At 63.1% G+C, this 54,779-nt stretch carries 61 protein-coding genes, 3 tRNA genes and 1 pseudogene (2 of these 65 only partly in view); 34 read left to right on the top strand and 31 right to left on the bottom strand.

Annotation, left to right across the window (positions count from 1 at the left end; all coding sequences use genetic code 11):
• The 3 genes from nrdF to serB all read left to right on the top strand — a co-directional run.
• A protein-coding gene (gene nrdF, locus Clow_RS10225; protein WP_055178874.1) for a class 1b ribonucleoside-diphosphate reductase subunit beta crosses the window boundary here: on the top strand, window positions 1-507 show its 3' portion. It extends 492 nt beyond the left edge of the window; only the last 507 of its 999 coding nucleotides appear in the window; its start codon lies beyond the left edge, outside the window; its stop codon occupies window positions 505-507.
• 346 nt (window positions 508-853) lie between these two features.
• Window positions 854-2,551, top strand: coding sequence for an aa3-type cytochrome oxidase subunit I (ctaD, locus tag Clow_RS10220; RefSeq protein ID WP_055178871.1), 1,698 nt, complete (start codon window positions 854-856; stop codon window positions 2,549-2,551).
• Window positions 2,552-2,638: 87 nt separating this feature from the next.
• Window positions 2,639-3,883, top strand: a complete 1,245-nt coding sequence (gene serB / locus Clow_RS10215) for a phosphoserine phosphatase SerB (protein ID WP_055178869.1) — start codon at window positions 2,639-2,641, stop codon at window positions 3,881-3,883.
• 21 nt (window positions 3,884-3,904) lie between these two features.
• Here the strand turns inward: serB and Clow_RS10210 are convergent, their stop codons facing one another.
• The 3 genes from Clow_RS10210 to Clow_RS10200 all read right to left on the bottom strand — a co-directional run bounded on the left by Clow_RS10210 (window position 3,905) and on the right by Clow_RS10200 (window position 8,680).
• Complete coding sequence (locus Clow_RS10210; protein ID WP_055178867.1) at window positions 3,905-5,872, bottom strand: ATP-dependent DNA helicase; 1,968 nt, start codon at window positions 5,870-5,872, stop codon at window positions 3,905-3,907.
• Window positions 5,873-5,878: 6 nt separating this feature from the next.
• Window positions 5,879-7,222 (bottom strand): PepSY-associated TM helix domain-containing protein, encoded by a 1,344-nt coding sequence (locus tag Clow_RS10205; protein ID WP_055178865.1) that lies wholly within the window; start codon window positions 7,220-7,222, stop codon window positions 5,879-5,881.
• A gap of 108 nt (window positions 7,223-7,330) precedes the next feature.
• Entirely contained in the window at window positions 7,331-8,680 is a 1,350-nt protein-coding gene (locus tag Clow_RS10200; protein WP_370871882.1) for a nicotinate phosphoribosyltransferase, read from the bottom strand.
• 111 nt (window positions 8,681-8,791) lie between these two features.
• On the opposite strand from Clow_RS10200, the gene clpS reads away from it, so the two are divergent.
• From clpS to Clow_RS10180, 4 genes are all read left to right on the top strand, one after another.
• The gene (gene clpS, locus Clow_RS10195) at window positions 8,792-9,109 is read left to right on the top strand and encodes an ATP-dependent Clp protease adapter ClpS (protein ID WP_370871881.1); all 318 of its coding nucleotides are present in this window, start codon (window positions 8,792-8,794) and stop codon (window positions 9,107-9,109) included.
• A 118-nt stretch (window positions 9,110-9,227) separates the two neighbouring features.
• A complete protein-coding gene (locus Clow_RS10190) occupies window positions 9,228-9,764 on the top strand; it encodes a DUF2017 domain-containing protein (RefSeq protein WP_055178861.1) in 537 nt (178 codons plus the stop codon).
• Window positions 9,765-9,767: 3 nt separating this feature from the next.
• Window positions 9,768-10,709, top strand: coding sequence for a P1 family peptidase (locus tag Clow_RS10185; protein ID WP_055178859.1), 942 nt, complete (start codon window positions 9,768-9,770; stop codon window positions 10,707-10,709).
• A complete protein-coding gene (locus Clow_RS10180; RefSeq protein ID WP_055178857.1) occupies window positions 10,706-11,299 on the top strand; it encodes a rhomboid family intramembrane serine protease in 594 nt (197 codons plus the stop codon). The genes Clow_RS10185 and Clow_RS10180 overlap by 4 nt, the downstream gene beginning before the upstream one ends.
• A gap of 51 nt (window positions 11,300-11,350) precedes the next feature.
• Here the strand turns inward: Clow_RS10180 and Clow_RS10175 are convergent, their stop codons facing one another.
• Window positions 11,351-12,304: an aldo/keto reductase gene (locus tag Clow_RS10175; protein ID WP_055178856.1), complete on the bottom strand. Its 954-nt coding sequence runs from the start codon at window positions 12,302-12,304 to the stop codon at window positions 11,351-11,353.
• Window positions 12,305-12,427: 123 nt separating this feature from the next.
• On the opposite strand from Clow_RS10175, the gene murI reads away from it, so the two are divergent.
• Window positions 12,428-13,246 (top strand): glutamate racemase, encoded by an 819-nt coding sequence (gene murI / locus Clow_RS10170; protein WP_055178854.1) that lies wholly within the window; start codon window positions 12,428-12,430, stop codon window positions 13,244-13,246.
• A 133-nt stretch (window positions 13,247-13,379) separates the two neighbouring features.
• Here murI and Clow_RS12095 read toward each other — a convergent pair.
• The 11 genes and pseudogenes from Clow_RS12095 to Clow_RS10120 all read right to left on the bottom strand — a co-directional run.
• Window positions 13,380-14,459: pseudogene (locus Clow_RS12095) on the bottom strand (MFS transporter); the annotation flags it as partial.
• A 98-nt stretch (window positions 14,460-14,557) separates the two neighbouring features.
• Window positions 14,558-16,174 (bottom strand): solute symporter family protein, encoded by a 1,617-nt coding sequence (locus tag Clow_RS10165; RefSeq protein WP_055178851.1) that lies wholly within the window; start codon window positions 16,172-16,174, stop codon window positions 14,558-14,560.
• Between the two features lie 15 nt (window positions 16,175-16,189).
• Window positions 16,190-16,540: a DUF485 domain-containing protein gene (locus Clow_RS10160; RefSeq protein WP_055178849.1), complete on the bottom strand. Its 351-nt coding sequence runs from the start codon at window positions 16,538-16,540 to the stop codon at window positions 16,190-16,192.
• Between the two features lie 132 nt (window positions 16,541-16,672).
• The gene (locus tag Clow_RS10155) at window positions 16,673-17,809 is read right to left on the bottom strand and encodes an ABC transporter permease (protein WP_245625756.1); all 1,137 of its coding nucleotides are present in this window, start codon (window positions 17,807-17,809) and stop codon (window positions 16,673-16,675) included.
• Between the two features lie 29 nt (window positions 17,810-17,838).
• Entirely contained in the window at window positions 17,839-18,720 is an 882-nt protein-coding gene (locus tag Clow_RS10150; RefSeq protein ID WP_055178846.1) for an ABC transporter ATP-binding protein, read from the bottom strand.
• Between the two features lie 3 nt (window positions 18,721-18,723).
• Entirely contained in the window at window positions 18,724-19,269 is a 546-nt protein-coding gene (locus Clow_RS10145) for a hypothetical protein (protein ID WP_055178843.1), read from the bottom strand.
• A 3-nt stretch (window positions 19,270-19,272) separates the two neighbouring features.
• Window positions 19,273-19,806 (bottom strand): hypothetical protein, encoded by a 534-nt coding sequence (locus tag Clow_RS10140; RefSeq protein WP_055178841.1) that lies wholly within the window; start codon window positions 19,804-19,806, stop codon window positions 19,273-19,275.
• Window positions 19,807-19,816: 10 nt separating this feature from the next.
• Window positions 19,817-20,332 (bottom strand): hypothetical protein, encoded by a 516-nt coding sequence (locus tag Clow_RS10135; RefSeq protein ID WP_055178839.1) that lies wholly within the window; start codon window positions 20,330-20,332, stop codon window positions 19,817-19,819.
• Window positions 20,333-20,374: 42 nt separating this feature from the next.
• Window positions 20,375-20,662, bottom strand: a complete 288-nt coding sequence (locus Clow_RS10130; protein ID WP_055178838.1) for a hypothetical protein — start codon at window positions 20,660-20,662, stop codon at window positions 20,375-20,377.
• Window positions 20,663-20,773: 111 nt separating this feature from the next.
• Entirely contained in the window at window positions 20,774-21,271 is a 498-nt protein-coding gene (locus tag Clow_RS12090) for a hypothetical protein (protein ID WP_055178836.1), read from the bottom strand.
• Window positions 21,272-21,535, bottom strand: coding sequence for a helix-turn-helix transcriptional regulator (locus Clow_RS10120; RefSeq protein WP_055178834.1), 264 nt, complete (start codon window positions 21,533-21,535; stop codon window positions 21,272-21,274).
• A gap of 110 nt (window positions 21,536-21,645) precedes the next feature.
• On the opposite strand from Clow_RS10120, the gene Clow_RS10115 reads away from it, so the two are divergent.
• From Clow_RS10115 to rdgB, 3 genes are read left to right on the top strand one after another with little or no spacing between them, the layout of a single operon-like run.
• Window positions 21,646-22,416 (top strand): MBL fold metallo-hydrolase, encoded by a 771-nt coding sequence (locus Clow_RS10115; protein WP_055178832.1) that lies wholly within the window; start codon window positions 21,646-21,648, stop codon window positions 22,414-22,416.
• 27 nt (window positions 22,417-22,443) lie between these two features.
• Window positions 22,444-23,178 (top strand): ribonuclease PH, encoded by a 735-nt coding sequence (rph, locus tag Clow_RS10110; RefSeq protein WP_055178831.1) that lies wholly within the window; start codon window positions 22,444-22,446, stop codon window positions 23,176-23,178.
• 2 nt (window positions 23,179-23,180) lie between these two features.
• The gene (gene rdgB / locus Clow_RS10105) at window positions 23,181-23,783 is read left to right on the top strand and encodes an RdgB/HAM1 family non-canonical purine NTP pyrophosphatase (protein WP_055178830.1); all 603 of its coding nucleotides are present in this window, start codon (window positions 23,181-23,183) and stop codon (window positions 23,781-23,783) included.
• 49 nt (window positions 23,784-23,832) lie between these two features.
• Here rdgB and Clow_RS10100 read toward each other — a convergent pair whose 3' ends face one another.
• Both Clow_RS10100 and Clow_RS10095 read right to left on the bottom strand, forming a co-directional pair.
• Window positions 23,833-24,204 (bottom strand): DUF3817 domain-containing protein, encoded by a 372-nt coding sequence (locus Clow_RS10100; RefSeq protein WP_055178828.1) that lies wholly within the window; start codon window positions 24,202-24,204, stop codon window positions 23,833-23,835.
• 23 nt (window positions 24,205-24,227) lie between these two features.
• Window positions 24,228-24,647: a hypothetical protein gene (locus tag Clow_RS10095; RefSeq protein ID WP_055178825.1), complete on the bottom strand. Its 420-nt coding sequence runs from the start codon at window positions 24,645-24,647 to the stop codon at window positions 24,228-24,230.
• A 153-nt stretch (window positions 24,648-24,800) separates the two neighbouring features.
• Between Clow_RS10095 and Clow_RS10090 the strand changes: the two genes are divergently transcribed.
• Window positions 24,801-24,882 (top strand) — tRNA-Leu (locus Clow_RS10090).
• A gap of 4 nt (window positions 24,883-24,886) precedes the next feature.
• Here the strand turns inward: Clow_RS10090 and Clow_RS10085 are convergent.
• The 7 genes from Clow_RS10085 to Clow_RS10055 all read right to left on the bottom strand — a co-directional run bounded on the left by Clow_RS10085 (window position 24,887) and on the right by Clow_RS10055 (window position 28,901).
• Window positions 24,887-25,120 carry a PLDc N-terminal domain-containing protein gene (locus Clow_RS10085; RefSeq protein ID WP_055178823.1) on the bottom strand — a complete coding sequence of 78 codons (234 nt, stop codon included), beginning with the start codon at window positions 25,118-25,120 and terminating at the stop codon, window positions 24,887-24,889.
• 33 nt (window positions 25,121-25,153) lie between these two features.
• Window positions 25,154-25,471 (bottom strand): PLD nuclease N-terminal domain-containing protein, encoded by a 318-nt coding sequence (locus Clow_RS10080; protein ID WP_055178821.1) that lies wholly within the window; start codon window positions 25,469-25,471, stop codon window positions 25,154-25,156.
• Between the two features lie 43 nt (window positions 25,472-25,514).
• Complete coding sequence (locus Clow_RS10075; protein WP_055178819.1) at window positions 25,515-26,006, bottom strand: MarR family winged helix-turn-helix transcriptional regulator; 492 nt, start codon at window positions 26,004-26,006, stop codon at window positions 25,515-25,517.
• Window positions 26,007-26,023: 17 nt separating this feature from the next.
• On the bottom strand, window positions 26,024-26,305 hold the full coding sequence (locus Clow_RS10070; protein ID WP_055178817.1) for a hypothetical protein: 282 nt from the start codon (window positions 26,303-26,305) through the stop codon (window positions 26,024-26,026).
• Window positions 26,306-26,663: 358 nt separating this feature from the next.
• Complete coding sequence (locus tag Clow_RS10065; RefSeq protein WP_055178815.1) at window positions 26,664-27,707, bottom strand: acyl-CoA dehydrogenase family protein; 1,044 nt, start codon at window positions 27,705-27,707, stop codon at window positions 26,664-26,666.
• Window positions 27,704-28,252, bottom strand: coding sequence for an OsmC family protein (locus Clow_RS10060; RefSeq protein WP_055178813.1), 549 nt, complete (start codon window positions 28,250-28,252; stop codon window positions 27,704-27,706). Before Clow_RS10060 ends, Clow_RS10065 begins: the two co-directional genes overlap by 4 nt.
• A gap of 154 nt (window positions 28,253-28,406) precedes the next feature.
• Window positions 28,407-28,901 carry a CAP domain-containing protein gene (locus Clow_RS10055; RefSeq protein WP_082418648.1) on the bottom strand — a complete coding sequence of 165 codons (495 nt, stop codon included), beginning with the start codon at window positions 28,899-28,901 and terminating at the stop codon, window positions 28,407-28,409.
• A 428-nt stretch (window positions 28,902-29,329) separates the two neighbouring features.
• Between Clow_RS10055 and Clow_RS10050 the strand changes: the two genes are divergently transcribed.
• Genes Clow_RS10050 through Clow_RS10025 form a run of 6 tightly spaced genes read left to right on the top strand, consistent with a single transcriptional unit; the run spans window position 29,330 to window position 35,259 of the window.
• Complete coding sequence (locus tag Clow_RS10050; protein WP_055178810.1) at window positions 29,330-30,277, top strand: carbohydrate ABC transporter permease; 948 nt, start codon at window positions 29,330-29,332, stop codon at window positions 30,275-30,277.
• Window positions 30,278-31,135 (top strand): carbohydrate ABC transporter permease, encoded by an 858-nt coding sequence (locus tag Clow_RS10045; RefSeq protein ID WP_055178807.1) that lies wholly within the window; start codon window positions 30,278-30,280, stop codon window positions 31,133-31,135.
• Between the two features lie 9 nt (window positions 31,136-31,144).
• Window positions 31,145-32,476: an ABC transporter substrate-binding protein gene (locus tag Clow_RS10040; protein WP_245625754.1), complete on the top strand. Its 1,332-nt coding sequence runs from the start codon at window positions 31,145-31,147 to the stop codon at window positions 32,474-32,476.
• Between the two features lie 13 nt (window positions 32,477-32,489).
• Window positions 32,490-33,563, top strand: a complete 1,074-nt coding sequence (locus Clow_RS10035; protein ID WP_055178805.1) for an ABC transporter ATP-binding protein — start codon at window positions 32,490-32,492, stop codon at window positions 33,561-33,563.
• Between the two features lie 47 nt (window positions 33,564-33,610).
• Complete coding sequence (locus tag Clow_RS10030; RefSeq protein ID WP_055178803.1) at window positions 33,611-34,729, top strand: helix-turn-helix domain-containing protein; 1,119 nt, start codon at window positions 33,611-33,613, stop codon at window positions 34,727-34,729.
• Window positions 34,711-35,259, top strand: a complete 549-nt coding sequence (locus Clow_RS10025) for a PIN domain-containing protein (RefSeq protein WP_483772855.1) — start codon at window positions 34,711-34,713, stop codon at window positions 35,257-35,259. Before Clow_RS10030 ends, Clow_RS10025 begins: the two co-directional genes overlap by 19 nt.
• 3 nt (window positions 35,260-35,262) lie before the next feature.
• On the opposite strand, the gene bcp is transcribed toward Clow_RS10025, so the two are convergent.
• On the bottom strand, window positions 35,263-35,721 hold the full coding sequence (bcp, locus tag Clow_RS10020; RefSeq protein WP_055178801.1) for a thioredoxin-dependent thiol peroxidase: 459 nt from the start codon (window positions 35,719-35,721) through the stop codon (window positions 35,263-35,265).
• A gap of 43 nt (window positions 35,722-35,764) precedes the next feature.
• On the opposite strand from bcp, the gene Clow_RS10015 reads away from it, so the two are divergent.
• From Clow_RS10015 to Clow_RS09995, 5 genes are all read left to right on the top strand, one after another.
• Window positions 35,765-36,529, top strand: coding sequence for a DsbA family protein (locus tag Clow_RS10015; protein ID WP_055178799.1), 765 nt, complete (start codon window positions 35,765-35,767; stop codon window positions 36,527-36,529).
• A 3-nt stretch (window positions 36,530-36,532) separates the two neighbouring features.
• Window positions 36,533-37,366 (top strand): cytochrome c biogenesis CcdA family protein, encoded by an 834-nt coding sequence (locus tag Clow_RS10010; protein WP_055178797.1) that lies wholly within the window; start codon window positions 36,533-36,535, stop codon window positions 37,364-37,366.
• A gap of 177 nt (window positions 37,367-37,543) precedes the next feature.
• Window positions 37,544-37,822, top strand: a complete 279-nt coding sequence (locus tag Clow_RS10005) for a DUF3618 domain-containing protein (protein WP_055178923.1) — start codon at window positions 37,544-37,546, stop codon at window positions 37,820-37,822.
• A 73-nt stretch (window positions 37,823-37,895) separates the two neighbouring features.
• A complete protein-coding gene (locus Clow_RS10000; RefSeq protein WP_055178795.1) occupies window positions 37,896-38,780 on the top strand; it encodes a hypothetical protein in 885 nt (294 codons plus the stop codon).
• The gene (locus Clow_RS09995; protein WP_069724618.1) at window positions 38,777-39,598 is read left to right on the top strand and encodes a serine hydrolase; all 822 of its coding nucleotides are present in this window, start codon (window positions 38,777-38,779) and stop codon (window positions 39,596-39,598) included. Before Clow_RS10000 ends, Clow_RS09995 begins: the two co-directional genes overlap by 4 nt.
• Before the next feature lie 14 nt (window positions 39,599-39,612).
• Here the strand turns inward: Clow_RS09995 and Clow_RS09990 are convergent, their stop codons facing one another.
• Entirely contained in the window at window positions 39,613-40,191 is a 579-nt protein-coding gene (locus Clow_RS09990; RefSeq protein ID WP_055178793.1) for an isochorismatase family protein, read from the bottom strand.
• 79 nt (window positions 40,192-40,270) lie between these two features.
• Between Clow_RS09990 and Clow_RS09985 the strand changes: the two genes are divergently transcribed.
• Window positions 40,271-41,533, top strand: a complete 1,263-nt coding sequence (locus tag Clow_RS09985; RefSeq protein ID WP_055178789.1) for a glutaminase — start codon at window positions 40,271-40,273, stop codon at window positions 41,531-41,533.
• Window positions 41,534-41,587: 54 nt separating this feature from the next.
• Here the strand turns inward: Clow_RS09985 and Clow_RS09980 are convergent.
• A tRNA-Lys gene (locus tag Clow_RS09980) sits at window positions 41,588-41,660 on the bottom strand.
• Between the two features lie 251 nt (window positions 41,661-41,911).
• Here Clow_RS09980 and Clow_RS09975 point away from each other — a divergent pair.
• Window positions 41,912-43,087 (top strand): L,D-transpeptidase, encoded by a 1,176-nt coding sequence (locus tag Clow_RS09975; RefSeq protein WP_055178786.1) that lies wholly within the window; start codon window positions 41,912-41,914, stop codon window positions 43,085-43,087.
• Between the two features lie 12 nt (window positions 43,088-43,099).
• Here Clow_RS09975 and Clow_RS09970 read toward each other — a convergent pair whose 3' ends face one another.
• The 3 genes from Clow_RS09970 to orn all read right to left on the bottom strand — a co-directional run bounded on the left by Clow_RS09970 (window position 43,100) and on the right by orn (window position 45,113).
• Window positions 43,100-44,266, bottom strand: coding sequence for an LppP/LprE family lipoprotein (locus Clow_RS09970; protein WP_055178784.1), 1,167 nt, complete (start codon window positions 44,264-44,266; stop codon window positions 43,100-43,102).
• 94 nt (window positions 44,267-44,360) lie between these two features.
• Window positions 44,361-44,433: transfer RNA gene (locus Clow_RS09965), tRNA-His, on the bottom strand.
• Window positions 44,434-44,483: 50 nt separating this feature from the next.
• Window positions 44,484-45,113, bottom strand: coding sequence for an oligoribonuclease (gene orn, locus Clow_RS09960; RefSeq protein ID WP_055178782.1), 630 nt, complete (start codon window positions 45,111-45,113; stop codon window positions 44,484-44,486).
• A 72-nt stretch (window positions 45,114-45,185) separates the two neighbouring features.
• On the opposite strand from orn, the gene Clow_RS09955 reads away from it, so the two are divergent.
• From Clow_RS09955 to Clow_RS09920, 8 genes are all read left to right on the top strand, one after another.
• On the top strand, window positions 45,186-45,980 hold the full coding sequence (locus tag Clow_RS09955) for an SDR family oxidoreductase (protein ID WP_069724617.1): 795 nt from the start codon (window positions 45,186-45,188) through the stop codon (window positions 45,978-45,980).
• Complete coding sequence (locus Clow_RS09950; protein ID WP_055178780.1) at window positions 45,973-47,130, top strand: isochorismate synthase; 1,158 nt, start codon at window positions 45,973-45,975, stop codon at window positions 47,128-47,130. Before Clow_RS09955 ends, Clow_RS09950 begins: the two co-directional genes overlap by 8 nt.
• Entirely contained in the window at window positions 47,127-48,740 is a 1,614-nt protein-coding gene (locus Clow_RS09945) for a (2,3-dihydroxybenzoyl)adenylate synthase (protein ID WP_055178778.1), read from the top strand. The genes Clow_RS09950 and Clow_RS09945 overlap by 4 nt, the downstream gene beginning before the upstream one ends.
• Window positions 48,741-48,757: 17 nt before the next feature.
• A complete protein-coding gene (locus tag Clow_RS09940) occupies window positions 48,758-49,687 on the top strand; it encodes an isochorismatase family protein (protein WP_055178777.1) in 930 nt (309 codons plus the stop codon).
• Between the two features lie 167 nt (window positions 49,688-49,854).
• Window positions 49,855-50,796, top strand: a complete 942-nt coding sequence (locus Clow_RS09935) for an iron-siderophore ABC transporter substrate-binding protein (protein WP_055178775.1) — start codon at window positions 49,855-49,857, stop codon at window positions 50,794-50,796.
• Window positions 50,793-51,797, top strand: coding sequence for a FecCD family ABC transporter permease (locus tag Clow_RS09930; protein WP_055178773.1), 1,005 nt, complete (start codon window positions 50,793-50,795; stop codon window positions 51,795-51,797). Before Clow_RS09935 ends, Clow_RS09930 begins: the two co-directional genes overlap by 4 nt.
• Window positions 51,794-52,900, top strand: a complete 1,107-nt coding sequence (locus tag Clow_RS09925) for a FecCD family ABC transporter permease (RefSeq protein WP_370871880.1) — start codon at window positions 51,794-51,796, stop codon at window positions 52,898-52,900. Before Clow_RS09930 ends, Clow_RS09925 begins: the two co-directional genes overlap by 4 nt.
• Window positions 52,897-53,682, top strand: a complete 786-nt coding sequence (locus Clow_RS09920; protein WP_055178769.1) for an ABC transporter ATP-binding protein — start codon at window positions 52,897-52,899, stop codon at window positions 53,680-53,682. Before Clow_RS09925 ends, Clow_RS09920 begins: the two co-directional genes overlap by 4 nt.
• A 68-nt stretch (window positions 53,683-53,750) precedes the next feature.
• Here the strand turns inward: Clow_RS09920 and cmrA are convergent, their stop codons facing one another.
• A complete protein-coding gene (gene cmrA / locus Clow_RS09915) occupies window positions 53,751-54,551 on the bottom strand; it encodes a mycolate reductase (RefSeq protein WP_055178767.1) in 801 nt (266 codons plus the stop codon).
• 144 nt (window positions 54,552-54,695) lie between these two features.
• Between cmrA and Clow_RS11845 the strand changes: the two genes are divergently transcribed.
• Window positions 54,696-54,779 carry the start of a hypothetical protein gene (locus tag Clow_RS11845; RefSeq protein WP_156334876.1) on the top strand. It continues 858 nt past the right edge of the window, so only the first 84 of its 942 coding nucleotides appear in the window; the start codon lies at window positions 54,696-54,698; its stop codon lies beyond the right edge, outside the window.

Genomic DNA, 54,779 nt, shown 5'->3' with positions numbered 1-54,779 from the left:
GTGGCCTCCACGCTGCTGGAATCCTTCCTCTTCTATTCCGGCTTTTACCTCCCGATGTACTGGTCCTCCCACGCCAAGCTGACCAACACGGCAGACATCATCCGCCTCATCATCCGCGACGAGGCCGTGCACGGCTACTACATCGGCTACAAGTATCAGATGGGCGTGCGCGCCTCGGACCAGCAGCGCCGCGATGAGCTCAAGGAATATACCTTCGATCTGCTCTACGACCTCTACGACAATGAAACCCAGTACACCGAGGACCTCTACGACGGCTTGGGGTGGACCGAGGACGTCAAGCGATTCCTGCGCTATAACGCCAACAAGGCCCTCAATAACCTCGGGTATGAGGCGCTTTTCCCGGCCGATGAGACGCGAGTTTCCCCGTCGATTCTCTCCGCACTTTCCCCGAACGCCGATGAGAACCACGATTTCTTCTCCGGTTCCGGTTCCTCCTATGTGATTGGCAAGGCGGAAAATACGACGGATGATGACTGGGATTTCTAACCAGCTGTTCGCCAATACGGGGGCGCTCAACCTAAAGGTTGATTCACACCGGGGGTAGTTTTTAGGGCTTCAAGCGCGATCGGGGGGCGCTTGCGCGCCCAAGAGTGTGGAAAAGGTCACTGGTGGGGTGGGGCTGTTGGTTCTTGGGGGTGGCTATGCCTACCAGCGTGGGGCTGGGATGATGCTGCCAAAGCTGAATGTTTCCAGGGCAAATATCCATGTGGGGCGGGGTTTTGTGGCTGGTGGGACGGCTGGAAAAACTGCGCAGACGTGTTTTAGTATGAAGCGGTAGAAAACTTGGACAACCCTGTGTTCCCGAGGGCTGTCTCATAGTCAGGAGGATCGAATGACTGCTGTGGCACCGCGGCTCGACAATTACGTCGAACCCGTCCGTCCCGCACCAACCGGCAATGCCCGCAAGGGTTCCAAGATGTGGAAGATGCTCACCACCACGGACCACAAGGAACTGGGCATCATGTACATCATCATGTCCCTGGTGTGGTTCTTCGCCGGTGGCCTGATGGCACTGCTTATCCGCGCGGAGCTTTTTACCCCCGGTTTGCAGTACCTCTCTAACGAGCAGTTCAACCAGCTGTTCACCATGCACGGCACGGTGATGCTGCTGGCTTTCGGTACCCCGATCGTCTGGGGCTTCGCCAACTACGTTCTGCCCCTGCAAATCGGCGCCCCCGATGTGGCCTTCCCCCGCCTTAACGCCTTCGGCTTCTGGCTCACCCAGGTGGGCGTGGTGGCCATGCTCGCGGGCTTCATCACCCCCGGTGGTGCCGCGGACTTCGGCTGGACGATGTACTCCCCGCTATCCGACGCCATCCACACCCCCGGCGTGGGCGCGGACTTCTGGATCGTGGGCGTGGGTGCCACCGGTGTGGGTACCGTGGCCTCCGCGATCAACATGGTCACCACCATTCTGTGTATGCGCGCTCCGGGCATGACCATGTTCCGCATGCCGATCTTCTCGTGGAACATCTTTGTGGCCTCCGTGCTCGCGCTGCTGATCTTCCCGCTCCTCCTGGCTGCTGCCCTGGGTATTCTGTACGACCGCAAGTTGGGCGGTCACATCTACGATCCCGCTAATGGTGGCTCTATCCTGTGGCAGCACCTCTTCTGGTTCTTCGGCCACCCCGAGGTGTACGTGCTGGCGCTGCCCTTCTTCGGCATCGTCTCCGAGATCATTCCGGTGTTCTCCCGCAAGCCGATGTTCGGCTACGTGGGCCTGGTCTTTGCCACCCTGTCCATCGGTGCGCTGTCGATGGCCGTGTGGGCGCACCACATGTTCGTTACCGGTGCGGTGCTGCTGCCCTTCTTCTCCTTCATGACCTTCCTGATCTCCGTGCCCACGGGCGTGAAGTTCTTTAACTGGGTGGGCACGATGTGGAAGGGGCACATCACCTGGGAGACCCCGATGGTGTGGGCCGTGGGCTTCATGGCTACCTTCATCTTCGGTGGCCTCACCGGCATTATGCTGGCCTCCCCGCCGCTGGACTTCCAGCTCTCTGAGTCTTACTTCCTCATCGCGCACTTCCACTACACCCTCTTCGGCACCGTGGTGTTTGCTTCCTTCGCGGGCATTTACTTCTGGTTCCCCAAGATGACGGGCCGCATGCTGGATGAGCGCCTGGGCAAGATTCACTTCTGGCTCACCTTCGTGGGATTCAACGGAACCTTCATGGTGCAGCACTGGTTGGGCAACATGGGCATGCCGCGTCGTTACGCGGACTACCTGGACACCGATGGCTTCACCACGCTCAACCAGATCTCCACGATCTTCTCCTTCCTGCTGGGCTGCTCGGTTCTGCCCTTCGTGTGGAACGTGTTTAAGTCCTGGCGCTACGGAGAGGTCGTCACCGTGGACGATCCGTGGGGCTATGGCAACTCCCTGGAGTGGGCCACCTCCTGCCCGCCTCCGCGCCACAACTTCGTTTCCCTGCCGCGTATCCGCTCGGAGCGCCCCGCCTTCGAGCTGCACTACCCGCACATGGTGGAGCGCATGCGCCGCGAGGCTCACACGGGTGGCGGCCACTAAAGGCTGCTGAACCCTCCTACTGACTACATAGTTTGCCCCCTTCGGTTTTTTCGCCGGAGGGGGCTTTCTGTGTGTAAAAATAAAACGATGGAACACACGACTCCCACTGCCACCGTCCCCGCCGTGGTCACCGTCACCGGCCCCAATAGGCCCGGTGTCTCGGCGGCCTTCTTTCACGTTCTGGCCGCCCGCGATATTCCCCTGCTCGATGTAGAGCAATCGGACTTCCGAGGCCGCCTTTCCCTGGCGGCCTTCGTCAATCTGCCCACCGCCACCCCGGAGGGATTGGAGGAGGAACTATCCGCCGCACTCGAACCCCTCGATCAGCAGGTCACCCTGGAGATCAACGCCGCGGATATTACGGGCCGCCCGCGCTCCACGCACGTGGTGGTGGTGCTGGGCAATGAGGTACAGGCCGCCGATGTCTCTGCGGTGGGCCGGATTCTGGCCGATCACGGGGCCAATATTGATCGCATCCGGGGAATCTCCGATTACCCGGTGATTGGGCTGGAACTCTCGATTACCGTGGCCGATCCCTCCTCCGGTGGGGCGGCCGATCTGCGCAAGGCTCTGGCGGAGGGCACCAAGGATTTGGGCGTGGATATTGCGATGGAGCGGGCGGGCCTGGCCCGCCGTTCTAAGCGCCTGGTGTGCTTTGATTGCGATTCCACCCTGATTACCGGCGAGGTCATTGAGATGCTGGCCGCCCACGCCGGGCGCGAGGAGGAGGTGGCCCGCGTGACCGAGAGGGCCATGCGCGGCGAGATTGACTTTGAGGAATCCCTGCGCGAGCGCGTGGCGGCCCTGGCGGGCTTGGATGAATCGGTGCTGGACGAGGTGGCCGAGGCTATCGTGCTCACGCCGGGGGCGCGCACCACCGTGCGAACCCTGAAGCGCATGGGTTATACGGTGGCGGTGGTCTCGGGCGGGTTCACGCAGGTATTGGAGGACTTGGCCGAGGATTTGGGCGTGGATTATGTGCGGGCCAATACCTTGGAAATTGAGGGCGGCAAGCTCACCGGGCGCGTGATCGGAGAGGTGGTGGACCGGGCGGCCAAGGCCCGGTTCCTGCGCGATTTTGCGGAGGAAAACCACATCGCCATGAACCAGACCGTCGCGGTGGGCGATGGGGCCAATGACATTGATATGATCTCCGCCGCAGGTCTTGGCATTGCCTTTAATGCCAAGCCCGCCCTGCGCGAGGTAGCCGATACCGCGGTCACGCACCCCTTCCTTGACGAGGTATTGCATATCCTGGGTATCCCGCGCGATGAGGTGGAGGCCGCCGAAAAGGAGGCCGGAACCTACCGCCGCGTGCCCCTGGGCGAGTAATGCTCTAACAGGCCCCAAAAACTAGGAGGCCACCAGGCGGCGCAGCGCCCCGCGCACCTTTTCCCCGTCTGAGGTGGCCCAAAACTGCGGCATGGAGGCGCTTAGAAAACCCCCGTAGCGCTTGGTCACGATGCGGCGGTCAAGCACCGCCACCACCCCCTTGTCGTTCACTGAACGCAGCAAGCGGCCCGCTCCCTGGGCCAGCAGCAGGGCGGCGTGGGTGGCGGCCACCTCCATGAAGCCGTTGCGCCCCTCGGCGTCGGCGGCTTCCTTACGAGCCTGGAGCAGGGGATCGTCGGGGCGGGGGAAGGGGATGCGGTCGATGAGCACCAGGGAGCAGGAGCGCCCTGGTACGTCCACGCCCTGCCAGAGGGTGAGCGTGCCGAAGAGGCAGGTGTTCTCGTTGCGGGCAAAGTTATCCACGAGAGCCCCGGTGCTGTCCTCGCCTTGAAGGAGGATGTCAAAGGGCAAGCGGGGGCGTAGTTTCTCCGCCGCGATCTGGGCGGCGCGGCGGGAGGAGAAGAGCCCCAGGGTGCGGCCCCCGGCGGCGGTGATGAGCTCGGCCATCTCGTCGAGGGTTTCGGGGGTGGGGCCTTCGCGGCCGGGGTCGGGCAGCGCGGTGGGCACGTACATGATCCCGGAGCGCTGCGGGTCAAAGGGGGTGCCCACGTCAATGCCGTCCCAGGTGACCTTGGGCAGGCCCCAGGCTGCGGCTAGAGCCTGAAAGTTGCCGCCCACCGAGAGCGTGGCGGAGGTGAGCACCACGGTATTTTCGGCAAAAAGCCGGGTGTGCAGCAGACCCGCCACGGAAAGGGGAGCCACGGTGAGTGAGGTGCCGCGGCGCTCATCCACGGTGAGCCATACGACGTCGCTCTGCTCGCTGGGATCGGAGGTCTCGAACACGCCGAGCATGCGCACGAGGGCGTCGTGAAGTTCCAGCAGATGCGCGGAGAGATTGTGGCGCTCCGCGAAGGTTTCGGGAGCGTTGGTGGCCTCCCCCTCGGGGGCCTTGGCGATGCGGGAGCGGGTGGCCCAGATTTCATCGCGCAGGCTCACCAGGAGGGTGCGGGTGTGATCGTCCACGCTGGTCCAGCGGCCGGGTTCCAGGGCGGGGACGTGGGAATCCCAGGCCTTGGTGGCCTCGGTAAGTTTGGCGTCCTGGCCGTCCGCCCCGAGTTTTCCCGCGCGCTTGGCGGCCAGGTTCAAGGCGGTGACGGTGATGTGAGCGGTGGCCACGGCGGTAATGCGGCCGTCGAGCTCGTGGGCCTCGTCCACGATCACCACCTCGTGCTCGGGGAGGATGGGGGCGTCGGAAAGCGCGTCGATGGCCAGCAGCGCGTGGTTGGTCACCACCACGTCCACGTTGCGGGTGGCTTGGCGGGCGAGTTCGGCAAAACATTCCTCGCCGTGGGGGCAGCGGGTGGCGCCCACACATTCGTTGGAGGTCACCGAGGCGTGCCGCCACACCTGGTCGGGCACGCCGGGTTCGAGGTCATCGCGGTCGCCGGTTTCGGTCTCCTGCGCCCAGTCCGTCACGCGCCGCATCTGGCGGCCCAGCCAGCCCAGTTCTTCCTCATCGAGCAGGGCTTCCTGTTCCTCGGGCTCCTCGCGGGCAATTTTATTGAGGCACAGATAATTGGAGCGGCCCTTTTGAATGGCAAAGGTGGGGCGGTGCTCCATGAGGGGTTCCAGGGCGTCGGCAAGGCGGGGTAAATCGCGATCTACCAGTTGCTTTTGCAGGGCGATGGTGGCGGTGGAAACGATCACGGTGGTGCCCGTGGCCTGAGCGTGGCGCAGGGCGGGCACCAGATACGCCAGGGACTTTCCGGTGCCCGTTCCCGCCTGCACCGCGAGGTGGCGCTCCCTTTCCATCGCAGTACTCACCGCTTGAGCCATGCGCACCTGCCCCTTACGCCGCGCCCCGCCCAGGGCGGAAACGGCGGCTTCGAGGAGATCATCGGTGGAGGGACTCAGCGGCGCATCGGGCATGGTCACTCAGTGTAGCGGGCGGGTGCGACGCCGCCGGAACGCCCGCCAGGCGGTATCGACGCCCAGGAAAAGCAGTAGGCTGAGCCCAAAATACGGGGCGAAAACTCCGTAGGCCACCATGATGACCAAAAAGCAGATGAGCGCGGGGCGGGGAACGTTCTCCCAACTGCGCGGGGCGGGCAGGCGGCCAAAGGAGGAACCCTTACCGCGCCGCCACCACATCACGTATCCCAGCACCACGGAGGCCATGAGGCCCAGGGCCAGGGCCGCCAGCACCACCTGATTGAGCACACCAAGGAGCAGGCCCATGTGGGCGCGGATAAGCCACTCGGTGAGCTTGGCCGCCAGCGGCCAGGAAGCAAAGTCAATGCTCTCGACGATCCCGCCGGTGCTACCGTCCACCGCCACGGCGTCGTAGGCAAAAACCCACGGCTGCGAGGAGGATTCGGACACAGCCCATACGGTGCCCTCCTCGGGCGCGGTGACGTGGAGCAGGCCGGTGAGGCCGGCCTGGCGGGCGGCGTCGATAGCCGTGTCAATGCTGGTGGGATAGAAGGGGGCAGAGGAGACCGCAGTGGTATCCGGGGCGGGGGCGCGCCAATCGAAGTGGGTGCGAATATCCCCGATGGTGCCGCCTGCGGTGGCCGACCAGGTGAGCCCGGTGATGGTGAGGAAGAGGAAGCCCGGAATGCAGGCCAGGCCGATGAGGCTGTGCCAGCGGCGGGGGCGGTTTTTCTTGCTCGTGGAGCGCCGCCAACGCTGGAATAACAAGAAAGCCCCGGTGATCGTCATGGCACCCAGCCAGGAGGCTGCCAGCTCGGAATAGAACCTCCCCGGCTCACCCAGCCAGAGATTGGCGTGCCCGTTGCTCAGCGAGGAGCGCAGGGGCAGGGAGTTAGAGGAACCGTACTGCGGCATATCGCCCAGCACCTCCCCGCTGACCGGATCGACGAATACCGCTTGAAGATAACTCTGGGGCAGGGCGGGATCGCTGAACAAGATGCGATAGGTGGCCTCGGGGCGATCGCTGATCCGCGCCCCGGCGAGTTCCAAATCCGGGTGTACCCGCTGGGCGACTTCAACGGCCTGGGCCACGGGGATGTGCTCCCCGGTGTTCTGAGTGGTGAGCACATCTCGGTAAGCGGCCTGTTCCAGGCTCGGCGCAAGCGCGTAGAGCAACCCCGTGAGCGCCGCGGCGAAGAGGAAGGGGGCCACGAGCACGCCCGCCCAGCCGTGGAGGCGATAGAGCGTGGGGCGCAGGGAGCCGCTGCGGGAACGGCGGGAATGATGAGAGGGCTCTGCGGGAGCCTCCGGGGAGGAATCCGCGCGGGATTGTGTGGGAATACTCATGCCTTAAAAGTCGGCTCCCCTGGGCCAGAGGTTCCGGCATAAGGGCAACGATCTTCCTTTGGGAACACCCATTTCACCCCCGCGCGGCGTTCCCCGCAGCAGGAAAAATCACAGCGGGGAATCAAAACCGATGAAGCGCGTGGGAATCACGGGTTCATCGCGGGAGAGCGCCAGGCCCTCCCAAGGCAGGGTGATGAGTTGTTCGGCCAGGAAGGAGCGGGATTCCTCCAAGGTCGGTAGCCCCGGCACCACCTCACCATCGCGCATAAGGGGGATGGTGAGCGCGCGGGATTCCACGTCGCCCAGATCCGGGGTGGGGGCGGCGAAGGGCAGCACGACTTCCTCGATGGCGGTGCCCGTGGAGCGATGGGTGCGCAGCGCCCGCTTGGCGCCCCCGGTCATGGCCTTGCCCCGGGAGCGCTTGGCCACCGGGTGTCCCTCCACCTCCACGAGTTTGTACACCATGCCGGGGGTGGGGGCGCCGGAGCCGGTGACCACCGAGGTACCCACGCCGAAGGAATCCACCGGATCGCCGCGCAGGCCCGCGATGGTGAACTCGTCAAGGTCGGAGGAGACCACGATCTTGGTGTTATAGGCCCCCAGCTCGTCAAGCTGCTTGCGCACCCGGCGCGTCATCACACCCAGATCGCCGGAGTCAATACGCACCGCGCCCAGACCAGTGCCCGCCACCTCGATGGCGGTGCGCACCCCCTGGGTGATGTCATAGGTATCCACCAGCAGGGTGGTATCGGTGCCCAGGGCCTCTACCTGGGCGCGGAAGGCGGCGGCCTCGTTGGGGGTGCCATCGGCGTCGGTATGCAGCAGCGTCCAGGAGTGCGCCGAGGTGCCCGAGGCGGGAATACCGTAGCGGTGCGACGCCTCCAGATTGGAGGTGGCGCTAAACCCGGCCAGGTAGGCCGCCCGAGAGGCGGAGACGGCGGCGTACTCGTGGGTGCGGCGGGAGCCCATCTCGATGATGGGGCGGCCGTCGGCAGCCGTGACCATGCGCGCGGCGGCCGAGGCCACGGCGGAGTCGGCATTCATGATGGAGAGAATGACCGTTTCCAGGATCACGCATTCGCCAAAGGTGCCGCGCAGCGTGAGGATCGGGGAGTAGGGGAAGTAGAGTTCGCCCTCCCGGTAGCCGTCGATATGCCCGGAGAAGCGGAAATCGCGCAGGTAGTTGAGGGTGGTCTCATCGAGGAAGTCGAGGTGGGCGAGTTGTTCCTCGGTAAAGATGAAGTCCGATACCGCGTGGAGCACGCGGGCGGTACCGGCCACTACTCCGTAGCGGCGCTCGTTGGGCAGCCGCCGGGCAAAGACCTCAAAGGTGCACTGGCGGTGGGCGGTGCCATCGCGCAGGGCCGCTTGCAGCATGGTGAGCTCGTACTTATCCGTTAGCAGGGAGGTAGAGCGCTGCCGTGGCAGGGCGGTGGCGGAAGTGCTTGGTGCGTTCACCAGCACTACCTTAGTCGTCCGCCGGGGCTATGATGGTGGATTCGGTGCACGAAAGGGGAGCGAAGGGGTGGTATCGCGCGCCGGGCGGGGGTGTTGACTAGGCTGTGTGGCATGAATTGCCCTGTTGCCATGAGTTCCCCGATGGCCATGCCGGAGTTGGATGAGGAAATCCAGGTGGATGTGGCCCCGGCGGAGAATCTTCCCTGGGTGTGTGTGGTGTGGGATGACCCGGTGAATCTGATGAATTACGTGGCCTACGTATTCCAGACCGTGCTGGGTTATGACCGTAAACGCGCCACCGAGCTGATGATGCAGGTGCATACCGAGGGCAAGGCGGCCGTATCTACCGGGGAGCGCGACAAGGTGGAGGGTGACGTGAAGAAGCTCCAGGTGGCGGGCCTGTGGGCGACGATGCAGCAGGCGGGCTAGGCGGTATGCCGCCCAGGGACCCTGATAGGCGGACACTGATAAGAGGGACGCTGATAAGGGGGCGTCGATAAGCCGCCAAGAAGCCAGGCCTCAACCTAAAGGAGAATAGATAACCACCATGCAACAGTGGCGTAAGAAGAAGAGCCTCATGCGGGCGCCGAAGTATTCCACGGTGCTTGATCCGATGGAGCGCGAGGTGATGGGAAATCTGGCCTCGGCGGTTTCCGAGGCCCTGATCGCGCGCGTGCGCTCCGCCCCCAAGGATGAGTTGGCCGAGCTCACCGGGCTTTCCACCGGACACAAGGAGGCTCCCACCGACCCGTCTTTGGCGAGGTTGCTGCCGGACTTTGAGCGCGAGGGCGATGAGGAGTTTGAGGGGGATAACGCCCTGCTGCGTTCCTTCCACGAAAATGACATCGTGCGCGCCAAGCTGGAGAACCTTCAGGTGATCGTGGAGGCCCTGGGGCCGGACGGCTCGGTGAACGTGACCTTAGATGAGTCGCAGGTGCATGCCTGGCTGGCCGGAGTCAATGATTTGCGCCTTTATGTGGCCGCCGGAGCGCAGGGTAACACCGGCACTGCCCCGGAATCCGAGCGGCTGGTGGAATGGTTGGCATATCATCAAGACTCTCTACTAGAAGCGATGATGGGATAACGCATGAGTGGTTCTTTGACCGACGTACCCGGCCTAGCTGTGGGACATCACAGCATGGAGAGCACGGGGGTGACCGTGATTCGCGTGACGGACTCCGATGGAGCCCTGGCCGCCGTGGACGTGCGCGGCGGCGGCCCCGGCACCAGGGAGACGGATCTGCTCGACCCTCACAACACCGTGGAGCGGGTGCACGCGATCGCCCTGTCCGGGGGCTCGGCCTTTGGCCTGGCCGCCGCCGATGGTGTGATGCGCGGCCTGGCGCAGCGCAAGGTGGGTTTCCCGGTGACCCAGGGGATTCGTATTCCCATCGTGCCGGGTGCCGTGATCTTTGATCTTCTGGTGGGTTCCCAGCGCCTCCCCGGCGCGGCTCAGGGCGTGGAGGCCCTCAAGGATTCCTACCGGGTGGAGGAGGGCCCTGGGCCTCACAGCATCGGCGCCGGGTGCGGAGCGAGCGCGGGCCGCCTGCGCGGCGGCGTGGGGCAGGCCTCGGTGAAGGTGGGCGATTATCGCGTGGCTGCCCTGGTGGTGGCCAATCCCGTGGGCGAGGTGGTCAACCCCCAGGACGGCACGCTGTGGGGTGCCCCGGATAAGAGCGTGGATAAGGAGGCTTTCTCTCAGCTCACGGCCCCGGAGGCGGCGTTGAACACCACCATCGGCGTGATCGCTACCGACGCCCCCCTGACCACCCCGCAGGCTAAGCGCCTGGCGATGGCGGGCCACGACGGCATCTCCCGGGCCGTGCGCCCGGCGCACCTGCCCCTAGACGGCGATACGCTCTTCGCTCTCTCTACGGCCTGGCAGCCGCTCGGGGTGGGCGTGCCGGTGCTCTCCTACCTGTGCGCGGGTGCCGCGCAGGCGGTAGAGGCCGCGATCGTGGACGCCGTGGTCTCGGCGGCCCCGGATGAGGACCTGAACGTGACGGCTTATCGCGAGATCGCCTCGTGAGCGCGGGTTCCCGGCTGGCCTCCGGGATGACCTTTGCGGTGGGCTACGTGGTGGTGATCTGGGGCGTGCATATCGTCAACGATCTCATCTTCGGCGGTTCCCTGGTGGCCTTCGGCGTGCATCCGCGCGATATTTCCGGGTTGTGGGGTGTGCTCACCGCCCCGATGCTCCACGGCAGTTACGCCCATGTGATGTCCAATACGGTGCCGGGGGCGATCTTTAGCTTCCTCATCGGCGCCACGGGGCCGCGCACCTGGTGGGAGGTCACCGGCATTGTGACCATCAGCGCGGGCCTGGGTATGTGGTTCTTTGGCGGGGTAGGCACCACGCATGTGGGGGCCTCCGGCCTGGTGTACGGCTGGCTTTCCTACCTGGTGGTGCGCGGGCTCTTTAATCGCAGCCTGCGCCAGATTCTGCTGGGCGTGGTGCTCGGTTCCGCCTATTCCTATCTCATCTGGGGCGTGCTGCCGGGCACGGAGGGGGTCTCGTGGCAGGGGCACTTCTTTGGTGCCCTCGGCGGTATCCTCGCCGCGATGGTTATTACCTCGGACGATCCGCAGCCCAAGCAGGTAGAGCCCGCCTCGGTGTAGGCGTAGGGGGCTTATCGACGCCGCTCCTGCGGCTCCGGCACCGCCCGCGGCTCACGCAAAGGGCTGGGAGGCGGCGTCGAGTTGCATCACCTCGGAGGGGTCAAGCACGGTATCGGCCACCGCCATGAGCGCGGGCAATTGCTCGGGGCGCGATACAGACGCGATGGGCGCGGTGGCGCCCTTGGCGCGCAGCCAGGCCAGCGCGATGGTGGCGGGGGTGGCGTCGTGAAGCGAAGCCAGGCGCTCTAGGGTATTCAGCACCCCCTGGGTTTCCTCGGTGAGCAACGCGGAGGTGCTGGCCTCCCGCGCGGTGCCGGTGGTATCGGAGGGCGTGCGGAACTTGCCGGTGAGCACCCCGGAGGCCAGCGAGTAGTAGGGGAATACGCTGGCGCGATATTCCTGGGCCAGGGGGCGAATACCACGCTCGTAATCGTGGCGGTGCAGCAGGTTATAGTGCGGCTGAATGGCTACGGGGCTGGCCTCGGTATCGCGCGCGGCGCGGAGGAAAGCGCGCATACGCTGCGGGGAGTAATTGGAGAGCCCGATATAGCGGACGTGCCCGCGCGCGACGAGATCGCAGCAGGCTTCTATTTGTTCCTCGATGGGGGTGGTGTCGTCGTCGAAGTGCAGGTAGAGCAGGTCGATGGTCTCGGTACGCAGGCGTTCCAGGCTGTTGGTGGTGGCGGCGAGAATGTCTGCGGCGCGGAGCGAATCATGCGGGCGCAGGCGGCCCACCTTGGTGGCTATCACCATCTGATCGCGCTCGTGGGCGGGGAGATCGGCCAGCCAGGAGCCAAGAATCGCCTCGGATTCCCCGCCCTGGTGGCCGGGTACCCAGGCGGAATACACATCGGCGGTGTCGATGAAGTTGCCTCCGGCCTCGGTAAAGGCGCGGAGGATGGCGAGGCTGGTGGCCTCGTCGGCGGTCCAACCAAAGGTATTGCCGCCCAGGTTGAGGGGGAATACGTGGAGGTCGGTGCCGGGTAGAGCAACGGTGGGCCTCATGGGTGCGCCTTTCCCAGCGACGAATATGTCTCTTGTGCGATGGTAGGCGTTTGTGGCCCGCGCCGCCGCCGGTATGCTGCCAAGCGAATATGGCGGCGTCGCAGCGGCGTAGGATAGGCCAGCGTGGATACGGATACCTCAGCACGCAATGCCCCCATCGGCGTTTTTGATTCCGGCCTAGGCGGATTGACCGTGGCCCGCACGATGATGGATCAGTTGCCGCAGGAATCGGTGATTTACATTGGGGACACCGCCAATGGTCCCTACGGCCCGCTTCCCATTGCCGAGGTACGCAGCCACGCCACCCGCATTGCCGATGAGCTGGTGGAACGCGGCTGCAAAATGATTGTGATTGCCTGCAACACGGCCTCGGCCTCTTTCCTCCACGACGCCAGGGAGCGTTACGACGTCCCCGTGGTGGAGGTGATTCACCCCGCCGTGCGCCGCGCGATGGCTACCACCCGCAACGGGCGCATCGGGGTGATCGGTACCCAGGGCACCATTAATTCCGGGGCGTACCAGGATCTCTTTTCCATCAATCCCGGCGTGCGGGTGACCGCCCAGGCCTGCCCGCGGTTCGTGCCCTTCGTGGAACGCGGGGAGACCTTTGGCCCGGAGATTCTGGCGGTGGCTGAGGAATACCTGGCCCCGCTCAAGGAGCAGGAGGTGGATACCCTGGTGCTCGGTTGTACCCACTATCCGCTGCTCTCGGCGGTGATCCAGCTGGCTATCGGGGACAACGTGACCCTGGTTTCCTCCGCCGAGGAGGCCACCAAGGACGTGCTCAAGGCCCTTTCCCAGCGTGACATGCTGGCCACGGCAACCACCCCGGTGCGCCGCTTTGAAACCACCGGGGACCCGGAACTCTTTGCCCAACTCGCCAGCCGCTTCCTGGGGCCGGGCGTGGGCGATCTCGACGCCGGGGCCTCACCGGCCCGCTAATCGATGCCGTGGGTAGGCCGACGCCGCGCGTAGGCCACCGTGAGGAGCACCTGCGGGGCGACGATGGCGGCCTACGCGCGGGCACCGAGGTGAGGCCAAGCGCGCTGAGCAGGACGCCGTAGAGGGCGCCGCTGGCCATTTGGAGGAAAAAGAAGAAGCCCGTGACCAGACCCGGATAGGGGAGGCTTAACCCGAGTAGGCCCGCCTGGGCGTAGGGAATGGCGGCACCCACGCCGACGAAGGCAATCGCCAGGCAGGCGACCAGGGCGAGGGATGTTGCGCTCGCTAGTCCGGTTGTGGCCGTGCTGGTTGCTGCCGCGCTCGTGCTTGTGCCCGTGCCCGTGAGTGCAAGGGTGGCGGCCAGCGCCCCGGTGAGCACCAGCCCGAGGGAACCGATGATGAAGGCCCTGGTGACGGCTTTATTCAGCGCGGCGTTGCTCATGCCTGAGCGCTTACCCGCGCGCTTGACCATGAGGCTGCCGGCCAGATAACCCAGGGCGGGCAGGGCCATGAGTGCCCCATAGGCCAGGGCGGATTGGCCCAGGAGGTGTTGGAGCATCGTGCTAGAGGAGTGAATGAAGCCGAAGTACGTCATCCATACCAGGCAGATACAGCAGGCGTACCAGCGGAAATCGCGGTTCTTTATCGCCCCGAGGAGCGCCTGGGTGAAGGCGCGCCGGGTGGGTAGGCCGGGGTTTTCCGGGGCGGCGGGGCCGAGCAGGAACTCGATGGCCGGAATGAGGAGGAGGGCAAAGGCCGAGGTGCATAAAAAGAGCACCCGCCAGGGAGCCACCTGGGAGAGCAGGCCGCCCACCAGGGGAGAAAGAGCGGGGGTGAGCGAAATGACCATTGACATCGAGGCCAGCACGCCCACGCGGGTATCGGCGGGGTAGCGCCGTTGGACGATGATCCGGCAGAGCACAGTGGCCGAGGTGCCGCCGAGGGCCTGGAGGAAGCGCCCCGCCGCTAACCAGCCGAGGGAAGGGGCAAGGGCGCAGAGCAGGCCACCGGCGGCGAAAAGCCCCAGGCCGAGGGATTGGAGGCGTCGGGCATCGTAGCGATCGGCCAAGATACCGGAGAGAAACATGCTCAGCGCGTAGCCCGCCATGTACACGGTGAGGGTGGCCTCCACCTGGGATAGCGGCACCCCCAATTGCTCCGCGATGGTGGAATTGGCCGGATTGACCAGGGAGAGCCCCAGTTGCGGGGCCATGACGATGAGCAGCAGAACCCAGGTGCGCTGGGGCATGCTGATGCCTCCTCGGTGGGGTTTTCTTTCAGGTTATAGAAAACCCTACCTGGTGGGCCTGCTTAGTGCTCGATGGGGGCCTCCACGCCCACTCCGGTGAGCGAGCGCACCTCCATCTCCGCTTGGAGGTGATCGAGATTATCGGGGCGGCCCAGGTAGGTGCCCACGACTGCGGCCAGGAAGCCCAGCGGAATGGTCACCAAACCGGGATTGGTGAGCGGGAATACGGCAAAGTCCGCGTTGGGGAATACCGAGGTGGGCGTGCCGGAGACCGCAGGGGAAAGAATGATGAGCACCAGGGAGGCAATAATGCCGGTGTACATGGAGGCCACCGCTCCGGTGGTGTTAAAGCGCTTCCAGTACAGCGAGAACAAAATCGTGGGCAGATTAGCCGAGGCCGCAATGCAGAAGGCCAGGGAGACCACAAAGCCCACGTTTTGGTGCATGGCCGCAATACCCAGGGCCGTGGATACCACGCCAATCACAATCACGGTGATGCGCGAGACTCGCACCTGCTCCTCGGCGGTGGCCTTGCCGTCGCGCAGCACGGCGTCGTACACATCGTGGGCAATGCTTGCCGACGCCGTGATGGCCAGCCCTGCGACCACCGCGAGGACCGTCGCAAAGGCCACGGCGGAGATGAGCGCCATGAAGATGGGGCCTGCGAGTGAAAGGGCGAGCAGGGGAGCGGCGGCATTGGCCCCGCCGGGGGCGGCTTTGATAACGTCCGGCCCCACGAAGGCCGCTGCGGCGTAACCCAGCACCAGAGTGAGCAGGTAGAAGCCGCCGATGAGTACGATGGCCCAGGTGACGGACTTACGCGCCTCGCGCGCGGTGGGCACGGTGTAGAAGCGCATGAGCACGTGGGGAAGCCCCGCCACGCCGAGGCCCAGGGCCAGACCCAGGGAGATGAAGTCCAGCTTGGTGTAGTTGGTGGCTCCGTACTTCATGCCCGGTTCCAAGATGGCGGTATTGCCGCCGTGCTTTTCCACGGCCATGCTGAGCAATTCGGAGAAGTTACCGCGCACCATCACCAAAATGATGATGGTCATAATCAGCACGCCGCTGCACAGCAGCACCGCCTTAATCATCTGCACATAGGTGGTGCCCTTCATGCCGCCGATGAGCACGTAGGCCGTCATGATGACGCCCACTACGGCGATCACGAGGGCTTGGGCGGCTTCCTCGTGAATATCCAGCAACACGGAAACCAGGGCTCCGGCACCCGCCATCTGGGCGATCAGATAGAAGAGAGAGACGAAGAGCGTGGCCAGTGCTGCGGCGATGCGCACGGGGCGTTGGCGTAGCCGGAAAGAGAGTACATCGGCCATCGTGAACTTGCCGGTATTGCGCAGCGGCTCGGCCACCAGAAGTAGGGCGATGAGCCAGGCTACGAAGAAGCCGATGGCGTACAAGAAGCCGTCATAGCCCGTGAGGGCAATGGCTCCCACGATGCCGAGGAAGGAGGCGGCGGAGAGATAATCTCCGGCGATAGCCAAGCCGTTTTGGCGCCCGGAGAAGCTGGCACCGCCGGTATAAAAGTCCGTGGCCTTGGAGGTGCTGCGCCCAACGCGCATCACGATAATCATGGTGACCACGATGAAGGCCACAAAGACGGCGATGTTCGGGATGGGATTGCCGGTATCGGTGGGCGCGGCGGTGGCGATAATGTGCGTCATGGTTGCTGCCCTCCTTTAACCCTGGGGATTTTCGAGCCGATGGCGCAGGGCGCTGGAACGCGGCTCGATATTGCGCTCCGCGTAGCGCACGTAGGCCCAGGTGATGAGGAAGGTGCTGAGGAATTGCCCCAGACCCAGCACAATGCCGAGGTTGATATTGCCCACCAGGCGCATGCCGTAGAGCTCGGGAGCGTACATCGCCAGGCTGATGTAGGCGGTAAACCAGACGATTCCGGCGATGGTCAGCGGGAAGGTGAAGGAGCGAATGGCGTGGCGCAGTTCTTGAAACTCGGGGCTGCGCTGCGCCTCGATGAACTCTTCACTCGTGGGGGTGTGGGGCGTGGCCCCTGGGGTAGTTACGGTCATGCTTTCTTCTTCCTATCCGAACGGGATTCAAAAGTGAGGCACCTCACTGAGGTTTCGGATAGTGTACACAGATACATACGAGAGGAAAATATGGGTGTACCCATTTTCCATGCCGGAACTACCGGGGTGGGGCTAACCGCGGGAAAGCGCTGCTCGCCAGGTCATTTTCTGCCCGTTGTGCAGGATGGAGCGGCGATAAATGCGGGCGGTCAGGGCCAGCACCGCCACGATGGCGAGCACCATCACCGCGTAACTGCCGAGTAATTCGGCCATATTCATGTTGCCCGCCGCATACTGCATGGGGGCCACGGTGAGGGAGAAGGGCGGCAGCCAGCCGAGCACCTGCATGATGGTGGAATCGGTGGAGCTCATGCCGAAGATGGCGGCGTACAGGCTGCCGATGCTCAGCAACATGATGGGGGCCTGGGTGGAGGCTAGGTCCTCGGCGCGGCTGACCATCGAGCCCGCCGCCGCCCAGAGCCCACCGAAGAAGAGCATGCCGAGCACAAAGGTGAGAACAAAGATGGGCAGCAGAGAGAACTCAAACTGAATATCCTCCGCCAGGCCGGTAACCAAGAGCGCGCCTGCGCCAACGAGAATAACGATGATCGCGTTAATAAAACCGACGATGAGATTGCCCACGATCTTGCCCGTGAGAAAGTCCAGCGGGCGAGCAGAAGCCAGAATCAACTCAATCACGCGGGAAGATTTCTCCTCCGTGACGCGCCCGCCGATATTCCCGGCAAAGAGCATGATGAAGTAAAAGGCCACCGATATTCCGATCAGGGTGGAGAAAATCGCAGAAAAGTTCTTCTCCTGCTCGTCGATATTGGTATAAGTCACGGCACCTTCCGGCAGGGCCTGGGCATAGACCTCGGGTGAAATACCCACGCGGGCGAGTGCCTGGTTGTGGGCCGCGGTGCTGGCTGCGGCCTCGGCGGCCATACTCAGGCTACTATCGGGCTCGCCGTCGGTCAGGAGTTCCCAGCCTTCATCGCTGCGGATCAGGGCGGCGTCGGCAGCATTATTGAGTTCCTCCTGGGCCTCGGCGCGGCTGGCGGCGGTGGAAAGATCTATGCCCTGGGCATCGGTAAGTGACTCGAACTCCGTGGCCTCTATTCCCACCAGAACCAGGCTGGGATCATCGGAATCGCGGTTTTGGAACCACGTAATCACACCGCAGGCGGCCACTAGGCCCACGAGAATCAAAACGAGGGAAAAGATAATGGCCTTATTGCGCGTGGCCGTGTGAATTTCCTGTTTTGCCACGGTGGTAATGGTATTCATGCGGGAATACTTCATGCTTGCACAACCTCCTGGAATAGATCGGTGAGATCGGGAACGTGGGGGCTAAAGGAATACACCGGCCCGGTGCTCAAAGCCGCGCGCAAAATGTGCTGCTCATCGACGCCCCCGTCAAGTTCCAGCACCACGTATTCATCATTGCTATCGACGACCCGCGTGCCCGGCGGATACCAGCCGCGCGCCGGGGTATGCACCTCGTAGCGGCGCGGTCCGCTGTGGCGCAGTTCAGCCACGGTGCCCTCGGCCTTCATCTGGCCTCCGGCGATGATGCCCACGCGATCACACAGGCGCTGCACCAGGTCGAGTTGGTGAGAGGAAAAGAGTACGGGCACCCCGGCGCGCGCCTTATCCAAGAGCATGGTGCTCATCACGGAGACGGCCACCGGGTCCAGCCCGGAGAAGGGTTCGTCCAAGATCAACACCTGCGGGTCATGTACCAGGGAGGCGGCCAACTGCACGCGCTGCTGATTGCCCAGGGAGAGATCATCGAGTTTGTCCTTGGCGCGCTCGGCCAGGCCCAGGCGCTCTAATAATTCCTCGGTGCTGCGGGTGGCGGCGGCCTTGGTCATGCCGTGCAGGCGACCCAAGAACACCAGTTGCTCCGCGATGGGGGACTTGGTGTAGAGGCCGCGCTCCTCGGGCATGTAGCCGATGGTGCGGCGCAGGGCGTCGTCAAGCCGCTGGCTACCCAGGCGAACCTCGCCGGAATCGGCAGCGAGCACGCCCAGGGCGATGCGCATGGTGGTGGACTTGCCGGCGCCGTTGGAGCCGACGAAGCCGTACACCTCGCCCTCGCGGACGTCGAAGGTCATGTTCGTGAGCACCTGGTGCTCGCCGTAGGACTTGTTGAGGTGGTCAATGTGGAGGGCGGGCATGGGTTAATCCTCCTGAGTGTGGAAGGTGAGGGCGTAGCCGATGGCGGGGAGGGAAGTGATAGCGCTGGAGATGTCAAGCACAAGGTATCCGAGAATGATGGTCCAGCGCGTTTGGCTGACTCCCAGGTATTCATAGAAATCGGCCAGGGTGGAGATGATGATGACAAAACCTATGATGAACGTCCACGCGTGGAGGAGGCGGAGCGTGAGGCGGTTCCAAAAGCTCACCACGCTGTTTTCATATTCATCGAGCACCGAGGCGGGAGCATCATCTTTGGTGTCGATGGTGCCGCGCAGGATTGTCCAGGGCACACAGGCAATGCCTGTGAGTGCGATGGAGATAAAGAACCCGGGAAGCCACCACAATCCGGAGATGAGGAAGATGAGTGAGATGAGCTGGAGGGCCAAGAACGAGCCAATGAGCCTCAGCGTGGGGGTGCGGCCGCGCAGGGAGAGAAACTTCATTGTGTTGTTTTCTTTCATCGCCCGCTCCCAGCGGCGAACCTTGGCTTCTTCGTGGCGGGAATAAAGAGAAGTGAGCGAGGGCATGGGTTAATCCTCCTGGGGTTGAGTGGGATAGAAGGCGAGGCTGTAGCCAAAGACGGGCAGGGAGATGAGGCTGAACAACGTGACGAGGGTGAGCAGAGAAAGGGAGTAGAGGTAGGCGCGGAGATTATCGGGGTTCATCACGGCGAGCACCATCATCGCTACTGCAAGTGCAGTAAAAAGCGTGGTGGCTACGCCAAAAGCCAGGGAACGCCAGGTATTGAGCACCTGGTTTTCGTACTCATCAAGGGCTGCGGCCGGGGCAGTGTCTTTCTCGTCGATGGTGGCTCGCATCATGATCCAGATGGTGCAAACGGCAATGGTGAAAAACACCCATGCAAAGGTGGCAGGGAGCCAGAAGAAGCACACAATGGCGGTGAGAACGCCCAAGGCAAGGGTGAGGTTATAGCCAATTCGCAGCATTCTTTGGCGCTCCGGGGTACGCCAGGATTTGAGGTAGACAGGGCGTTTTTCCTGTTTGCGTAGCCAGCGTTCGGCCTGGGCTTCGCTATTGCCGAGGATTGCGTCGGTGAGATTCATGGGGTAGCTCCTATGCGTAAGCGTCTTGCTGTTCAGCGAGTTCGTCTTTGTTCATGCCACGGGCGATGCCTCTTTGGACAGAGAAAATGCTGTAGAAGGCCAGCGTTCCCGCGAGCATTCCGATAGCGCGTACCAGCGTGGAGGCGGCTTCAGGGGAGAGATCGAGGCGCACGATGTAGGGAGCCAAAAGGTCCAGTGCAAACGCAATGCCGAGGAGACTGAACAAAGAAATGTACATGGTGTAGCGCTTGGCGTGGAGAACTCGTTTTCCCTCGTATTCATCGAGTTCTTCCGGGTAGGCCGCTGCATGATTGTTGGTGGCCCGGGCGAGGTAAATGGTGAAGCACACGCAGCCAAGCATGCTGATGTACCAAAGGGGCTGGGCAAATTCTTTGAAGAAGAACAGGAGAGGGATAGCGATGAGAGAGGCGGCTAGGAAGAAGTAGGAGGCTTGTATCGCCCGCTGTCGGTTGCGAACGGTGGCGGGGATGGGAAGGTTGGGGCGGGAAGTGGTGGAGTTAGACATTGCTGAAACCTCTTTGCTGGTATGGGGGGTGTTTCGGAGGGGTTAGTTATGGCCCGGGGCGAGAATCACATCCTGGTTGATGCCACGGGTGAACTCGTGGACTGCGGAGAGGCTGGTGTGTAGAGCGGGGCGTGCCTGCGACCATGCCCAGTGCGTGTGCCAAGGCGGGGATGGCTTCGGGGGAGGAAGTGCGTGCTGTAGATGAGGGGAGAGCAGTGCCATCATCACGCTGAACAGAATGATAAGAGCGATGCTCATGGCACGGGTCTTGGCTCGCAGGGCGCGCCGTCGCACGCGCACGCTGTTCGGGAGGGTAGTTGGTGAGGACATTTAAACTTCTTTCTGATACATGGCGGTGGACATGGGGGCGAACTCCTCGCGGCTGAACACGGCCTCCACGGGGAGGCCGAGGATTGTGTCGGTGAGATTCATGGGTGGCTCCTATGCGTAAGCGTCTTGCTGTTCAGCAAGTTCGTCTTTGTTCATGCTGCGAGCAATGCTTTGAAATACGGAGAGGCTGGAATGAAAGGCGAGCAGACCTGTGGCTATGCCTAGCGCGAGTGCCCAGTTAGCGATGGTTTCGGGAGAGGCATGAAAGAAAGAAATGAGGATAGGGAAAACGATTAGCGCCGACATCACGCTAACCAGGCTGGTAAGAGCGATGCTCAGGGCGCGGGTCTTGGCGCGGAACGCGCGATCACGCTCGTATTCGTCCAAGTCCTCGGGATGAGCGTAGGGCTGGCCATCGGTGGCTATGAGGAGAAGGAATGCGCTACCGGCGTATCCCACGCCGCCGACTAGCAACAGAATCATGGAGGGTATGAGGGCGAAAAACATCAGGGGAATAGCGGCGAGAGCAAGGCCGAGGGATATGTACGCGCTGCGCAGGGCGCGACGTCGCACGCGCACGCTGTCCGGGAGGGTGGTCGGTGATGGCATTTAAACCTCTTTCTGATACATGGCGGTGGACATGGGGGCGAACTCCTCGCGGCTAAACACGGCCTCCACGGGGAGTCCGAACACCTCGCAGATGCGGAAGGCGAGGTCGAGGCTGGGGGAGTGATCCCCGCGCTCTAGGGCTCCGATGGTTTGTGGGTTGACGTCGATGAGCTCCGCGAGTTGATTGCGCGACATATCCCGTTCCGCACGCAGAACCCTGATCCTGTTGAAGATCGGGTTCTTCGGCTTTTTCTTTGGGGACATACTCCATAGTGTTGTATAAACACAACAGTTTGTCAATGGTTCCGTACGAACCTGCACCCCGAGTGGCCGAGGGTTAGTAAAACCCTGCGATTCATGGCACTGTAAAACCCATGAAGTTGAGCATTCTCGGCAGTTCCGGCAGCCTCGGCGCGCCCGGCAACCCGGCTTCTGGATACTTCATTGAGGCTCCGGGAATGCCGGGGGTCATCATGGATCTGGGGCCTGGCACGCTTGCCAACCTGCAAAGCATTGGCGCCCCCTCGCAGGCGCACGTGATGTTCTCTCATCTCCACGCGGATCATTGCCTGGACTTTCCCTCGCTGCTGGTGTGGCGGCGTTATCACCCCACCGAGGCCGCGCAGCGCAGGCATCAAATGATGGCGCCCGGCTACGCCCCGGTGCATCTGGGGCGGTTGTTCTCGGACGATCAGCCCGATGGCGTGGATGATTTCTCCGATACCTTCGCCTTTAGCCCCTGGGTGGATCGGGAATCGCAGATTCTCGATGATCTCACCGTCACCCCGTACAAGGTGGTGCACCCCGTGGAGGCCTATGCGCTGCGAGTGGAAGAGCGGGCCACGGGGGCGTCGATAGCCTTTTCCGGGGATACCGCCTGGACGGGCAACCTCATTGAGGCCGCGCGCGGCGTGGACCTCTTTTTGTGCGAGGCTAACTGGGGCACGAGCACGGATAATAAGGCCCCGGCCATGCACCTCAGCGGCGGGGAGGCGGGGCGCGCGGCGCGCCTGGCGGGGGCAAAACGCCTGGTGATCGTGCATGTTCCGCCGTGGCTGGACCCCGCAGAGGCGGTGGCGGCGGCGCAGCAGGAGTTTGATGGCCCGGTGGAGTTTGGTACTCCCGGCAGCGTGTACGAGGTCTAAGAAGCACAAGCGGGTACCCTCACAGGCATGAGTTCTGCTGATTTCACCCGTGCCGATGGCCGCGCCCTCGATGAAATGCGCCCCGTGCGCATCACCCGCAACTTCACCACCAACCCTGCGGGCAGCGTGCTCGTGGAGTTCGGCAACACCAAGGTGCTCTGCACTGCCACCGCCGAGGCCGGCGTACCCCGCTTTAAGAAGGATTCCGGCGAGGGCTGGCTCACCGCCGAATACGCCATGCTGCCCGCCGCCCCCTCCGAGCGCATGCCGCGTGAGTCCATGAAGGGCAAGGTCAAGGGCCGCACGCACGAAATCTCCCGCCTCATCGGCCGCTCCCTCCGTGCTGCCATCGACCTCACCGCCCTGGGCGAGAACACCATTCAGATCGACTGCGACGTCCTCCAAGCCGACGGCGGCACCCGCACCGCCGCGATCACCGGGGCCTATGTGGCGCTTGCCGACGCCGTGGCTACCCTGCGCGAGCGCGGGCTCGTTGAGAGCAATCCCCTGCGCGAGGCCATCGCGGCGGTGTCCGTGGGCATCATTGACGGCCGCGTCAGCCTGGACCTGCCCTACGAGGAGGATTCCCGCGCCGAGGTGGATATGAACGTGGTGATGACGGCCTCCGGGCGCTTCGTGGAAATCCAGGGCACCGGCGAGGACGGCACCTTTGACCGGGCACAATTGGGTGAATTGCTGGACGCCGCCGCCAAGGGCTGTGCCCAGCTTATCGACGCCCAGCGCGCGGCCCTGGAGGGATAAGCATGAAGCTCCTCGTGGCCTCCAATAACCAAAAGAAACTGCGGGAACTGCGCCGCATTATCGACGCCGCCGGTATCAGCGGTATCTCCCTGCTTTCCCTGGCGGACGTGGCTGCCTACCCCGAGCCGGTGGAAAGCGGGCGTACCTTTGCCGATAACGCCCTGATTAAGGCGCGCGCCGGGGCTCGGCATACGGGCCTGGTGACTGTGGCCGATGATTCCGGCCTGGCGGTGGAAGAGATGAACGGCATGCCGGGGGTGCTTTCCGCGCGGTGGGCTGGTGCTCACGGCAACGACGTGGGTAATAACCGGCTGCTTTTGGGGCAGATGAATGACGTGCCCGATGAACGGCGCGCGGCGGCCTTTGTTTCCGTGTGCGCGCTGGTGACCCCCTCGGGTAAGGAAGTGCTCTCCGAGGGGCGCTGGGAGGGGCGCCTGCTGCGTGAGCCGGTGGGCAAGAACGGCTTTGGTTATGACCCGATTTTTGCCCCCGCCGATGGCAACGGGCGTTCCTCCGCGCAACTCACCGACGGGGAGAAGGACGCTCTTTCGCACCGCTCCAAGGCCCTGGCCGGGCTGGTGAAGGAGATTGGGGAGTTGGTGTAGGGGGTTGGGGGTGCTCGGGGTTTTTGCTGGCGCGGCGTCTCTGGCCCCGCTAGGCGGGCATGCTATCGAGCTGGAAACGCTTAACCACTTCCTCGCGGCGCTTCTTCTCCACATAGAAGGAAAGGAAGGGCACCACGCCGCACAGGGCGGTAATAACCCATACTTTGGGCTCCCAGCGCGCACGCAGGCCCAGCATGAAAGAGGAGATCACAAAGACCATGTACACCCAGCCGTGGACCCTGCCGATGTATTCGGCCCACTGGGGAATCTCCACCGGGGTGAGGTAATCAAACACCATCCTCGTGCACAGGGCCAGGAGCATCACACCCGTGGCCCAGGCGGTCACGGAGAAGAAGTTGAGCGCTATGCGCACGCGCCGCTGGCGTTCCGGGTGAACCTTGATGGGCTGAGGCTGGGTCATGGGGGCCTTTCTTTTGTGCGGGGTTATTGCTGCAAGCCGTCGAGGCTATTGCCGCCGCGCCGGGGAGTATTGCGCTCGTTGAACTCCGCGACGTCGATAGTAGGCCGCTGCGGCAGAAACTCCTCCTCCACGGAGGTGGGCGCTGTGGGGCCAAAGCGTTCAAGATCGCGCTCGTAGAGGAAGTTTGTGTCCTCGGAGGCGTTCTCGGCGTCGATACGCTCGTTCTCGTATTCGATGAACTTGCGGTAGGCATACACGAAGAAGAAGCCGAATATCGGCCACTGCATAGCGTAACCGAGGTTCTGGAAGGTGCCGGTACCGGAGCGGAAGCGCGTCCACTGCCACCACGCCAGCGCGAGGGTGGCCACGACGGCGAGGGCGAGGAAGATGACGTGAGAGGCGCGCACCTTCTTGCGCGCGCGGGTCTGCTTCTGCGCACTCATGGTTTATAGGGTACCCGCGCGGCGGGGCGAGGCAGAATGGCCTTGTTTGCTTGGCTGATTGCTTAGCGCTTGTTTATCGACGCCCCGGTGGTTGCGGTGGGCTGCCTGGCTACGCGGAGTGGTTTGGGGCCGTGGTATAGTTACCCCTTGCGCGCGCCCGTGGCGGAATTGGCAGACGCGCTGGATTTAGGTTCCAGTGTCTAAGGACGTGGGGGTTCAAGTCCCCCCGGGCGCACTCTTTATATGGTGGGGCCTTGGTTGAAGTTAGAACGGCTAGCTTTGCCGGAATCTGTGGTGCGCCAGATGAGGTACACGATGGGTCCGATGACCGTGGCAAGAACAATAACGAGTACCCAAATGGCGGTTTGAGTGCCCTCTAATCCATCGCGCACGAGCATAATAAGCGCCACGATGGGCAGTGCAAAGGCGGCGATGATGGGGGTAAAGATGAGTAATTCAGTCAGTCCAAGCATGTGCCCCAGGCTACACGCGGTTGGGGGTAGATTTCAGGGGTGATTACTCGGTGAGGTAGGGGAATTACCAGTTAAATTGGTTCGTCGATCTGCATTCGTAAACTGCTCACTCTTTGTAGTGGGGTTTTCGTTGGGTTTGGAGCGGCTGGCTTTGCCGGAGTCTGTGTCGCGCCAGATGAGGTAGGCAATGGCACCGAGGAAGGGGGCAAAGACGATGGCGATAATCCATCCCATAGTTTGAGCGCCCTCTCGCTGGTCGCGGCCAAGGAAAACGAGGGCCGTGATGGGGAGTGCAAGGCAGGCGAGAGCAGCGATAGCAATGAGCAATTCTGTCAGGCCAAGGGGGAACATGTGTCCCAGGCTACATGCGGGGGGGGGGGGGATTCAAGGATGCTTACTCGGTGAGGTACGAGAAACGCAGGTGAAGCGCGTTTTTTAATTCGGGGTCAGTGAGTAGGGCCGTGAGGGTATTGATAGTGGTAGAAAGGTCTTTCTCAGAGATATTCTTTTCCTCTGCTTGGGTGCGCAGGGCTTGGTGAAATATATCCTCGGTTTCATATATGGAATTGAGTTTGTCCCGTCCGGCCTTGGTAATGGAGTGAAGAGTAATCCGCTTATCCTCGGCGGGGTGGGAACGCATGGATAGCTTCTTCTCTGCCAGGGCGGCGAGGATACGGCTGGGGCTGCCGGACTCGCAGAGGAGATAACCGCCCACTTCGCGGGTGGTGAGCGGGCCGTGATAGGCGAGTATTTCTAAAGTCTCGGCCTGTGCGGTGGTCAATCCGATGCCTTGGAAGAGGGCGCCGAGGCGTCGATTGCCCCGCCTTTGGAGAGCCAGGACGACGTAGCGCAATTGCATGGGGATGCTACTGGTGGAGGGGTTCATGGTGCATCATTCTTCCATTAAATGCGGGCTGATTCGAGGAGCGCGGCGAGACGGTGGAGGCGCTTGCCGGGTACAAGGCTGGCCTCGTGCTGACCGATGAGGCGGGCCAGGGGGCCGCGCTGCTGTATGCGGTGGGTGACCTCGGTGGTGGGTGTTGCTGTGTTATGGGTGAGTGGGCGGAGATTCCAGGTAGAGAACTCGGTGAGGCCAGGTATTTCGATGAGCATGGCGACGCCCTCTGCTGCCTCGGAGTGGGGGAGGTAGCGCAGGGTGCCTTTGAGGAGGTTATGCACGCTCATCGGGTAGACGCCGGGTTCTGTGGCAGGGGAGACGGAGGAAAAGGCGGGGTTCCAGGAGGGGAGCGCGGTGGCGTGGGTGAGTACCTGACGGATCGCCTCGGGGGAGGCGGCGATGGTGAGAGTGTGTGAGTTATCTGAAAGTCATGATTGGTTATTCATCGTGGTAATCCCTGTTTCTTGTGCTGTTGTGGTGAGTCATCGGTGAGTATATATGATGAGACATGTTAATGCTTGCTTTTAGTGACTGCTGTGTTGGGGAGCTGTGCGAGGGGAGGGCAGGGCACTCTTATACTTACGGGGAAAAATAAATAATGGTAGGGCTCTATATAGAGCCCTACCATTATTGTAAAAGCAAAAACTACCCCTTAGCCTTAGCCAACTCCCACCGCAGTTGCGCCTCGGAGGGCGATTGCACGGGGATAAAGGAGGCCTCACGGTAGCGCCGCGAGGTGGGCGAGCTCTTGGCATAGCCCGCACCCCCGGCCACGCGCACCTCGATGTTGGCGGCGTCCACGGCGGCCTGGGCGGCGTCGAGACGCAATTGCAGTAGCTCCACTGGCTTGGGCTTGTTCTCCCCGCCGGCCTCCACGCGCGCGAGCAGGTCCTCGTGGCGCTCAATGGCCTCTGCCACGCGCTTTTCCACCTCGGCATGATCGTCGGCAAAGGTGGCGTTGAGCCCGGTCAGCCGCGTGGCGGCGGCGCGGGTGGCGGCCTCGGCCACGCCCAGGCACTCCGCGATCTGGAAGAGCACAAAGGCGGGGCGCACCTTGGGCATGAAGTCCGCGAAGTCCTCGGTGAGGATCTGTTCCTGCGGGATGAACACGTCGCTGAACTCCACCCAGGCGGAGGCCGTGGCGTTGAGTCCCAGCAGTTCAAAGGGCTTGCCAAAGGTGATGCCCTCGTGCCCGGCCTCGAAGGCAAAGAGGAAGCGGTGCCCCTCGGCGGTCTTGGCTCCGGTGATGGCGATGGCGTCCTCGTAGAGGTTGGAGGCCCAGTTGAGCTTGCCGTTGATGCGGTAGCCGCCTTCTTCCTTCTCGGCGCGCAGGCTGATCTCGCCCGCGCCGGTGAAGTCCTTGAACGGCCCGGCCATGCCGGATACTCCGGGGCGCTGCCCGGTGCGGATCGGTTCGGTGAGCGAGAGCGCGTACTCGGTGCCCGCGGTTTCCAGGTAGAGCAGGGCGCATCGGCTGGCCCACAGGGTGAACCCGGTGGCGAGGTCCTCGGCGGACAGCGCGCGGATGGTGCGCGCGGTATCGCGCACGCCGGTGCCAATCAGGCCTTGCTCGCCCAGCAGGGGCAGCACGTAGCGGGCGTCCTTGAGGTGCTTATCGACGTCCCCCGCGCTGCTCGCCACCTGCTCGCGCAGGGTTTCCGGCAGGGGAGTGGTGACCGGGGCGCTCATACGAGTTCCGAGGTGAGGTTGGCGGGGCGGGTGTAGGTGTTCACCACGGGAGACCAGGTGATGGCGTCCTTCTGAATCTGGTCGAGGGTTTCGCGGTCGGCGTCGCCGTCGAGGTCGATCTTCACGTGGACGTCGGAAACACCGGGGCGCTTGTGATCGCCCAGGTCGCCGGTGCCCCAGGTGGGGGAGATGTCGATGTCGGACTCAATATCAATGGCGATCTTGGTGAGCGTCACGCCGCGGTTGGTGGCAATGGCCTGGATACCCACGGAGATGCAGGCGGCCAGGGCGGCCTGGGCCACTTCGGTGGGGTTGGGGGCGGAGTTATCGCCCAGCAGCTGCGGCGGCTCGGAAACGAGTACCGGGGTGAGGTCGCGCACCTGGGTGTAATTGCGGAAGAAGCCATCGGCCTCGGTGTGGGTGCGGATCTTCTTGCGGCCGCCCTCGGGGTTGTCGATGTTCTTCTTGGCTAGTTCAGCGAGCTTCTGGGCGTCGATGGGCTCCAGGGCCTCGCCGTCCTTGTGGTTCGGGGTGAGGTCAGACATAACCGTTGTTCTCCTTCTTTAGTGTTTGTACTTGCAGGCAAGACTACACGTGGCACTCTGGGTGAACAAGGCTGTCTGTATTTTTGTTTCAGGTCATGCAAAAAGCCCCGCTAGAGTGCGGGGCTAGGGGGTAGACCGCTTGGTCTCAGTATGCTTAGTTAAAGCGCTGCACGGAGTGCGTGCCGTTTTCGTCTCGCACCACTCCCGTGCCGATCTCCGTGGCCTCGGGGTCAAGGATATTCACGCGGTGGCCGTCCGAGTCCATCCAATCCTGCACCACCTTCTCCATCGGGGCGTCGCTCTCGCTTGTCCAGTGCAGGTTCTCGCCAAAGTCACCCTCGGCGTGCTCCACGGTGCGGGTGGCGCTCATGGCCTCTGCCCACTGGGCTGAGCCCTCGGAAAGCTCCTCGTTTACGGAGAGCTCATTGAGTCCGTGCGCTGCTCGGATGTCGTTGGTCTGTTCCACGATCTCGTGGGCGTCCTGATCGGTGTCGGCGGAGGCGGGTGCCTCTTCCGTAACGGAGATGATCTCCACCCCCTCGCTGGCGGTGATCTCCTCGGCCGCGGCGGTGGCAGCGGGAGCGGCCACTCCGGTGGCGGCCAGGGCCGCTACTCCGGCGGCCTTTTCTGCAATGTTAGACATTTCCATGATTGTCTCCTTCGGCGTCGTTATTTATTCGTTACTTTGTCGCAGTAAGTTATCGGCGCTGGGTTCAATGAGGAATGATAGAAAAACATTCTTGACACGTCCATCTTTTCTCTATTTTTGGGAGAACGTCTGATTTCCTACGTTCCCCACTGCTTTTATGGTGTCGATGAAAAGGTTGTAGAAAAGGTGTAAATCTGGCGTTTTTGTACGTATGTATGCTGGCTGCGACATGCGAAAATCGCCCTATGGTATGCGCGTATGACGACTGTGGTCTAAAGAAAGGCGCGCGGGTGGTTTGTGCTCTGATCTCACCCCCGCGCTCTCCCCAGGCCATCGAGGGTTTGCCTAAGATACGGCTACTGTTCACGTGCTTGAAGCCTGGCGTTTACCTTGGGGAGTCACCATATCCCCTTGTGACACATGCAAAGATGGAAGCGCCTCGGAGCGGGCCGCCGAGCAGCGCGCGGAGTGCAGGTAGTACTGCGGGGGCGTCGAGAAGCACGGCGCGACGCCGGGAGGCGTGGCTGGCGCTCGCCCTGCTGGCCCCCAACCTGATCCTGCTGGGGATATTCACTTACCGGCCGCTGATAGATAACATTCGGCTTTCCTTTTATGCCTGGAATATCTCTAGCCCCAACGCGCAATTTATTGGGCTGGATAATTACATCGAGTGGTTCACCCGCGAGGACACCCGCACGATCGTGCTCAACACCCTCACCTTCACCTTCTTTGCGGTGCTGGGTTCGATGGTGCTGGGGCTGGGGCTAGCCATGCTGCTGGATCAAAAGCTCAAAGGGCGCAACTTTGCCCGCTCCGTGGTCTTTGCCCCCTTTGCTATCTCGGGGGCGGCTATTGGCGTGGCTTTTCAATTCATCTTTGACCCCTCCTTTGGCCTGATACAGGCGGTACTGGGGTGGTTTGGGATTGAGAGCCCGGACTTTTACCAGGTGCCTGGCTGGGCGCTCTTCATGGTTACCGTCACCTTCGTGTGGAAGAACCTGGGTTATACCTTCGTGATTTATCTGGCCGCGCTCCAAGGGCTGAGCAAGGACCTTGACGAGGCCGCGGCTATCGACGGCGCGAATTGGTGGACGCGCTTTACCAAAGTCACCCTGCCGCAACTGCAGCCCACCACCTTCTTCCTCTCTATTACGGTGACGCTGAACTCCGTGCAGGTTTTTGACGTCATCAATGTGATGACGCAGGGCGGCCCCCAAATAGAGGGCACCACCACGCTGGTGTACCAGGTGTATCAAGAAACCTTCGTGAACTTCCGCGCGGGCTATGGGGCCACCGCCGCCACCATTTTGTTCCTCATTCTGCTGGGCATCACCCTGGTGCAGGTGCGGTACATGGATAAGGGAAGGGGAAAGTAAATGGCTGGCTCTGCTACCTCTGCTACCGCAAACAAAGCCCCCTGGTGGAAAATCACCGCCGGATACCTGGGTATTCTCTTCGTTCTTCTACTCATCGGCGTGCCGCTCTTTTGGATTCTTATGACCTCGCTCAAGCACCGCGCCGATATTTATACCGATCCCGTCACCTGGATTCCGCCCACCTGGCACCCGGAGAATTACCAAGAGGCCACCACCCGAGTGCCCTTCTGGCAATATCTGCGCAATTCCATCATCATCACGTTCTTCCTCTGCCTCTTTAAGATCGTGCTGGGCACCCTTTCCGCCTATGCGCTGGCGATTCTGCGCTTTCCGGGGCGCAACCTGGTATTCCTCATCGTGATCTCCGCGCTCATGGTGCCCAGCGAGATTACGGTGATCTCCAATTACGCCCTGGTCAATTCCCTGGGCTGGCGCAATACCTTCCAAGGCATCATTATTCCGCTGGCGGGCGTGGCCTTTGGTACCTTCCTCATGCGCAATCACTTTCTCTCTTTGCCGCACGAGTTAGTGGAGGCCGCCCGCATGGACGGCGCTGGGCCGCTGCGCCTGCTCACCCGCGTGCTGCTGCCCATCTCCATGCCCACGTTGGTGGCTTTCTCGGTGATTACCCTGGTCAATGAGTGGAACCAGTACCTCTGGCCCTTCCTCATGGCCGATACCTCCGAGCTTGCCCCGCTCCAAGTGGGTTTGACGATGCTGCAAAATAACGATGGCGTATCCAATTGGGGGCCGGTGATGGCGGCTACGGTGCTCACCATCATTCCGATTCTGCTGATCTTCTTGGGCTTGCAGAAATACATGATTAAGGGCCTCACCACCGGCGCGGTGAAGGGATAGGTGGCCGCTATGACGATGAATAGACGTTCTTTCTTGTCCGGTATGGCCCTGGCCCTAGCCGGGGCCGCAGCCACCACCACCCTGAGCGGCTGCGCGGGTACCAGCACCATGCGGGGCGCGGATAATACCGCCGATGATGGTTCGCCGGTCACCTCCTTGACCTGGTGGTCCAATCATCCCGGCTCCTCTAAGGATTATGAGCTGGAATTGATACGCCGCTGGGAGGAAAAGCGCCCGGATATTCGCATTAATCTGGTGGACGCGGGCAAGAATTACGCCGAGGTGGCCAATAAGTTCAACGCCGCGCTCACGGGGGCCGATGTGCCCGATATTGTGGTGCTTTCCGACGTATGGTGGTACAACTTTGCCATTAATAATCAGCTCACCCCGGTATCCGATTTGGTGAATCAGGCAGGAATTGATCCCTCCACCTATGTCACCTCCCTTTACGAGGATTATCGCATTGGGCAGGATTATTATGCTTTCCCCTTCGCTCGTTCCACGCCGCTGTTTTATTACAACAAGCAATCCTGGGCGCAGGCGGGCCTGCCGGAGCGCGGCCCGCAGACCTGGGAGGAGATGAGTCAATGGGGTGAGCAACTGCGCGCCGCCAACTCCGAGCAGCGCCCCTTCGGCTGGTACAACGCAGCCCACAATCTCTCCTGGACCTTCGCCGGGCCGCTGTGGACGATGGGCGGGGCCTACTCGCAGGGCTGGGACCTGCGCCTGACCTCCCCGGAAACCCTCGACGCCGTGCGCTGGTTCCAGCGCTCCACCGACCCACAAAGCGGCTGGGCCTATATTGCCACCGACCTCGCCGTGGACTTCTCCGCGGGCCGCTGCGCCAGCGGCATGCTCTCCACCGGCGACCTCAGCGGCATCAGCAAACAGGCCAAGTTTGAGTATGGCACCGCCGCCCTGCCGAATCCCCTGGGTCAGGGCGGTTGCCCCACGGGCGGGGCGGGCCTGGCTATTCCGCGCAATCTGCCGGAAAAGCGCAAGATTGCCGCCGCGCAATTCATTGACTTCATCACCAATAAGGAAAACACCGCTTATTGGTCTCGCAATGTGGGATATATGCCCGTGCGCAGCACGGCGGTGGATGACCCAGAACAGCAAAAGTTCATGGAGGAAAACCCCAATTTCCGCACCGCCGTGGACCAACTGGCTCATACCCGCCCGCAGGATAATGTGCGCGTGGCTCTGCCCGGTGCGGACCCCCGCATTGGTGGCTCGCTGGAAATGGTGGCCACGGGCCGCAAGGACGTGGAATCCGTGATGAACAATCTGAACAACATTATGAGCCGCATTTACGAAAACCAGGTTCAACCCCTTATCTGAGAGAGGATTTCTCATGGCACGAATAACGTATGAAGGCGTAAGCCGCATTTATGGGAAGTCCACCAAAGCAGCCGTGGATAACCTCAACCTCGACATCGCAGACGGGGAGTTCCTGGTACTCGTTGGCCCCTCGGGCTGCGGCAAATCCACTAGCCTGCGCATGCTGGCGGGTCTAGAACCCACCGACCGAGGGCGCATTACTATCGACGGCCGCGACGTCACCGGCGTTTCCCCCGCCGAGCGCAATGTGGCGATGGTGTTCCAGAACTACGCCCTCTACCCGAACATGACGGTGGCGCAGAACATGGGCTTCGCGCTGCGCAACCAGGGCGTCGATAAGCAGACCATCGCGCAGAAGGTGCAGGAAGCCGCCCGCATTTTGCAGCTAGAAGCCCTGTTAGAGCGCAAGCCCGCCAACCTTTCCGGCGGGCAGCGGCAGCGCGTGGCGATGGGCCGGGCGATTGTGCGTGACCCCGCGGTGTTTTGCATGGACGAGCCGCTTTCCAACCTGGACGCCAAACTGCGCGTATCCACCCGCGGGCAGATTTCCGCCCTGCAAAAGCGCCTGGGTACCACCACGGTGTACGTGACGCACGACCAGGTAGAGGCCATGACGATGGGTGATCGCGTGGCGGTGCTCAAGGACGGCGTGCTGCAACAGGTGGCCTCGCCCCAGGAGATTTACGAGCGGCCCGCCAATGCCTTCGTGGCCGGGTTCATTGGCTCCCCGGCGATGAACTTCTTTGAATGTGCGGCGGAGCAGCGCGGTATCACCCTGGGCGAACAGCCCGTGCCGCTCACCCGCACGCAGGCCGACGCCACCCGCGCCAGCACCCTGCACCTGGGTATCCGGCCCGAGCACCTGGCCCTGGCCGCGCCGGGGGCTGGTATCGACGCCCGCGTGCAGCACGTGGAGCAACTGGGCTACGAGTCCTACGCCTACTTCAAGGCCGAGGGGGTAGAGGAATTGGTGGCGGTGCGCTTGGAGGAGCGCGCTCACCTGCCGGTGGGGGAGGAGTACTCCCTGGTGTTGGGGCCGGAGCCGGTGGTGCACCTGTTTGATGGGGCAGGTGAGCGGGTGGAGTAGGCGCGGGATGGGTGCGCGATTGTGGCGCATGTGCGAAAATCGCACCTATGGCTGTGATGGAAGCGCACGAGGCTGCGCAGCAGTTGGGGGAACGGGTCAAAGGCGCGCGCGAACGCGCGGGCCTCACCCAAGAGGAACTGGCACGGCGGGTGCGCGTGGAGCGCACCGCCATTAACAAAATGGAACGGGGGACGCGCAAGGTGAGCGCGGTGGAACTATCGGAGATTGCTCACGCCTTGGGCGTGAAAATGACCGCCTTTTTTGAGGAGCCCACTCCAGCCGTGGTGGCGTACCGCTCAGCCCACGGGCTTGCGGTGGAGGGGACTCGTCTCACCGGAATGGCAGAAAAGCTGGCCGCAGATGTGGAGTTTGTTCAGTCGCTCACCGATATAGGCGGGATGGAAGAAACCCCGTGGCCTCTCATAACTTCTCAAGAAGAAGCAGAAAGGATGGCTCGGCAGCTGCGTGGGTTGTGGGGCCTACAGGAAACGGAACCTGCGTTGGGTTTGGTGGGGCTTGCCTCCCGCATAGGTCTTTATGCCTTTAGCGAGGAATTAGGCGATGATGTGGCAGCGGCCGCCGTGATTGCCCTCAAACAAGGTGGGGTGGCACTGATTAATAGCAGCAATAAAGTGGGACGCCGCCGCCTCGCTCTGGCGCATGAGGTGGGCCATTACCTTATCGGTGATTCCTACTCGGTAGAAGCGCGTGGTATTTCCGGCAACAAAACGGAGGAATACCTTGATTATTTTGCGCGCGCAGTATTGCTACCGCAGGCGGCGGTGGAAGAACAGTGGTCGCGCTGGGTAGAGCAGCATGGCTTGCGCGGTGCGGCGGTGCTCGCGGCGGGAACATACCACGTGGATATGAGCACCTTGGCGCGCCGACTTAGCGACCTGGGCGTGATAGACGCCCAGCAGGCGGGAGCAATTCGCACGGAACATACCACCAAGGCCGATATGGTGGAGTTTGACCTCTATCCAGGATCGGAATTAGAGGGCACAACCCAGCCGAGGGCCTTCCAACAAGCCGTGTTGCTTTTGGTGCGCCGGGAGCAGATTAGCCGCGAGCGTGCCCTGGAATTGCTTGGTGGATTATTTAGCACCGAGGATCTTCCCCAGCCTGAACTTAAGGGGAAAAACGCGGTGTGGGAGTACGTCTCGTGAGTGGGTACGTCTTTGATACCGGGCCGCTGCGACATTTCTGTTTGAGCGGATGGCTGGGGGCGTTAAAGTTCGTCGTGGGGGATGCTCCCGTGTTTATCCCTGAAAGCGTGGAGCAAGAGCTGCTTTTGCAACGTGGCCGGGACCCAGGGTTGAGCCAGATTTTTAAGGCAGATTGGATAGACGTAGACCGCAGCGATGATCTTGCCTTCTTAAAACTCTTTGCCAGGTATGAACAGAGATTGGTGGGGAAGAATCCGCAGAAAAATCGAGGGGAATGTGGGGTACTGGCTTTGGGGAAGGCGCGGGGGTGGACCGTGGTTATCGACGATGGGGCTCCACGGCGGATTGCAGCGGAAGAGAAAATAGAAAAAACCGGCACGCTGGGTTTGTTATGCAAAGCGGTGCGGGAGGAAAGGCTCACCGTGGAGATGGTGGAGAGCCTTACCGATGATCTCTTGGCAGGAGAGTATTACCTGCCTTTTGGTCCTGGCGAGTTTTGGGCATGGGCCAAAGAACAAGGAGTTATCTAATCCCTAATCCATATCCCGAATAAACCGCGCCACGTGCCCGGTGGCCTTGACGTTGTACTTGGCCACCCCGATGGTGCCGTCGGGCTCAATGAGGAAGGTGGAGCGAATTACGCCCTCCACAATGCGCCCGTAATTCTTCTTCTCCCCATAGGCCCCGTAGGCCTTCATCACGGTCTTATCGACGTCGGAAAGCAGGGGGAAGGTCAGTTCGTGATCCTCGCGGAAGGCGGCGAGCTTCTCAGGGGTATCGGGGGAGATGCCCACCACGGCGATGTTCATGTCGTTGAGCTGGCTCAGGCTATCGCGGAAGTCGCAGGCCTCCTTGGTACAGCCGGGGGTGTTTGCACGCGGGTAGAAGTACACGATCACCCGCTGCCCGGCGTAATCGCTTAAGGATACGGTGTTGCCGCGGTCGTCGATAAGCGAAAAGGCGGGGGCGGTGTCTCCTGTGTTCAGTGTCATGGCACCACCTTAGCGGTCCCGGGCGTCTTGTATCCTGCGTGGTGTGAAAACTCGATTCGATACCTACGTCAATCCGAACCGTCCGTGGTACCGAACCGCGCCTTTTTATATCGTGCTGGCCGTGGTGGCGATCTTCCTGGTCGTGGTGCTCATCGCGCAGTTCACGGGCAAGGATTCCAGCCCGGAAACCACCGCGAGCGGGCAGAGCATGGCTGCCGACGCCGCGACGGCTAACGATCCGGAGGCACAGCTCAAAGCCATGATTGAGCGCCGCGATCCCGACGATCCCCGCGCGATGGGAGATATTGACGCCCCCGTGACGATGGTGGAGTGGACGGATCTGCGCTGCCCCTTCTGCGGGCTCTTTTCCCGTGAGATTCTTCCCGAGTTAAAGAAGGAATACGTGGATACTGGCAAGGTGCGCATTGAGTTCCGCGACGTCGTGTACTTCGGGGAGCGCTCTGCCTCGGCGTCGGCCGCTGCGCGCGCCGCTGGTAAGCAGGACAAGTACGTGGAATACCTGAGTGCCATTTATGCCCGCGCCCCAGAGAGCGGCCACCCGGAATTGCCCGATGAAGAACTGATCGAGGTGGCCGAGGAAGTGGGCGTGCCGGATATGGAGGTCTTTAAGAAAGATATGAAGGACCCCCAGCTGGCCGCCGAGGCGGAGGAAGAAACCAATCAGGCTCGCCAATGGGGCGTGCAGGGCGTGCCTTTCTTCGCGGTGGGCAGTAGCTCCCTGGCGGGAACGCAGCCGATAGAGAACTTCCGGGCATTTTTGGATCAGGCGATTGAGGAGGCCAGCTAAACCGTGGAACTCAGCCTTGTAGGTGCCTTCCTGGGTGGGGTGCTCACCCTGCTCAGCCCTTGCTCCGCCATGCTGCTCCCGGCTTTCTTTTCTTACGCTTTCTCCCGGCCCACCTCTTTGATTACCAGCACGGGGGTGTTTTATGTGGGGTTGATTACCACCCTGCTGCCGATGGGCGTGCTGGCTGGTTCGGTGGGCGCGCTGGTGAGCGAGCACCGTGAGACCTTCGTGATGGGTGGCTCCCTGGTGGTGATCGCCCTGGGAATCATCATGCTGGCGGGCATAGAAATCCCCCTGCCGGGCAATATGGGCGTGGCCGGGGGAAGTTCCCTGGCGGCGGTGTATGTGCTGGGAACCATCTATGGCCTGGCCGGGGTATGCGCCGGGCCGCTCTTGGGCATGGTGCTCACGATGGCGGCGCTGAGCGGTAACGCCATCATGGGCGGAATCACCATGCTCATTTTCGCCCTGGGTATGGCTGTTCCCCTGGTGGTGCTCAGCCTGCTGTGGTCGCGCCTGCCCGCCATTCAAAACCTCGTGCGCCCGCGCGGGGTCACGGTCGGCCGTTGGCACAATTCTTGGAATAACATCATCGGCGGCCTGCTTACCATCGCGGTGGGGGCACTGATGTGGTTTACCAGTGGTACCACCAGCCTGGGCGGTTTCGTAGGCGTGAGCCAGCAGGCGGAGATGGAGAACTGGGTGCTGCGCACTACCTCGGAGATACCGGATTGGGTGGTATTGCTGGCAGTAGTGCTGCTCAGCGGTCTGGGATTGTTGGCCGCGCGCCTTTGGCGCAAGCGACCTGCGCCGAGTCCCGCCGACGCGCTAGAATAACCCGCAGAGTGGATACTGCGGGTGCTCGGCTGTCGCGTGACAGCGGCTGCGTGGTTTCCTCCGTGAGGCCTAGCGCGGGAAAACCCCAAGTGGGAATGACCCTGTACCTCAGCCCCGCGGAAGCGGTGCGGCGTTATGCCGCAGGAAAAACATCAACTCATATTTTGGGAGATAAACGTGGCACGCAATATCGAGGATATTCAGCAGGACATCGAGCGCACCCGGCGCCAGCTGGCTAGCACCCTGGATCAGCTTGCGGATCGCAGCAAGCCGAAGAACCTCGTGGATGATGCCAAGCGCGGAATCACCGCCAAGTTGCAAGACCCGCAGACGCAAAAGATCATTGCTGCCGTGGGTGCAGCGGTGGCCGGTTTGATCGTTGTGGCTGCGGCGCGCAACCGCAAGCGCAACAAGGATATTAAGGAATTGCAGCGGTTGCTTGCCGCGCGCGACTAATCTCCTGATAGAAGCCGCAGAGAGCGGTCATGGTGCTTTGGCTTCATGCCTCTTTGTGGCAGCATAAGCGAATATGACGAGCCAACACGGCGGGGATGACCGCGAACCGATCACCAGGGAGTTTCCCGTGCCGGGTTCCGGTGCGGAAACCACGGGGGCCTCTCAGGCGGGTAATTCTTACCCCGGTGCTGCGCATGCGGGTAATTCTCACGCGGACAATCCTCACGGGGGCAAGGTCGGGCCGGAGGCCGTGGGGCAATATCAGGGGGCTGAGGCTGGGCACAAGCCTCGCTTTGAAAGCAGCACCGCGAGCATGGTGGTAGCCGGAGTATCCATGCTCCTCATCCTCGTGGTCGTGGGGGCAGCCACCTGGATTTTCCTCTTTTCCTCCAAAGGCAGCGATGAGCCGGGAGGCGTCGTAGCAGCGGATACCTCCACGCAGACCACGGTAAGCAGCACTACTCGCACCACCAGCGCGGCTCCTCCGCGCACCACGGTTCGCCCCGCGCAGAGCACTGTCCCCAGTACCACGTCTCGAACTGCGCCCAGCAGCACCACCCAGGCCACGAGCAGTGCGGTGGCTCCCACCAGCACGCAGGAAAGCACAGAACCCAGTACCACGAGCAGCAGCCCCAGCAGCACAACCCCTGCGACCACCAGTGCGCGCCCCACGGCCCCCGCGCTCCCCGCAGAGGCCACTCCGGTGAATGGTTCCGCGCATGGAAATCGCCCGGCGGGTAACTTCAACTCGGTGTGGGCCTCCGGTGCCACCAGCGAGGACTTCGCTCAGGCGGTGCGCCAGGCATGGTTGCAGGCGTACCAGGAATCCGGGCAACTAGACCAAACCGTTCAGGCCTATAGCCCTACCACGGGGAGAAATTACACCATGACGTGCCGGGACACAGGCGAGTACGTGCACTGCACCGGCGGTAACAACGCGAACGTGTACATCGCATGAGCAGGCACGGTTCATACCTAGCTCTGCCGCTGTGCGCCCTCGCGCTTACCTCATGCACCATCGGGGAGGTGGAGCAGGAACAAAACTCCGCCGCCCCGAGCAGTTCCACCACGGCGAGCCCAACCACCGCCCAGCAATCCCCGGAACTCACCGCCCTGCCCGGTACCGCCGTGGCGCTTGCCGACGCCACCGGAACCCACACTGCGGGCGATCTCAGCGAGGCCGTGGGCGCTGGCCCGGCGTGGTCCACCTCCAAGGTGCCCCTCGCCGTGGCCGCGCTGCGCGCCTTCCCCGAGGACGCGCAGGTAGCCGAGAACGTCCGTACTGCGCTGACCGCCTCCGATAATGAGGCCGCCGCCTTCCTCTGGGAGGCTCTGGGCACCCCGGAAGAGGCGGGTGCGGCGGTGGAGGCCGTGCTGCGCGAGGGCGGCGACGATCACACGCGGGTGGAAACGCGCAAGGTGCGCCCGGAGTTTAGCGCCTTTGGGCAGACTCACTGGGCGGTGGCAGATCAGGCGGCCTTTGCCACCGCATTGCCAGACGTAAAAGGCGCGCAGCCCGTGCTAGAGGCGATGGGCCAGGTGATCCCCGAGCAATCCTATGGCCTGGGCACCATCGAGGGCATGAGGTTCAAGGGCGGTTGGGGTCCGGGGGTAGATGGTGCGTATACCGCGCGCCAGATGGGGGTGCTGAGCACGCCCTGCGGGGTGAAGGGAGCGGCCTTGGTGGCCCGTCCGCAGGGCGGCACCTATGAGGAAGCCCAGGCGTTGCTCACGCAGGCAGCGGAGGAACTAGCCCCGCACCTGCGCTGTTCCTAGATCAGCGCGAATCGTTAGAGGGCGTGAATCGGGGTGTTGTGCACCTCAGCCCCGGCCTTGTTGATCTCATCGAGGGCCGTTTGGCCTCGGTTGGGGTCTACCGGGGAGCAGTAGTAGGAGAGTATGCGCACCTCGAAGTTCTCCCGCAGGCCGTCGAGAGCCGTTTCCTTCACGCAGTAATCGGTGGCGATGCCCACGACGTCGATAGCTGTGATCTTGCGCTCGCGGAGCCATTCGGCAAGGGAGGTGCCCTCGCAGAAGCCCTCAAAACCGGAGTAGGCCACGCTGTAGTTTCCCTTGCGGAAGAAGGCCTCGATGCTTTCTACGGGAACCGCGGGGTGCATTTCTGCGCCGGGGGTACCGGCGCGGCAGTGCGGGGGCCAGTTGTCGATGAAGTCAGGGTTCTCGGAGAAGTGCTCGCCCGGATCAATGTGCCAATCCTGCGTGGCCACGATGTGCGCGTAATCGCGCACTGCCTTCTCATCGTGGAGGAGCGCGCGGATGCTCTCGGCGGCGAGATCCCCGTCAGAGGTAGCGAGGGTGCCGCCGGAACAGAAATCGTTTTGAACGTCTACGATTACCAAGGCCTTCACGGAGAGATATTATGGCACACCTGGCCCATAAAGTCGTGATCGTCGGGCGGGGGCGGATACATCGGTACCCTGGGTTGCCATGCAGCAATTTGCTTCCCCTATCCCTCATTACCTTGATTCCCTCCTCGATGAAGTCCGCGAGGAGAAGTCCGGGCACGTGGCCGATTACATTCCCGAGCTTGCCGCCGCCGACCCCAACCCCCTCGGCATCGCCATGTGCACTATCGGCGGGCATATCTATTCCGCCGGGGATTGCGACGTCCCCTTCACCCTGCAATCCATCTCCAAGCCCTTCGTCTACGCCCTGGCCCTGCAAGAGCGGGGCATTGATACGGTGATGAACACCGTGGGAATGGAGCCCTCCGGCGAGGCCTTCAATGAACTCTCCGTGGACGATGAATCCAACCTCCCCATGAACCCCATGATTAACGCCGGAGCTATCGCGGTCAATCAGCTCATCAACGGCGAGGATTCCACGGTGGAGGACCGCGTGGAGGTGATTCGCCGCCTGATGAGCGACCTCGCGGGCCGGGAACTGGGCTTCCACGAATCCCTGTGCTACTCCGAGCTCGATCACGCGGACCGCAACCTCTCTATCGCCCACATGCTGCGCAGCTACGGGGTGATTCACGATACCGCTCACGACGCCGTGCTCAGCTACACCCGCCAGTGCGCCATCGAGGTCACCGCCCGCGACCTCGCCGTGATGGTAGCCACCCTGGGCAATGGCGGCGTGCAGCCGATCACGGGCAAGCGCGTGCTCGAACCCGATGTGTGCCGCCTCACCATGTCCGTGATGAGTTCCGCGGGCATGTACGACGCCGCGGGCCGCTGGATGGCGCGCGTGGGTATCCCCGCGAAGTCCGGGGTATCCGGGGGTGTGATCGGTACCCTGCCGGGGCAACTGGGCCTGGCGACCTTCTCCCCGCGCCTCGACGCCGAGGGCAATAGCGTGCGCGGCGTCATGCTCTTTGAAAAACTCTCGCAGCAGATGGGGCTGCACCTGATGAACCCCATGCCGGTGGGTGTGCGCGCTATCCGTTCCATCGAGGTGCGCGGGGATGACACGGTCATCGTGATCCAGGGGATTATCAATTTCTCCGCGATGGAATCCATCCTGCACGAGATTTCCACCCGCGATTTCAGCGCCAGCCGCCTGGTGCTGGACGTTACTCACGTGGTGAGCGTGAACCGCATCGGGCGCAGGATGCTGGCCTCCACGCTGCTGCGCCTGCGCCGCGCGGGCTATGAGATTGCCATTCACGATCCCGAGAAGCGCCTGCTGGGCCTCATGCTTTCCGACGGCACCAAGCCGCCGAGGCTGGAGGAGAAGCAGGGCTAAGGATTGCTCAAGGCCCTCCGCGAGTGAACTTGCGGAGGGCCTTGAAGTGTATTGTGCGCCATCAGGGACTCGAACCCCGAACCCACTGATTAAGAGTCAGTTGCTCTACCAATTGAGCTAATGGCGCTTGGTTGTCTTTCAGGTGATGTGCTCCCTGGCGACGTCCGTTTACTTTACTGCTTGCCTTCCATACTGCAAAATCGCCTGTTCAGGGTGGATTTTAGGGCGAGCCGTCAGTTAGGGAGTGAAAGCGCGATTCGGCTCAATGTCTCACTTTGATAAAGGTTTGGGGATAAAAGCCCGGCGGTTGGGGTGAGGCTTCTAATAGGAACTAAAGTGGATCGGAACTATTGTTGTGGGCGAAAGCAGGAGGTGAGCGTGAGGGTGCGCTCTAGGCTTCGCGCAGTGACGGCTGCGCTGGTGGTGTTGGCTCTTGGCGGCGGGGTGACGTCGTGCACGATCAATGACGGCACGGCGGATTCGGACCAAGAACTCAGCGCGGAGGAAATGGAGCATGAACCGCCGAGTATCTCCGTGGAGGATGGAGCGCAGGAGGTTGACCCCACCGAGCCAGTCACGGTGATTTCCCAGGAGGAAGGCCTAGAGGAAGTCACGATGACGAACGAGGAGGGCCGCGAGGTGGAGGCCACCCTTTCCGACGATGGAAAGGAATGGAGCACCGCCGAGGTGCTGGGTTATTCCCGCACCTATACCGTGGAGGCCCGCGATCTCAATGGGGAAACATCCACGGTGGAGTTCTCCACGGTCGCCCCGGCAGGCACGGCGTCGGTCACGCTTTCTCCCTACGGAGTAGGGGAAGTGGGTGTGGGGCAGCCCATCGCTTTCCGCTTCTCTCAGAGCATTGAGGATCGCGCCGCAGCTCAGGAGGCCTTGGAGGTCACCACGGAACCGAAGGTGGAGGGAGCCTTCTACTGGGTGAATAACCAGGAGGTCCGATGGCGCCCGGAGAACTTCTGGGAGCCCGGCACCACGATTACGGCCAAGGCCAATATCTATGGCAAGGAATTAGGCGGCGGTATCTACGGGGCCGAGGATAACGAGGTGGAGGTGACCATTGGTGATGAGGTCATCACGGAGGTGGACGATGCCACCAAGACCATGACGGTGTATCGCAATGGCGAGGAGCTGCGCTCTATCCCGGTTTCCTTGGGCTCTGATAGGTGGCCCACCCCCAACGGCACCTACATCATCGGTGACCTGCACGATTCCTTGGTGATGGACTCGGAGACCTTCGGCCTTTCCCGCGAGGACGGCGGCTATAAAACTACCGTGAAGTTTGCCACGCAGATGTCCTACTCCGGGATTTACGTTCATGCCGCGCCGTGGTCGGTCTGGGCTCAGGGCAACACCAATACCTCGCATGGCTGCATTAATGTCACCGACGAGGCCGCGCAGTGGTTCCAAAACACGGTGAAGCGCGGAGACATCGTGAAGGTGCACAACACCGTGGGCGGGGAACTCAACGGGCTCGATGGCCTGGGCGATTGGAATATTCCGTGGGAGGAATGGAAGGCCGGTAACGCAGAGGGCTAGGCCCTCCCGGCCTTAGCCGCGCTTGCGCACCCCATATTCCTTGGTGTTAAACCAGATGGCGGAATCGGCGTCCTCGCTATCGTAAATGCGCACCTCACCATCGTGCGTGGTGTCAAAGATGTACCCATCAAAGAGCACCTTCTTACCCCGGTTCACGTCCGCCACGGTGGTATAGCCCTCTAGCTGCTCCTCCACGGCCTCGATGCGGAGGGGATCGGCGGAGGCCATGCGTATCTGGTTGGCGTGATATTCGGCGTCCTGTTGGAATACGGCAGTACCGGCATCGTTCGTGCTGCCCGGAATCCAATCGGCCTTGTTGATGTCGGCGGCCTGGCACAGCGGTTGGCCCTGCACCACGCAGTACACGCTGAGGGAACGATCGACGTCGATAAGCACCGCGTCCTGGGAAGAGCCCTCGGCGGAGGTGATTTCCTGGTCGTAGGCGTCCTTGTAGACATTTCCCTGAAGGTATAGCCGCCCCTGGGTATCGGGGGCGGGGGAGGTGAGGTCGAGCTGCGCGGTGGGGTGGGCCAACGGGTCCTCGGGATCGGCGGAGGTAATGGTGAGCCCACCGTCCTTGTACAGCACCGTGGAGACGGATTCGATGAGGCGTTCCTCGCCCTCGGGGGCGTCGGGATCGGGCCGCCCGCTGGTAATTTCCAGCTCCGAATCGGAGCGGCGGGTGACGTCGATGATGGAGCGCACCTCGGCGGGCAGCGGCGTGGTGATGAGTTCATCCTTGTGGAAGAACACCAGCGTATTAAATACCTGCGGTGTTTCCGCCCCCTCGAAGGAACCGGCAAAGGCCACCCAGCTGAGGTTCTTGCAGGGGTCAAATTGATTATTCGCCACCTCGCCCAGGTGCGCGGAGGCGCCCGTCTGCCCTCCTCCCGCCACCAGCGGTACGGTGCGGGAAGCCAGCACGGGCAGCAGGTTCGTATCGCTGAGCATGATGGAGCGGCAGTTCTTGGGCTTGCTCGCCTCCTTGGTGGGCTTTTCCGTGGTGGTCGGGGCCGCGGTAGTGGTGCTCGCCGCCTTGGTGGCGGAGGTGGCGGACGCGGCGGAAGGAGAAGAGGGAGCCGGGGTGGCGTCGATAGTCTCCTCGGAATTGCCGCAGGCGCTGAGGACGAGCGCGGTGGTGCAGACCAGGGCGGAAAAACGCAGGGGGCGTAGCTTCATATCGTTGAGATTATGTGATGAGTTTTTTCTTTGCAGCATGGGATAGTAAAAATCCCCCCGCTGCACTTTGCGGTGCAACGGGGGGATTGATAGGGGTGGCTGACGGGGCTCGAACCCGCGACACCCAGGATCACAACCTGGTGCTCTACCAGCTGAACTACAGCCACCATCGCCGCTGTAAAAGCAGCGAGAATAACCATAGCCCACCGTGGGATATTTACAAAAATCGCTGGTAGGCCTCGGTGGCCTCCTGCTGGGCCTGGGCGGCCTCCTCGGAAGAAGGGCCGGGTTCCGGCTGAAAAACGCTGCGGCGGTAATAATCCAGCTCGCGGATGGACTCCACGATGTCCGCCAGGGCGCGGTGGACCATGCCTTTTTCCGGCTGGTGATAGTAGGCGCGGGGGAACCAGCGCTTGCTGAGTTCCTTGATGGTAGAAACGTCCACCATGCGATAGTGCAGGGCGGCGTCGAGCCGGGGCATATGCTCGCGGATAAAGGAACGATCCGTGGCAATCGAATTGCCGGCCAGGGGGGCGGGGTGCTCGGGGTGGCAGTGCTGCTCAATGAGCGCGAGTACGGCGTCCTCGGCCTCGCGCAGGCTCACGGTGGAGGAGCGGATCTCCTCCAAGAGTCCATTGCTGCTGTGCATCTGTGTGACGTAATCGTCCATCCGGGCCAGCTCTCCTTCGGTGGCGTGTACCACCAGGTCCACTCCCTCGCCCACAATATTCAGGTTTGCGTCCGTGACCAGGGCGGCTACCTCCACGATTACGTGGCGGTGGACGTCCAGGCCGGTCATTTCCAGATCAATCCATACGAGGCGGTCATCTTTATCGGGCTGGCTCATGGCTCCCAGGATAGGTGGGGTTGGCCGGGGGAGGTAGTCGCAGCGAATAAGGGAAGGGTAACCTGTGGAATCATGCCTTCTGATCTCATCGTCGTAACCGGGGCAGCGGGCGGCATAGGCGAGGCCATCGCCAGGCTCAGCGCCCGCCGCCCGCACACCACCCTCATACTCACAGACCGAGAGGAATCCGCATTAGAGCGCGTGGCCGAGGAGGTGGCCGCTCATAGCGGCGAGGGCACACAGGTTCACGCTCGGCCCTGCGATCTCGCGCGGGAAGAAGAGGTAGAGGCGCTGATTGAGCAGGCCGCCACCCTGGGCACCCCGCGCTACCTGCTCCACGCGGCTGGGGTATTCACCGATCGTCCGGTGGCGCAGACGAGCACCGAGGAGTTCACCCGCATGATGGGGGTCAATGCCTACGGCACCTTCTTCCTGCTGCGCGCGATGGCCCGTGCCATGATGGAACGCCCCACCGAGGGGGATCGCGGGATCGTCGTGGTGGCCTCGAACGCGGTGGGGGTGCCGCGCGTGGGCATGGGGGCCTACGGGGCGTCGAAAGCCGCGGCCTCCGCGCTCACCCGCAGCCTGGGCCTGGAACTGGCCGAGCACGGGGTACGCTGCAACGTGGTATGCCCCGGCTCCACGGACACCGCCATGCAGCGCGATTTTTGGGGCGCGGACCCCGAGGCCGGAAAGCGACGCTCTCTGCACGGCGACCTCGTCACGCACCGCCTGGGTATCCCGCTGGGGCGCATCGCCACGCCCGAGGACGTGGCGCACACGGTGGACTTCCTGGCCTCCGAGCGCGCCCGCCACGTGACCCTTCAGGAGTTCTTTGTGGACGGAGGAGCCAGCCTGCATGCCTAAAACACCAGCCTCCAACAGGGCAGTGAGCAGGAACGATCTCTTCTTTTGGCAGGGCCGAGGTACCCGCTACGCCCCGGCGCAGGCCCTTAGCGCCGTACCGGCCGCGCGCTCCGAGAACCCCTGGCGTCCCGGCACCATCGTGGCCGGAGCCCTGCCCTTCGACGTCGCCAGCGCCGCCGCCCCCGCGCTGTGGGAACTCCCCGCCTGGGAGGAAGCAGAGCCTTTGCTTCTCGACGCCGCCGCCCCCGCGCGCCTGCGCAACCTGCGCCCGGCGAGCGCGCCGGGGAACTACATCAGCGCCGTGCGCCGCGCGGTGGAAGAGCTCAGCGCCGCAGAAACCCCGATGGAAAAAGTGGTGTTGGCGAGGGAGGTGCGCGCGGAACTGGCCGAGGAACCCGCCTGGCCTGACCTTTTGGCGAGCCTGGTGGAGCGCAATCCCACCGCCACGACCTTCTCGGTGCCGCTGCCGGGGGGTGCATCGGGCGCTGGCCTCAGCGAGGGAGACCCCGCCGACGTATTCTTCGGGGCCACCCCCGAACTCCTCCTGCGCAAAGAAGGGGCCACGGTGCTCAGTCACCCCCTGGCCGGTTCCATTCCGCGCAGCGCCAACCCGGAGGAGGATCGCCGCCGCGCCGAGGGCCTTTTGCTCTCCGCCAAGGACGCCCACGAGCACGCCTTTGTGACCCAGATGATCGGGCAGGCCCTGGCCCCCGTGTGCGCGGAACTCGACGTTCCCGCCCAGCCCAGCCTGCTCGCCACCGATACGATGTGGCACCTGGGCACCCGCATTAGTGGCCGCCTCAAGGCCGAGGAACAGCACCGCGACGCGCTCAGCCTGGCGCGCCTTTTGCACCCCACCCCCGCGGTGGCGGGCTGGCCCACGGGGGCGGCGATGAGCGCTATCCGCGACCTCGAACACGCCGATCGCGGCCTCTATGCGGGGGCCGTGGGCTGGGTAGACGCCAATGGTGATGGGCAGTGGAGCGTGTCTATCCGCTGCGGGCTGCTGCGCGGCCTGGAATTAAGTGCCTGGGGCGGGGCGGGCATCGTGGCCCAGTCCGAGGCGGAATCGGAATTGCGCGAGACCTCTGCGAAGCTGCGCACCATTGTGGAGGGGCTAGGAGTACAGATCGAGGGAGCACAAGCATGAGCCAGCGCGATTGGATAGCCGAGGCGCGGGAAAAATACACCCCCTACCCGGAGGAATACGCCCGGCGCTACCGGGAGGAGGGGCTGTGGATTGGCCGCAGGCTCGACCGGCTGGCCGCCGGAGAACCGCAGGCCACCGCGCTGATCGACGCCCGCGAAACCCTCACCTATGCCGAACTAGAAGCCGAGGTGGCCGGAATCGCTGCGGTGCTGCGCCAGCGCGGGATCGCCAGCCGCCAGCCGGTGCTGCTGCACCTGCCCAACACGGTAGAGGTGGTGCTGTGCTCCCTGGCGCTCATGCGCTGTGGGGCGCTGCCGGTGTACCTGCTTGATTCCCACCGCAGCGCGGACGTGGTCAGTATTAAGGAGCGCGCCCAGGCCACGGCCTATCTTTCGACGAGGCAGCGGGTGGCCGAGGAACAGGGGAACTTTGAGTTCTGCCTGGACGCCGCCGAGATACGTGAGGCGGCCCGGGGGCTGGCCTCGGGGGCGGAGGTTATCGAAGCCGAGGTAGAGGTAGACCCCGGCGAGGTGGCCTTCCTGCAACTCTCCGGCGGCACCACCGGGGTGCCCAAACTCATCCCCCGCACGCACGATGATTACCTTTATTCCGTCCTGCGCAGCAACGAGGTCTGCGGTATCACGGCGGAAACGCGCATGCTGGTGGTCTTGCCCGCTACCCACAATTACCCCACCAGTTCACCGGGCTACCTGGGGGTTCTGGCGGCCGGGGGAGTGGTGATCCTCTCCGAGCACTCCGCCCCGGAGCACGCCTTCGGGGTCGTCGAAAAGCATCGCCCCACCACCGTGGCCCTCGTGCCGCCCCTGGCGCGCACGTGGTCGGCCGCCGCCCCGCAGACCACCGCCGATCTCAGCAGCCTGCGCGTGGTGCAGGTGGGCGGGGCCAAGTTGGTGCCGCAGGCCGCCCGGGAGCTTATCGACGCCGCCGACTGGCACGTCCAGCAGGTATTCGGCATGGCCGAGGGCTTGGTGTGCTATACCAGCGCCGATGATTCCGAGGAGCACATCGTGGGCACCCAGGGCCGCCCGATGAGCGCCTTTGACGAGGTGCGCATCGTGGGGCCGGACGGCCAACCCGTGCCCGAGGGAACCAGCGGCGTACTCCAAGTACGCGGGCCGTACACCATCCGCGGCTACTGGGACGCCCCGGAGCACAACGCGCGCTCCTTTACCCCCGATGGCTTCTACATCACCGGCGACGTGGTGCGCCGCCTGCCCAGCGGGCACCTGGTGGTGGAGGGCCGCGATAAGGACCAGATCAATCGCGGCGGGGAAAAGATCAGCGCCGAGGAGGTAGAGGACCATATCCTCGCCCACCCCGCGGTATTCGACGCCGCCGTGATCGGCCAGCCGGATGCCTACCTGGGGGAGCGCGCTTGCGCCGTGGTGGTGCTGCGCGAGGGCCAGGCTTTGCGGCGCCCAGACCTTTCCAAGTTCCTGCGCGAGCGCGGTCTTGCCCGCTATAAAATCCCCGATACCCTGCGCATTGTCAGCGCCTTTCCTACCACCAAGGTGGGCAAACTCAGCCGTGCGGAACTGCGGCAACTGCTCGCCAGCACGCTCAATTCCACCACCGACACCCAACGCTAGAGGAAGGAACTTCACCGATGTCTCGTGACCTACCCACCTCCATCGCCTATGAGATGCCCTTGGAGGATACCGCTCACCCCGCCGTGGAATGGAGCCTTGACCCCCAGCGCAGCGCCCTGCTCATTCACGATATGCAGCGGCACTTCCTGCGCCCCTTCGTGGCCGGTGAACAGCCGGTGACCGCCCTGGTGGAGAACACCCGCCGCCTCGTGGAGGCCGCCCGCGCGGCGGGTATCCCGGTGTTCTACACCGCTCAGCCCGCTGATCAACCCACGGATAAGCGCGGCCTGCTCACCGATCTCTGGGGGCCGGGTATGACGGGCGATTCCCAGGGGGCGGAGATCATCGCTGAATTGGCACCCCAGGAGGGGGAGGTGGTGCTGACAAAGTGGCGCTATTCGGCCTTTGCGCGCTCGGACTTTGAGGAACAACTGCGCGCCACCGGGCGCGACCAACTGGTGATTAGCGGCGTGTACGCCCGCATTGGCTGTTCGGTCACGGCCGTGGACGCCTTCATGCGCGATGTACAGCCCTTCCTCGTGGCCGATGCCGTGGCGGACTTCTGCCGGGAGGATCACCACCAGGCGGTGCAGTGGGTGGCCGCCTGCGTGGGGGAAGTGACCGATACCGCCGCTGTGCTCTCGGCGTGGGGTGGTGCTGGTGCTGCGCCTGATTCTGTGCCCGAGGCCGAGGCTGGTGCCGCGGACCTGCGTGCTGTGGGCCTGCGCGCTGTGGACCTGCGGGCCCTGCTGGCCGAACTCTTGGAGGAGGACCTCACCGACCTGGACGAGGAGGGCGACCGCTTAGACGATTGGGGCCTTGACTCCGTGCGGCTGATGACGATGATTACCCGCCTGCGCGAGCAGGGCATTGACGTGAGCTTTGAGGACGTGCCCGAGGACGCCACCTTCGCGGAACTGCGCGAGATCGTGGAGGAGGGGGCTTAGGGGACGTAAGGGGTTTCCTGCGTTTCTGTGGTTTTTCTTGTGGCTTTGTCTTGATTCCACATCGGACCTTCCTCTAAGCTGAGGCAAACCTTATGTACTAAAGGAGATTTTGGTGTGTGACATGCCGAAAATCCCGAGGTGCCCCTTTGAGAAAGGACACAAGATTCATGGCCTCTTCCCTCCGCCGCCTGAGTGCGGTGTTGCTCGCCTCCACGCTGGCGGTCACCGCCTGTTCCCGCGCCGAGGACACCCAGAGCAGCGATGAGGCGGGTTCCTCCGCCTCCAACGAGCGCGTGGCTGCCCTGGGCTTGGGCGATGCCGATACCCTCCTGGCTCTGGGAATCAAGCCGGTGGCCGTGGCCTCCATCAGCACCCAGGCCGAGGGCGACGGCAGCGGCGTGGAGCCGTGGGCCAAGGAACTGCTGGGCGACGCCAAGCCCACCGTTATCTACGGCACCGGCCAGGGCTACAGCGCGGAGATCATCGAGCAGATCACGGCCACCGACCCCTCCAAGATCATCGCCGTGAACAGTGCCGTGGACGCCCAGGCCAAGGAGGCTCTGGAAAAGATCGCCCCCACCACCCTCAAGCCGGAGGGCACTACCGATTGGCAGATTCCCTGGGATAAGCAGGTAACCCAGATCGCTCAGGCGGTGGATAAGAAGGATGAGGGCGAGGATCTGATCGAGAAGGCGGAAAAGGCCTTTGAGGACTTCCGCAAGGCCCACCCCGAGATGGAGGGCAAGAAGGCCGCCGCCGTGATGCCCTACGACGGCAAGATCAGCGTGTACACCTCCGGCGACGGGCGCGGCCAATTCATCGAGGACCTGGGCTTTGAGATCCCCGAGGCCCTGGAAGGCACCGATGGCGCGTTCTTCCAGACCTACGCCCCGGAGAACTACCAGGACCTCAACCAGCTGGATTATCTCTTCGTGCTGGACTACAACGGCACCGCCGACGCCCTGAAGTCCGACGAGACCTTCCAGAACCTCGACATCACCCGCGATGGCCGCGTGTACTACATGGACACCGATACCAGCAACGCCATGAGCATGCCCAACCCGGTGACTATTCCGTGGGCGATCAAGAAGTTCGACGAGCAGCTGTGAGGCGTTCCGCACCCATTTTGGCGATAGGGGCCACCGCCGTGGTGGTTCTTATCGTCTTTTCTCTGTTTCTGGGCTCGCGCATCATGCCGCTGCCCGAGGTCGCCCAGGCCCTCCTGGACGGGCCGGGTAGCGCTGATGATTCCGCACACGTGGTGTGGCACCTGCGGGTGCCGCGCACCATCCTGGCCCTCCTGGTGGGGGCTGCCCTGGGCATGGCCGGTGCCATTGCCCAGGCGTGGACGCGCAACCCCCTGGCCGATCCCGGTTTCATCGGTATTACTGCGGGTGCGGCCTGCGCGATGGCTGTGGGCATGACGCTGGGAATCACCGCCGTGGGCGGACGCCTGGCGATGGCTCTGGTGGGGGCTGCCGTGGCGGCGTCGATAGTATTGCTGGTCTCGCGCGCCTCGCTGGACCCACTCACGGTGATTCTCGTGGGTGTGGGCGTGAGCGCGGCGCTGCAAGCGCTGACCACCGCGATGGCCCTGCAATCCAGCGCGGTGCTTGACGGCATGCGGCAGTGGAACCTCGGTTCCACGCAGGGGCGCGGCGCGGAGGATATTGCGGTGGCCGCGGCGGGGCTGATCGTCGGTGGGCTCGTGGCCGCCCTGGTGGCCCGCCCGCTCGATCTTCTTTCTCTGGGTGAGGAGGCCTCCGTGGCCCTGGGTTCCTCGCCCACGCGGGTGCGGCTGCTGGCCGTGCTGGCGGTGGTGCTGCTGGCCGGTGCGGCCACGGCGGCGGTGGGGCCGCTGGTGTTCGTGGGCTTTGCCGCCCCGCACCTGGTGCGCGTGTTCACCGGCCCGGAGCTGCGCCGCATGCTGCTTCCCACCGCGCTCGTGGGCGCGGCGGTGGCGCTGGCCGCCGATATTGTGGGCCGCGTGGTCATGCGGCCGGGCGAGCTGGAAATGTCCATCGTCATGGCCGTGGTGGGCGCGCCCATCGTGATCTGGGCGGTGCGGCGCTTCCGCAGCTTGAAATCCTCGGTGGAGGTGGGGCTATGAGTGCTTCTACAACCTCCTCTATGGCTTCCGACGAGCGCGCCGCCGACGATCGCGCTACCGTGCGGGAGAAGATGAACGCCCGGCGACGGCGTCGCCTCTGGCGCTCGGGGCTGAGCCTGGCGGGTTTGGTGCTGTTGGCAGCGGCGGCCTACCTGGTGCTGCTGGGCTCCGGGCCGATGCAGTTCAGCCCGGCGCAGGTATTCGAGGCGCTGACCGGCGGCGGGGAACATAGCGTGGTCACGGTGGTGTGGGATATTCGCCTGCCCGTTGCCATCGCCACTGCCGTGGTGGGCGCGGCCCTGGGTATCGCCGGGGCCTGGACCCAAACGATGTCGCGCAATCCGCTGGCCTCCCCGGACGTGCTGGGTGTTTCCGGCGGGGCGTCGGTAGCCGTGGTGGCGGGCACCCTGCTCTACCGCCCCGCCTGGGCCGAGGGCGTGGACACTTTCTGGTGGCGCTTTATCCTGGCGCTCGTGGGCGCGGCGGTGATCGTGGTATTGCTGCTGGTGCTGGGTGGTTTTGGCACCTCCCAGCAGGTGATCCTCATTGGCTTTGCCCTGGCGCTGCTCTGTCAAGCGCTGGTGTATTACGCCCTGGCACGCGCGGACCTCTCCCGGGCTACCGACGCCCAGGTGTGGCTCGCCGGTTCCACCGGCTTCGTGCGCTGGGAGGCCATCGCCCCCATGCTTCTGGGCTTGCTGCCCTTCCTGGCACTCGGCCTGCTGCAATCGCGCGACCTGACCATGCTGGGCCATGACGACGCCTTAGCTACCTCCCTGGGCGTGCGGGTAAACCGCGTGCGCGCCTGCCTGCTTATTGCCGCCACCGGCGTTGTGGCCGTGGTGGTGGCTGTGGTGGGGCCCATCGGGTTTGTGGCTCTGGTGGCTCCGCAACTAGCCCGCCTGCTCAGTGGTTCGCCCACCCCGCCGCCGTGGAACTCCGCTGCTTTAGGCGCGGCCCTGCTCCTGGTGTGCTCGGTGATCGCCACGCGCCTACCGGTGAGTATCCCAGTGGGGTTGGTCACCTCCGCGCTGGGCGGTGTGGTGCTGGTGATCTTGGTGGCCTCGGCCGCACGGAAAACAAAGAAGGGAATAGCGCTGTGATCGAGGCACGAGAGATTTACTCCGGGTACACCCCGGAGTGCGATATTGTGCGCGGGGTGAACATCACCGCCCGTCAGGGGCAGGTGACCACGCTCATGGGTCCTAACGGCTGCGGAAAGTCCACGCTGCTCAAAACGATGTCCCGGCTGCTTAGCCCGCGCAAGGGGAGCGTGACCGTGGACGGCACCGATGTGCACGGCCTCGAACCCAAGGAGGCCGCGCGCACCGTGGCGCTGCTCCCACAGCACCCGATGGCCCCTCCGGGGCTGCGGGTGGGCGAATTGGTGGCCCGCGGGCGACACCCCCACCGGGGTTGGCTGGGCGGCAATAGCGCCGCCGACCGTTCCGCCATCGAGGCCGCCCTGGAGCGCACCGACACCGCCGCCCTGGTGGACCGCGAGGTAGCCGAACTTTCCGGCGGGCAGCGCCAGCGCATGTGGCTGGCGCTGGCGCTCGCGCAGGAAACCCCGGTGCTGCTGCTCGATGAACCCACCACCTACCTCGACCCCGCGCACGCCCTCTCCACCCTTGCTTTATGCCGGGATTTGGCCCGCGACGGGCGCACGGTGGTGATGGTGCTCCACGATCTCATGCTGGCCGGGGAGTACTCCGATGAGATGGTGGTGATGCGCGAGGGGCAGGTGATCGCCCAGGGTGCCCCGAATGAGGCGCTGACCAGCGAGGTTCTGGCCCGCGCCTATGGGCTTAACGCCGAGGTGTGGCCGAACCCCCAGGGCAATGCGCCGGTGATCGTGCCGAGGGGGATTGTTTCTGAGGGGTAGGTTTTTTTTGGGGGGGGGGCGTCGGCCTGCAGAATCACGCTGTGATCTGCGGGGTGCTTTACTTTTTGCTATCCCATTTTGGAGTAAAAGCGCCCGATGATGGGGGAAATCACGGCGGTGGGGGTAATAGCGGAAAGAGCGTTCATGGCCTTAGAAAGCGGCCCCGGCACCACGCGGCGCTTGTTGGCCGCCATCGCCTCCAAGGTTTCGCGGGAGCAGGATTCATAGGTGGCCCACAAGAAATCGGGCACCACCTTATCCACAATGCTGGCCTCGGCGGGGTCGATATGCGCCTCGCGCACCGGGCCAGGAGCGAGCAGAGTGCAGTGCACACCGGTGCCTTTGAGCTCATAATGCAGGGCCTCGGTAAAGGCATTTACCCCGGCCTTGGTGAATACATAGGTGGCGTTATTGGGAATGGGCACATTGCCTGCCGCCGAGCCCACATTGCAAATAGCCCCCTCGCCGCGCTCGCGCATGGGGCCGAGCACCGCGCGGGTCAGGCGGAATACCGCCGTGGCATTGAGCTGGAACTGATTAGTCTCATAATCCCAATCCTGCTCCATAAAGGGGCCAAAGGAGGCAATACCGGCGGAATTAATGGTGATGTGTACCCGGCGGTTTTCTAGATGCTCGATCAGACGGGTGACCTCGGCTTCCTTGGAGAGATCGCAGGCGAATACCTCCACCTCCACGCCGTGTTGCTTTTCTAACCGCGCTGCGAGGTCGGCAAGCACCGTCTCGCGCCGGGCCACCAGAATCAGGTTGTGCCCCGCAACGGCGAGATCGCGGGCCATCGCCTCACCGATTCCCTGGCTGGCACCAGTAATCAGGGCGTAGGAGTTCGGGCGGGGGGAGGGCAGAGCCATGTGGAGTCCTTTGTGAGGAGTGCTTATCGACGTCCCGGCCCATGCTACCGGGTGTAAGCTGTGTCTGTAGGAGTATGTACTCGAAAAATATAAATCAATTTGACAAGTAGTTCCATTCGATTTTAAAGTTGTGGAGATTTTTAAGTGGATAAGAGAATATTATGGCTATTATTAACTTCTATTCTCGGTTTGGCGCTTCTGACATCTTCTGCAGTCCTTGCTAGATTT

It is taken from the genome of Corynebacterium lowii (assembly GCF_001412085.1).
In the GTDB taxonomy this organism is placed as follows: Bacteria; Actinomycetota; Actinomycetes; order Mycobacteriales; family Mycobacteriaceae; genus Corynebacterium; species Corynebacterium lowii.
This window is presented reverse-complemented; position numbering and strand designations above follow the sequence as displayed.

Coding starts and splice junctions, on each gene's coding strand:
- ctaD (WP_055178871.1), top strand. CDS start 854: ATGACTGCTGTGGCACCGCGGCTCGACAATTACGTCGAACCCGTCCGT.
- serB (WP_055178869.1), top strand. CDS start 2,639: ATGGAACACACGACTCCCACTGCCACCGTCCCCGCCGTGGTCACCGTC.
- Clow_RS10210 (WP_055178867.1), bottom strand. CDS start 5,872: ATGCCCGATGCGCCGCTGAGTCCCTCCACCGATGATCTCCTCGAAGCC.
- Clow_RS10205 (WP_055178865.1), bottom strand. CDS start 7,222: ATGAGTATTCCCACACAATCCCGCGCGGATTCCTCCCCGGAGGCTCCC.
- clpS (WP_370871881.1), top strand. CDS start 8,792: ATGAATTGCCCTGTTGCCATGAGTTCCCCGATGGCCATGCCGGAGTTG.
- Clow_RS10190 (WP_055178861.1), top strand. CDS start 9,228: ATGCAACAGTGGCGTAAGAAGAAGAGCCTCATGCGGGCGCCGAAGTAT.
- Clow_RS10185 (WP_055178859.1), top strand. CDS start 9,768: ATGAGTGGTTCTTTGACCGACGTACCCGGCCTAGCTGTGGGACATCAC.
- Clow_RS10175 (WP_055178856.1), bottom strand. CDS start 12,304: ATGAGGCCCACCGTTGCTCTACCCGGCACCGACCTCCACGTATTCCCC.
- Clow_RS10165 (WP_055178851.1), bottom strand. CDS start 16,174: ATGACGCACATTATCGCCACCGCCGCGCCCACCGATACCGGCAATCCC.
- Clow_RS10160 (WP_055178849.1), bottom strand. CDS start 16,540: ATGACCGTAACTACCCCAGGGGCCACGCCCCACACCCCCACGAGTGAA.
- Clow_RS10150 (WP_055178846.1), bottom strand. CDS start 18,720: ATGCCCGCCCTCCACATTGACCACCTCAACAAGTCCTACGGCGAGCAC.
- Clow_RS10145 (WP_055178843.1), bottom strand. CDS start 19,269: ATGCCCTCGCTCACTTCTCTTTATTCCCGCCACGAAGAAGCCAAGGTT.
- Clow_RS10140 (WP_055178841.1), bottom strand. CDS start 19,806: ATGAATCTCACCGACGCAATCCTCGGCAATAGCGAAGCCCAGGCCGAA.
- Clow_RS10135 (WP_055178839.1), bottom strand. CDS start 20,332: ATGTCTAACTCCACCACTTCCCGCCCCAACCTTCCCATCCCCGCCACC.
- Clow_RS10130 (WP_055178838.1), bottom strand. CDS start 20,662: ATGTCCTCACCAACTACCCTCCCGAACAGCGTGCGCGTGCGACGGCGC.
- Clow_RS12090 (WP_055178836.1), bottom strand. CDS start 21,271: ATGCCATCACCGACCACCCTCCCGGACAGCGTGCGCGTGCGACGTCGC.
- Clow_RS10120 (WP_055178834.1), bottom strand. CDS start 21,535: ATGTCCCCAAAGAAAAAGCCGAAGAACCCGATCTTCAACAGGATCAGG.
- Clow_RS10115 (WP_055178832.1), top strand. CDS start 21,646: ATGAAGTTGAGCATTCTCGGCAGTTCCGGCAGCCTCGGCGCGCCCGGC.
- rph (WP_055178831.1), top strand. CDS start 22,444: ATGAGTTCTGCTGATTTCACCCGTGCCGATGGCCGCGCCCTCGATGAA.
- rdgB (WP_055178830.1), top strand. CDS start 23,181: ATGAAGCTCCTCGTGGCCTCCAATAACCAAAAGAAACTGCGGGAACTG.
- Clow_RS10100 (WP_055178828.1), bottom strand. CDS start 24,204: ATGACCCAGCCTCAGCCCATCAAGGTTCACCCGGAACGCCAGCGGCGC.
- Clow_RS10095 (WP_055178825.1), bottom strand. CDS start 24,647: ATGAGTGCGCAGAAGCAGACCCGCGCGCGCAAGAAGGTGCGCGCCTCT.
- Clow_RS10085 (WP_055178823.1), bottom strand. CDS start 25,120: ATGCTTGGACTGACTGAATTACTCATCTTTACCCCCATCATCGCCGCC.
- Clow_RS10080 (WP_055178821.1), bottom strand. CDS start 25,471: ATGTTCCCCCTTGGCCTGACAGAATTGCTCATTGCTATCGCTGCTCTC.
- Clow_RS10075 (WP_055178819.1), bottom strand. CDS start 26,006: ATGAACCCCTCCACCAGTAGCATCCCCATGCAATTGCGCTACGTCGTC.
- Clow_RS10070 (WP_055178817.1), bottom strand. CDS start 26,305: ATGAGCGTGCATAACCTCCTCAAAGGCACCCTGCGCTACCTCCCCCAC.
- Clow_RS10065 (WP_055178815.1), bottom strand. CDS start 27,707: ATGAGCGCCCCGGTCACCACTCCCCTGCCGGAAACCCTGCGCGAGCAG.
- Clow_RS10060 (WP_055178813.1), bottom strand. CDS start 28,252: ATGTCTGACCTCACCCCGAACCACAAGGACGGCGAGGCCCTGGAGCCC.
- Clow_RS10055 (WP_082418648.1), bottom strand. CDS start 28,901: ATGGAAATGTCTAACATTGCAGAAAAGGCCGCCGGAGTAGCGGCCCTG.
- Clow_RS10050 (WP_055178810.1), top strand. CDS start 29,330: ATGGAAGCGCCTCGGAGCGGGCCGCCGAGCAGCGCGCGGAGTGCAGGT.
- Clow_RS10045 (WP_055178807.1), top strand. CDS start 30,278: ATGGCTGGCTCTGCTACCTCTGCTACCGCAAACAAAGCCCCCTGGTGG.
- Clow_RS10040 (WP_245625754.1), top strand. CDS start 31,145: ATGACGATGAATAGACGTTCTTTCTTGTCCGGTATGGCCCTGGCCCTA.
- Clow_RS10035 (WP_055178805.1), top strand. CDS start 32,490: ATGGCACGAATAACGTATGAAGGCGTAAGCCGCATTTATGGGAAGTCC.
- Clow_RS10030 (WP_055178803.1), top strand. CDS start 33,611: ATGGCTGTGATGGAAGCGCACGAGGCTGCGCAGCAGTTGGGGGAACGG.
- bcp (WP_055178801.1), bottom strand. CDS start 35,721: ATGACACTGAACACAGGAGACACCGCCCCCGCCTTTTCGCTTATCGAC.
- Clow_RS10000 (WP_055178795.1), top strand. CDS start 37,896: ATGACGAGCCAACACGGCGGGGATGACCGCGAACCGATCACCAGGGAG.
- Clow_RS09995 (WP_069724618.1), top strand. CDS start 38,777: ATGAGCAGGCACGGTTCATACCTAGCTCTGCCGCTGTGCGCCCTCGCG.
- Clow_RS09985 (WP_055178789.1), top strand. CDS start 40,271: ATGCAGCAATTTGCTTCCCCTATCCCTCATTACCTTGATTCCCTCCTC.
- Clow_RS09970 (WP_055178784.1), bottom strand. CDS start 44,266: ATGAAGCTACGCCCCCTGCGTTTTTCCGCCCTGGTCTGCACCACCGCG.
- orn (WP_055178782.1), bottom strand. CDS start 45,113: ATGAGCCAGCCCGATAAAGATGACCGCCTCGTATGGATTGATCTGGAA.
- Clow_RS09955 (WP_069724617.1), top strand. CDS start 45,186: ATGCCTTCTGATCTCATCGTCGTAACCGGGGCAGCGGGCGGCATAGGC.
- Clow_RS09950 (WP_055178780.1), top strand. CDS start 45,973: ATGCCTAAAACACCAGCCTCCAACAGGGCAGTGAGCAGGAACGATCTC.
- Clow_RS09945 (WP_055178778.1), top strand. CDS start 47,127: ATGAGCCAGCGCGATTGGATAGCCGAGGCGCGGGAAAAATACACCCCC.
- Clow_RS09940 (WP_055178777.1), top strand. CDS start 48,758: ATGTCTCGTGACCTACCCACCTCCATCGCCTATGAGATGCCCTTGGAG.
- Clow_RS09935 (WP_055178775.1), top strand. CDS start 49,855: ATGGCCTCTTCCCTCCGCCGCCTGAGTGCGGTGTTGCTCGCCTCCACG.
- Clow_RS09925 (WP_370871880.1), top strand. CDS start 51,794: ATGAGTGCTTCTACAACCTCCTCTATGGCTTCCGACGAGCGCGCCGCC.
- cmrA (WP_055178767.1), bottom strand. CDS start 54,551: ATGGCTCTGCCCTCCCCCCGCCCGAACTCCTACGCCCTGATTACTGGT.